This is a genomic window from Solidesulfovibrio sp. DCME (genome assembly GCF_049995385.1).
GTDB lineage: Bacteria > Desulfobacterota > Desulfovibrionia > Desulfovibrionales > Desulfovibrionaceae > Solidesulfovibrio.
Genome location: NZ_CP188261.1, coordinates 572,595 through 630,265, shown reverse-complemented (window position 1 = coordinate 630,265; position 57,671 = coordinate 572,595). Strand labels below are relative to the sequence as shown.

Here is a 57,671-nt window from a genome sequence, read left to right as displayed (position 1 = left end):
AAGATCAAGGCGTACCTCGGCGCCATCGAAGCCGCCCAGCAAGGCCAGGCGGCGCCGGGAGACCTGCCGGTCATCGCGGCCGAGCCCTCGGACGCCCAGGGGGCGGTTTCCCACAACCGCTTCTACCTCATGCCGGTGCTCAACATGGACACCCAGTTCACCGGCACCCAGCTCATCGAAGTGGCCTCCATCGACCCCGGCGCGGCCAAAGCCGCCGGGGGCGGGGCGCTGCGGCCCAAGAACGCCGCCCCCCAGGAGCTCAAGACGGCCATCGCCTTCGTCATCGACACCACCATCTCCATGCACCCCTACATCGAGCAGTCCCTGGCCGTTATCCGCACCATCTACAACGAGCTGGAGAAAAGCCCCCACAAGGACAAGGTCAGCTTTGCCGTGGTGGTCTTTCGCAACAGCACGTCCGCCACCCCAGGCCTGGAATACACGAGCCGGGTCGTCAGCGATTTCCGCACCGTCTCGGACCGCAAGGGCCTGGAGGACGCGCTGGCCGTGGTGCGCGAGGCCACGGCCTCGAGCCATTCCTTCGACGAGGACTCCATGGCCGGCGTGAAGGCGGCCGTGGACAGCCTGTCCTGGAAGGACTACGGCTCCCGCGTCATGCTGCTGGTCACCGACGCCGGCCCCATCGCCGGTTCGGACCGCTATTCCTCGACCCGGATGGACCCGCGGGAGATCGCCGACTACCTGCGCGCCAACGGCATCTGGCTGACGGCCCTGCACGTGAAGTCGCCGAGCGGCAAAAAGGACCATGGCTACGCCGAGAAGTCCTACAAGGAACTGGCCCGCATGGCCGACGGCACGGTCAGCTACGTCGGCATCGAGGCGCCCACGCCCAAGGATGGCGCCGCCCAGTTCGACCGCGTGGGCCGCGCCCTGGCCCAGGGCTATCTGGGGCTGGTGACGGCCACGGCCGAGGGCAAGATGCTGCCCAAGCCCAAGGATCAGCCGGCGGCGGCCAGCCCCGAGGAGCGGGCCAAGCAGCTGGCCGAAATCAGCGGCTACGCCATGCAGCTGGATTTCCTGGGCACCAGGCGGCAAAACCAGGCCCCGGGCGTGGTGAGCGCCTGGATATCCGACACCGACCTGACCGCCCTGGCCAAGGGCCGGCCCAACCCGCCCCTGGCCGCCATTCCGGCGGTGCTTTTGACCAAGAACCAGCTCAGCGACCTGTCCAAACGCCTGAAAATCGTCCTCGACGAGGCCACGGTATCCCAGCGCGAGGGCTCGGCCGGGTTTTTCCAGAATATCGTCTCGGCCGCGGCCCAGCTCAGCCGCGACCCGTCGAAATTCAGCAGCGCGCCGGGGCTCAACCTGGCCCAGACGGGCGTGCTCGGCGAATACCTGGAGGGGCTGCCCTACAAAAGCGAGATCCTGACGCTGACCGAAGCGGACTGGTACAACAAGAGCGTGGGCGAGCAGACCCAGTTCATCGACCGCCTGCGCTCGCGCGTCGCGCGCTACGACGAATACGACAAGGACCGGGCCAACTGGGAGAGCTTCGGTTCCCCCAACCCCGGCGACTGGGTCTACCGCGTGCCGCTCAAGGCCCTGCCATAGGTGCGTTCATGGAGGATGCCATCCTTTGGGCCGACGACGCGGGCGGCACACGGCCGTTGCTTTCCATTCGCGACCTGCGCCTCACGCGCAACGCCGGGTCGCGCTACAGCCTGTCGATTCCCCGGCTCGACATCCAGGCCGGCGAGAAAATCGCCGTGACCGGGGAAAGCGGCTGCGGCAAGAGCACCGCCCTCGACCTGCTCGGCATGGTGCTGCGCCCCGACACGGCCGGCCGGTTCCAATTCGCCCCGCCCGGCGCGCCGGGGCAGGATGTGGCCGCCTGCTGGCGCGACGGCCGACGGGACCGCCTGGCCGGGTTGCGCCTGCGCCACATGGGCTATGTGCTCCAGACCGGCGGCCTGCTGCCCTTTTTGACCGTGCGGGAAAACATGGAGCTCTCGGCCAAGGTCCTCGACCTGCCCGGGCGCGACGGCCATGTCCGCGACATCGCCCGAACGCTCGGCATCGAGCACAAACTGCGCGCCATGCCGTCGGCGCTGTCCATCGGCGAACGGCAGCGCGTGGCCATCGGCCGCGCCCTGGCCGGCCGGCCGGCCGTGCTCCTGGCCGACGAGCCCACCGCCTCCCTGGACCCCGGCCATGCCGGCGTGGTGCTCGACATGCTCATGGACGCCGTGGAAACCTATGCCGTCACCCTGGTGCTCGTCACCCATTCCCCGGACATCGTCCGTTCGGCCTGCCTGCGGGAATACCGCATGCGCGCCGCGCGGCAAGGCGAAGACGGCGTCACGGCCGTGCTGACGGATTGAGGCGGCCATGCGCGACCTCGTCATCGCGGCCGGACTGGCCGTGCGGGATTTCCTCCACGACCGCCTCATGAGCCTGTGCGCCGTGCTGTCCCTGGCCAGCATCCTGGCGCCGCTGCTGCTTTTGGCCGGCGTGCGTGCCGGCGTGATCGGGGCGCTTCAGGAACGCCTGCGGCGCGACCCGGCCATCCTGACCGTCCTGCCCGAGGGCAGCCGGGGCGGCTACGCCCTGGAGTGGATCGAGGCCCTGGGCAACCGGCCCGACGTGGCCTTCGTCATCCCCCGTACCCGTGACATCGCGGCCGTCCTGCCGCTGGAATACCAGACTGCGGACGGCGTGCGCCGCGTGCCGGCGGACATGGAGCCCACGGCTCCGGGCGATCCGCTGCTGGTGCGCTACGGCGCGGCGCCCCCTTCCGAAGAGCAGGCCGTACTGTCGGCCTCGGCGGCGCGCAAGCTCGGCGTGGGCGCAGGGGACCGGATCGAGGGCCGCCTGGGACGTCGGCGGCCCGCCGGCGGGCTGGAATCCGTGACCATGCCCCTGACCGTCACGGCGGTGCTGCCCCTGGAGGCCGAAGGCCGCGACGTGGTCTTCGTGCCGCTGCCTCTGCTCGAGGATGCCGAAAGCTACCGCGACGGCCTGGCCGTGCCGCGTCGGGGCTTCGCGGGCGAGCCGCCGTCGGAGGCGCCGCGTCGCTACGCCGGCTTCCGGCTCTACGCCCGTGACCTGGCGAGCGTTTCCGGGTTGCGCGATTTTTTCGTCGGCCAAGGCGTGGAGGTCATCACCAAAGCCCGGGAAATCGAGGTCGTACGGACCCTGGACAAATCCCTCACCCTCCTTTTCGCCTGCATCGCCGTCAGCGCCGGGGCGGGGTTCGTCGCTTCCTCGACCAGCAACGTCCTGGCCGCCGTGCGGCGCAAGGACAAGCACCTGGCCATGCTCCGCCTGCTGGGCTTTTCCGGCTTGGCCATCCGCATCTTCCCCATCGTCCAGTCGCTGCTGACCGCGGGCCTGGGTTCGCTTCTGGCCTGGGGCATGTACGCGGCCATCGCCGCGCTCATCGACCGGCTGTTTGCCGACAGTCTGGCCGGCCAAGCCGTCTGCCGCCTGCCCGCCGGCCATCTCGCCGTGGCCTGCGGCATCGTCCTGGCCCTGTCCCTGCTTTCCTCCATCCAGGCCTCGCTGCGGGCGGCGCGCATCGACCCCTCGGCGGTGCTGCGGGAATTGTAACCCCTTGCTGCGGAGGATGCCATGCTGACGCACCTGCTGCTCGTATCCCTGTCCCTTGTCCTCGCCCTGCCGACCGGCGGTTTGGCCGCCGCCCTCCAGACCAAGGCCAAGGTCACGCCGGAAAGCGCCTGGAACCCCCATCCCGCGCCCGACGACATCCTTTTGCCCATGCCGTGCGGTTTGCAGATGGCCCTGCGCCCGGTGGCCATCCCGGCCCAGGGGCTCCTGTGGGACCGCAAGATCGCCCTGGGCTGCGACGACTGCGAACGCACAGGCATGGATTATTACGAACGGCGCTTCGCCGCGGCCATTTCCGGCCCCTTCACCAAGGAGGACGTGCCCCAGGCCTGGGGGCCCAGCCTGGACAAGGCTTCGGAAGTGCGCAGCAACTACTACTTCATCGGCAAATACGAAGTGACGGTCCGGCAGTGGCGCGCCGTCATGGACGGGGCCTGCCCCAGCGAGGACGTCGGCGAGGCCGAGGCCCGGCCCAAGACCGATATGACCTGGTTCGACGCCGTGGATTTCTCACGGCGCTACACGGAATGGCTGCTGCAAAACGCCCCCGACGCCTTGCCCCATTTCCGCAACGACGCCAAAAATGTCGGCTACCTGCGGCTTCCCACCGAGGCGGAATGGGAATACGCCGCCCGGGGCGGGTCGCGCGTGCCGGCGGAAAACCTGCTGCAGGAGGATTTCTTCCCTCTGGAATCCGGGACCAGCCTGGCCGATTACGCCGCCTTCCGGTCCGAAGGCAGCCGCATGCTGGACACCCCCCAGCCCATCGGGCTGCTGCGCCCCAATCCCCTGCTCCTGTACGACACGTCGGGCAACGCGGCCGAAATGGTGTTCGAGACCTTCCGTTTTTCCGTGGGCGGGCAACTGCACGGCTCGGCCGGCGGCTTCCTGCGCAAAGGCGGGAGTTTTGCCACCGGCGCTGCCGAGATCAAGCCTGGCCGACGGGAAGAGGAGCCCTTTTTCACCACCAGCGGCGGCATGCACGCCCGCGACCTCGGCCTGCGCCTGGTCCTCTCCGGCATCGACACTCCTGACGGCACCCGCCGGCAGGAACTGCTCCGGGAATGGCAGCGCCTGGGCCAGGGCGACAGCCCCGTCATCACGGGCGAAAATCCCCTCAAGGAAATCGAGAGACTGCTCGAACGCACCAGCGACCCGACGCTCAAGGCCAACCTCGGCAAACTGCGCGACGTCATCAAGGACAACCAGATCCGGCTGGAAAAAAAGGACAGCGAAACGGTGGAGAGCCTCATCCGGACGGCCGCCTATACCATCGAGGCCCTGCGCAGCTACGCCGTCAGGCATGCCTTCGCCCTGCGCAGCAAAAACGAGGCAGCCAAGAACCTTGAAAAAATGCAGGCCGAGGGCAAACAAAAAAGTGAAATGTATACATTCGAGAAGGACAGCGTCTCGCAATACGAATCCCTGGCCAAATCCTTCCTCGAGGCCATGTCCTCCATCATCAGCTACTACAAGCTCAAAACCGACGAGATCGTCAAATACAACCAGGCCTTGTACAAAAACAAACTGGCCGTGGTCGAAGGGGAATACAAAAGCGCCGACTCCGCGTTCGCCAAAAACATGTCCAAGAATATCGGCATACTGAGCGCCCACCTGGACGCCGTACGCACCAGCGGCCAAGGCGTGTTGTCGAAAAACAAAATCCTCGTCGACACCCTCAACCCGTCCCTGCGGGAAGGGCTCAAGCTGCCCTGAGGCGCCCCGGGACGCTTCGCGACACTCCACCACAAGCCAAGGAACGGCCCGTATCGCCATGAAACATGCCCATCCCCCCCTCGCGGCCTTTGTTTGCGCCATCGGCGCCACGGGCCACCGGCACCTGCCCCCCGAACGCATTGCGGGCATCTCCCAGGCCGTAGCCGAGGTCCTGGCGACCGTCCGGCGCCAGGTCGGCGAGGCGCTGGCCGCCGCGCCCCGAGGGCTGTTCCCCAGCGACAGGCCCGTCGTGCGGTGCGTTTCGCCGTTGGCCGAGGGCGCCGATCGGATCATCGCCCAACAGGCCCTGGCCCAGGGGTACGACCTCCAGGCGCCGCTGCCCTTTTTCCAGGAAGACTACGCAAGGGATTTCGCCGATGCAGCGTCGCGGGAGGCCTTTGAAGGCCTGCTCAAACAGGCCTCGGCCGTCCTGGAACTCGACGGCAGCCGCGCGCCCGAGGAGGAACCGTACCTGGCCGTGGGCCGGGTCGTGCTCGAACAAAGCGACCTGCTCCTCGCCGTCTGGGACGGGACCATGGCCAAGGGGCGCGGCGGCACGGGGCAGATCGTCAGCGTGGCCGCGGAACGCGGCCTCCCGGTCCTCGTCGTCGACCCCACGGACCCGACCGCCATCCGTTTCCACGGGGCCTGCGAGTGCGGCGACTGGCGGGAGGCCCTGGGGCACTGCCTGCGACGGCTGGTCCTGCCGCCTCCGCCGACCCCGGACAAGGGGCCCCAAAACTGGAAGGACCGCCTGAAGGATTGGTTCACCGGCGGCGTGTCCGCAAGCACCTCCCCGGCCCAGTATTTCGCCGAGGCCCGGCCGCGGCCGTCCGTGTTGGAGCATTTCCCGGTCTGGTTCGAACGGGCGCTGGCCCGCACCTGCAACCGGCGCCGGGAACCGGACGCGGCGGTGCGGGCCGGCTGGCGGGGCCGGCTGGCCGCCTTGCGGGCGGGCCTTCCGGGCCTGTGCGGCAGCAGAACTGCCCGCCCCGACGGGCCGTCGGCTGCCGCAGCCCACGGCTGGTGCGACGCCCTGGGCCTGGGCCGCCCCGAAGCCCGGGCTGCCGAAGCGCTCGTGGCCGAACATTACCGGTGGGCCGATGTCCTGGCCGTTCAATACGGCGCGCGCTACCGGGCCATGGGCTTCCTGCGCCACCTGCTGATGGCCGTGGTCATGGTCGGGGTGTTTTTCGGTTTCTATGTCGAGCGGCTCGAAGCCCTCGGCTTTGGCGTCGAAGTCCTCGCCTTCGCGGCCATCCTGATGCTGGTGCGGCTCAACACCCGGAGCAACTGGCACCAGCGCTTTCTGGATTACCGCTCTCTGGCCGAGCAGTTTCGCCACCTGCGCTTCCTGTTCGTCCTGGGCTGCGTGCCGGCCTTTGCCCAGGAGGGCCTCGACGCCGCCTGCATCCGCAAGAGCTGGACCGGCTGGCACCTGCGCAACGTCGCGCGCCAGGCCGGCCTGGCCTGGGCCAGGATGGAGCCGCCGTTGCTCGAAGCGTACCGCAGCAAGCTCGATGCCGACGTGCTCCGGGAACAGATGGCTTTCTACAAAGACCGCAGGAAGCGCTATGCCGTCATCGCCCGTCGCCTCAACGCCTTCGGGATATGGTGCTTCATCGTCGGCCTGGGCTTTATTGCCTTGCGTTGCCTGGTCTTTTGGTGGGTCAAGGGCGACACGGCCCTCGTACTCGGCTACAAGGGCAGCAACGTGCGCACGGCCCTCAACGTGATCGCCCTGGTCATTCCTTCCCTGGCCTCCATGGCCTTCGCCATCCGTGCCCAGGGCGAATACGTCGCCCTCGGCGCCCAGTACGCCAAGGCCCGCGACACCCTCGCGGACCGTCGCCATGCCCTCGAGGCCCTGACCGGCCTGACGCGCAACAAACTGGCCAAGCTGTCCGAAAAGCTGGCCGCCACCATGACCAGCGAGGTTTCGGGCTGGCATGGGCTGGTCAAGGGCAAGGCCCTGCGGCCGTGGTGAAGTGGGCGCCCGGCACGGGCCCGTGCGGCCGTACCGGATTTTTTACGGAGCCGGATTCCGGAGCGGCAGGGCAAACGCGGGGCAGCGGCGTACAGGGGGAGCCGTCTCCGGAGCGGCTGCCGCAGCCCCGGGACGGCGCCAAACAAAAGCGGGCGTCAATTGTCCCGGGCCTTGGTGTACCGGTCGTAGGCGGCCCGCAGGCCGGCGGCCTGGGCATCGGTGACCACCACATACTGTAACTCCATGCCGACGACACCGACGTCGGCGTCGAAGGCATGGACCTGCCCCGTGGGGCTGACAGTCAAGATGCGTTTCCTGTAGGTACGGCAGCTGTCGATGGCTCCTTGGAGACGGTTGAGTTCCTTGTCGCTTTCCCAGCGCCAGAAACAATATTCAAAAAGAAAATCATCTTTTTGTATTCCATTGAGCGCAGCTTGTCCCAGATCGATGACATTGCCGACGCGGACCATTCTCACACCAGCCTTTTGGCCATCAGCCAGGCCATTTGTCTTGTGGCTGATCTTGTTGTCGCGCATGTCGTACTCGTCGATCCAGCCGGCTATACCCGCCTGGCTCAGGCAGGGGTTGCCGGCAGTATCGAAATAGGCTTCCTTGATCTTGTTGCCGCGCGCGTCGTAGGTCCATTCCTGCGATGAGAATCCCGTATTTGCATAACAAGGCTGGCCATCTGGCCCGAAATAAGAAATATTTGTCATATTCCCACGCGCGTCAAACTTTTTCTTTATGATGGCATAGCCAGCAGGGAGTGCGCGAAGACGGCGATCACGGTCAAAACAAGAGATTTTAACCATGTTCCCGCGCGTATCATATGCAATATCGAGGTACATTACACCATTATTCAATTGGCTCGGCTGCAGTTGTGCATCATACATGGTGATTGATTTGACATTTCCAAATTTATCATAGGCACGCTGCAAAACGGCTATTCCATCACCTCGTTCACGAAGGCGACCGTCAAGACCCAAATACGACTCCTCGATCCGATTTCCATTCTTATCATACCGCATCTGTATCGTCGCAAAACGACCTTCCCGGAGGCATGGGTCGCCATTTGCATCGTAATATTTCTGCTCAACCTCATTCCCATTCATATCATAACGCGTCTCGCAAGTTGCAACGCCTTCCTCGGAAGGGCATGGCTTACCATCCACGCCCAAGCTTGTTTCCTTAATCACTTTCCCTTGACCATCATAGTCCTGCAGAAGGACGCTGTATTTCTTTTTGATCACACACGGCTGCCCGGCTTGATCAAAATACGCCACCCGTATCCTGTCTCCTTTTTGATCATAGGCATGCTCCTCGATAGAATAGCCGTCACCAACCATACATGGCGTACCGTTCACACCGAAATATGATTTCGTGATCAGATTTCCAGAGGCATCATAGGAGAATTTCATAAGAAAAAAGCCTTCCGCACTCACACACGGCTTTCCATCTACACCATGACAAGCCTCATAAACCGTATTCCCATGCGCATCATAGTCCTTTTCCGTCATGGCGCATCCGGCTATATTATAGCACGGCTGGTCATTCTTGTCAAAATACGCAGCCCTGGACAGCCTGCCATTTCCGTCATAACTCAATTTCACAGAAGACACTTTATGCATTGAGTAACAACGCTTTCCTTCCGCGTCGAGATAAGTCAATTTTGTCGCATTCCCTTTCTCATCGTTCTCTCTTATCAACTGCGCATAGCCATCTTTATGAAGACATCGATTACCATCTTTGTCAAAAAAGGTAGTCTGCACTCTATTTCCCCAGACATCCACCTCAAAAGCAATCACTGCCACACGTTCTGGACTCAGAACAAGCTCGCCTCTTGCATCCAAATACTCAATTCTCGATTGATATCCCTCGGCTGTATAGCGAAAGCGCTTTTCCACGACACCTCGAACTGCAAGTGCTTCCTTGTTGCCATCGAGGTTGACCGTGCTCTCGATTCTTCCCGCAGCGTTGTAGCGATAGCGCTGGCCAAAAACACCATTGGCATCAGGCCGGACACTTCCGCTCAAATTACGGTACTCCACTCGCGTAAGACACCCCGATGAATCATACTGACAATGAAGCGCCGATATCTCACTCTGTTTTTTGGAGTACGACAAAGCTCCTTCGCCTTCCAGAACAACTTTCGTACGGACAAGGGTTTTGGTTTCCAATCCCGACCCAAGATAAAATCTTACATATTCAAGATTCTGGGTATACTCCCGCCGTTTCACAAACTGGCTCGTAGAGGAATAGTCATCCACATAGGCGATACGGCCGTTCTCCCCGTAATAGAATCGCTGGTCATCCGGCCGATCCTGTTCGTCGTTATACGCGACTGGCCGCGCATTGCCGGAGGCATCGACGCGGGTTAACCGCCTCGGCTTGCCCCGCAGGGTTTCCAAACGCCAACTCATGGCGCGATGCGACACTTGTTCCTGCGTCAACCGGGCAATGCCTTCAGGTACGCCCCAACGGTCGACGTAGTCGTCATAATAGCGGATATGCGTAACGAAATAATAGTCAACCGCACCGTAGCCCACCACCAACAACAAACAGGCGGCAACGGCGACACCAATGCGCCACAGGCGCTCGCGCCGCTTGTGCCGTTGCCAAAGATGATCGTAGCGCAACCCGAGGATGGCGGCGACGACCTTGACGAGGGCCTCGTTGGGAGACAGTTCCTCGAGGGAGGCCCCGAGCATGGTATCCTTGCCCTGCAGCAAGGACGGCGGATAACATTGCTTCGCCCCATCCTTGGGGTCCGGCGTTCCGCGGACGATGAAGGGAATGATCCGGTCGGCCCGACCCATCTCCTGGAAATTGCGGATTTCCATGTCCACGAAATCCGACTGGGCCCCGTCGGGGGAACACACGACAATGAGGTAGCGGGAATCGGCCAATTCCTGACGCAGGTTTTGCCGGACGGTCTGCCCGACGCCGATATCCGTTCTGTCGCGAAAGACAGGTCGTATATGCTTGGGGATACGGCCATCCGACTCTTTTCGGATGGCACTCGGCAAACGATAGTTCTCGAGTTTTCGCTGCAACCACTTGGCCCAGCGTTCATCCTTGTGGCTATAGCTGATAAACGCATAATACGCGTAACGTCTGTCGTCCATAAAAAGTCTCCACATGAGACATCAATACGAGCGTACGCAGCAATGGTTGTGGCGGATAACAAAGGAGATCCTGCCGGCAGCCGCCTCAATTCCTTGGCGCAGTCGCGTCGGTTGTCATTTTATGAACCAACCGTGCGCCTCGTCAATGCATCTGGCCACAGCGCCATGGTTTTCACGAATTTCCTTTTCCCAATCCTTGCCATGGCACTTCCGGGTTCTTCGTGTGTTACCGCGCGGAGGCTTGCCCGGAAGCCTGATCTGGCCACCGCAGATGCTGTGCATGGCTGCCTTGTCGTTGCCGTCTCCAGGCACCCGGGGGATTGGAACGGTTCCTGTCCGGACAGCGTCAAGCAACGGTCGCGGGAATCGGCTGCCTGTGGTCGGCCTACGGTGGTCGGCCTACGGTGGTCGGCCTACGGCGGTCTTCCCGGAACTGTTGGGATCGCTGCGCCGACTTGAGCTTGAAGGCTCATGCAAGATATTATGACACCTCTGCGCGCACATGCTTCCGCCTGCATATCATTTTTACTCTATTGCAAAGGTCGTAATTCCTCTTCGCGACACACCGACCGCCGGCCGCCTTGTTGCCCTTGCGCCGCAACCGGTTATTCCGTAGAGCAAAGACGGATGCAAACAGCATCGCTACCGCGCAACGGGCTTGAGGGCGTGCGTCCATGCCTTGCGCAGGCAGAAGGAGTGATCATGCGCCGTGTGCTTCTGTTCATGCTGTTCGGTTTGTGGATCGCTTGCTGGCCTGCCCGCCTTTGGGCCGAGCCCGTGGGGCAGGCGGATGCCCGGGAGGTCGTCGTCGGCTGGCTCGCCCTGGAGGCGCAGCCCTTGGGCGTTCGCCTGGGCGACGGCGTCGCCGCCGTGGCAAGCTTTGCCGGGGACGACGGCAGTCCCGCCTACTACGTGGTTTCCCTCGCCCCGGCGGGATTCGTGGTGGTGCCGGCGGATGACGCGGTCGAGCCGATCCTGGCCTTCTCTGCCACGGGGGCCTACGACGCTTCGCCCGAAACACCCCTCGGGGCCTTGGTCGGCGGCGATGTCCCCCACCGCGTGGCCTGGGCGCGGGCCCATCCTGCCCGGCGCGGGGCGTCCGGTGATTCCACCCAGCAGGCGGCCCAGGCCAAATGGGTCCGCCTCAAAACCGGCAGCGGTACGCGCAGCGTCGGCCTGGACTCCCTTTCCGACGTGCGGGTGGCCCCCCTGGTCGCGTCCACCTGGAACCAGAGCTTCGGGCCGGATGGGAAGGACACCTACAACCTCTTTACACCGAACCGTTACTACTGCGGCTGCACGGCAACGGCCATGGCCCAGGTGATGCGCTACCATCGCCACCCCACGGCCGGAGTCGGTACCGGCGCCTGGAGCATTCGCGTGTGCGGGGAATGGGACACGCGCAATCTGCGCGGCGGCGACGGGCAGGGTGGCCCATACCAATGGGACGACATGGTGCTGCGTCCCGATGCGGCCACGACCCAGGCCCAACGCGAGGCGATCAGCGCCCTGACCGCCGACATCGGCCTCTCCGTGCACATGAACTACTGCGCGACGGGCTCAAGCGCCTATCCCGATCCGGAGGCGTTCACCGGGGTCTTCGGCTACGCCACGGCCCGGGAAGCCACCAGTGCCGCCAGGATGATCGAGATCGTCAGCGCCAACCTGGACGCCGGCTATCCGGCCATCCTCGGGATCACGAGCACCGCCTCGTCCCATGCCGTCGTGGCCGACGGGTACGGCTACGATGCCGCCACCCTGTACCACCATATCAATATGGGCTGGGGCGGAGCGGAAGACTTGTGGTACAATCTGCCCGTCATCGGCACTTCCGGCGAGTATCAGGCCATTTCCAACGTGACCTACGACATTTTTCCCGACAAGGCCGGGGAGATCATCAGCGGACGTGTGCTCGACAAAGCGGGCGCACCGATCGGGGGGGCGGTGGTCGCGGCGACCACGGACGGGTTGGTGACCGCCACGGCCGTGTCCAACGCCAAGGGTATCTACGCCCTGGTCGGCGTCCCCCTTGGGGCCCTCTCGTCCGTGGCGGCCTCCAAATCCGGCTATTCCTTCGCCCAGCGGGAACTGTATTGCGGGGTTTCGTCGCGTGCCAACCCGAGCACGTTGTGGGGCATCGACTTCCAGGACGGCGTGAAGCACCCCAAGCCGGCGGTGACGCCCCAGGTCTCCGCCGGGCGTCGGTTCAGCCTGGCCCTGGACGGCGACGGCCGGGTCTATGCCTGGGGCGATAACGACGGCGCGTTCGGCGACGGCACGTTGGCAAGCAGCGCCGTCCCCGTCCCCGTCCATTACCCCGGGGAGCTCTATCCCCGGACGGCCCTGGCCGGCGACGGATGCGGTGGCGGCATCGTCGACGGCGGGGCGGGCTATGTTTCCGGAAAATCCCTGGCCTGGAATGCGATGATGTATGTTTCACCCACGCCGCTGGCGGCCATGGCGTCGATCAAGGGATTGACCAGCCATTACCGGTTTGCCCTGTTCGTCGGAACGGATGGGCTGGTTTACGGGGCCGGAGACAATGGCAGCGGGCAGTTGGGGGACGGCACGACCACCGCACGCTGGTCGACTTTCCGCGCCATTGCGGGCCTTAACGACGTCACCCAGGTGGCCAGCGGAGACGACCATGCCCTGGCGCTGCGGGCGGACGGCACGGTTTGGGCTTGGGGCAGCAACATCCTCGGGCAGCTTGGCGACGGGTCGACGACCACACGGCTTTCGCCCGTGGCCGTATCCACGCTCCCGGCCATCGCGGCCATAGCGGCCAGCGGCAACCGCTCCCTGGCCCTGGCCAAGGACGGAACGGTTTGGGTTTGGGGGAGCAGCCTGGGCGCGACGCCGGTGCGGATGGCCGGACTGGCCGGAATGAAGGCGGCGGGCACGGGCGATTACATGGGGGCGGCGCTCAAAAGCGACGGCACGGTCTGGTACTGGTCCTGGTCGGGGGTGCCGCAACGCGTGGCGGGCCTTTCCGGGATCGTCTCGTTGTCCGTGGGCGGCATGCATGTCCTGGCCCTGGGTGCGGACGGGCGCATCTGGGGTTTTGGCGATAATGGCTGGGGGCAGCTCAGCGACGCCTGTCCGAGTTCGCAATGCGACACGCCGGTGCTTTTGTCGCTACGTCTGGCCGCAACGCCCTCGGGGGGTGCTCTCCTGCCGGCGCTGCCGCTGCTGCTGTCTCCCAACGAAACGAGGCCGTGACCGCTGTTGTGACCGCTGTGCCGCAGAAGTCGCAGGCTCGCTCGGTGCGCCAGCCACTGCTGCCAAAGCCGGGCAGCCCGTGGCCGGTGCCCAGGCCATCCCGCACCACGTGTCGCCCGCGGCCATGGAGCGGCAGCCGCGCTGCCTGGGCCTGACGCATACCCGGGAGGCCTTGGGGTACGCCGTGGTGAAGAAGGCCCGGACGTCGCCGTCCGGGCCTTTTTTGCGGGGTGCCGCCGGTGGGGCGCGTCAGGGGGCGCAGCCGGGGGCCGCCGGCGTCCGCTGCGCCGGGTCGCCGGCATCGGGCGCTTCGGGGAACCGTGCCGGAACCGGGCGGCCGGCCAGTTGCGCCAGCGTGCGCATGAAGGTGTCGGTGTTGGCCAGGCCGATGGGGATCGGGCAGCGCAAAAGCGGCACGCCGAACCGGTCTTCGAGGAATTTTCCGGGGGATATCGGGTCGGGGACCGTCAGGCCGATTTCCAGCGTCGCCCGCGCCCCGGCCATGGCCGCGATGTCGGCCTGGGTCGTGCCGCCCTTGGGGATGCGCTGGAAGTCCCGGGAGAAGGGGGCGTCGAAGGTGTTGGAGATGTCCGGGAAGATGACGGCGTCAAGGCCGAAGGCGCGCAGCATGGCTTTGATGTGGCGCACGTCCCCGGGGCTGACGTGGGCCATGCACATCTTGCACGGATTGATGTTGACGTTGACGAAGTTGCGTTTCTTCATGCGGTGTCTTCCTTAGGGGGCTAGGCCGAAAGCTCCGTCGCGGCCCACTTCCAGACCGGGCTGTTCGAGGTCAGGTCCAGTTCGCGGATGAAGTTGATCATGCCCTCGTAGGTGGTCAGGGGGTATTTGCGGTCGTGGTTGAAATCCACGAAGGGGATGCCCATTTTCAGCGCCAGGGTGCGTTCCTTGACGTTGCCCACGAACAGGTCGGGCTGGCGCTCCCGGACGTATTTCTCGATTTCCGAGGGCGAGGTGTCGTTGATGATGACGGCGCCGTCCACGGAGAAGTCGTTGATGGTCTTGTAGTCGTCCGCGCTGCCGTGCTGGGTGCCGATGAGCACGGGGCGCACGCCGAACTCCTTGAGCAGGCGGATCATGGCGATGGCCTTGTAGGCCCCGCCCACGCACACGGCGGCGGTCTTGCCCGCAAGCTTCCGGCGGTATGCGGCGATGATCGGCTCCACCCGGGCCTCCTCGGCCGCAACCAGGGCCAGGGCCCGCTCCACGTATTCCCGGCCGCCGATGGAGTCGGCGATCTGGACCAGCGACGCCTTGATGTCGTTAAAGCCGATGAAGCGGACCTTGAGGGCCGGGATGCCGAAGCGCTTTTCCATCTGTTGGCTGAGGTACGCCATGGAGCCCGAGCACTCCACGATATTGAGCGTGGGCTGGGGGCCTGCATGAGTTGGTCGTAGGAGGCGTCGCCGGTGACCCTGGCGATGACCTCGACGCCGATGCGGCGCAGGTAGCCCTCGATGATCCAGATTTCGCCGCCGTGGTTGTAGTCCCCGAGGATGTTCACGCCGGGCCGCTTTGCGCGGGGCGCGTCGCCCATGAGTTCCAGCAGCGCCTCGCAGGCCAGCTTGTAGCCCTTGGGCTTGGCCCCGACGAAGCCGCTGGATTTGACCGGGATGACCCGCAGGCCGTGCTGGGCTTCCTTTTTGCGGCACACCGCCTCGATGTCGTCGCCGATGACGCCGACCACGCAGGTGGCGTAGACGAAGATGAGCCGGGGCGTCGGCTTATACCGGGCGATGATTTCGTCGATGGCCGCCGCCAGCTTCGTTTCGCCGCCGAAGATGACATCCTTTTCGCGCAGGTCCGTGGAAAAGCTGTTGCGAAAAAGGCTCGAGCCGCTGGTCAGGCTGCCGCGCAGGTCCCAGGTGTAGCTGGCGCAGCCGATGGGGCCGTGGAACAGGTGCACCGCGTCGGTGATGGGGTTGAGCACGACGCGCGCGCCGCAATAGACGCAGGCCCGCTGGCTGATCGAGCCGGCGATGGTTTCCTTCTCGCACCGGATGCCGCCCCCCCGCAGCAGCCGGACGACTTGATCATGATATGCGATTTGCGTTCTTCCAGAATGTCCTTGACGTCGAAAAGGGACTCGGCCGGTCCTTCCATGGGCATCCTCCAAGGGCGACGGGGCTGCGATCCGTTCGTGACGATCAGTTGCCTTCGAACAGGAAGTCCCGCTTGAGCACCCTCTGGAGCCACAGCGGCTGCTTGCCTTTCATGAGCGCCTGCAACTTCTCGAGCGAGGTTTCGATGGACTCCGGGGCGTTCATCTCGATGGGGTAGACCTTGGCCGCGAGGACCTTGTCCGCGATGGGGCCGCCGATGCCGGAGATAAAAAGGAGGTCGGCCCCCCGGATGGCTTCGATCCGCTCGTCGATGCAAAACGGCCGCTTGCCGCTGACCTTCGAGACGGCGCCGTCGTCCTTGGGCGTGAACGCGACCTCCCGCACCAGCGCGCAGCCTTGGGCGGTGATGTCGTAGAACAGGAAATACCGGGCCAGGGCGAAGTGCCCGTTGAGCATCCGCTTGTCTTCCGTCGCGACGACGACTTGCATGAAAATCTCCTTTGGCAGCGTGAAAGGTCGGGCGTGTGTTGGCACACCGGCCCGGAGCGCACCGCGCGGCCGCGCTGCCCTGGCCGCGCCGGCGGGGCCGGCAGGCGCGCGCGGCGGCCCGCCTGCCGGGAAGCGGGACGCCGCCGTGCCTACATGATCAGTTCGATGTCCTCGTCCAGGGCGTCGCGTTCCTGGCGTTCCAGCAGGGCGTTGCCCATCAGCTCCAGCAGGCGCATGAGCCCCCGGTAGCCCACGATGGGCTGGTAGGAATGCACGCCCCGGTCCATGATGGGGAAGCCGACCCGGACAAAGGGGATGTCCTCGGCCCGGGCGATGTATTTGCCGTAGGTGTTGCCGAGCAGCAGGTCCACGGGCTCGTTTTTGATCCACTGGTGCAGGGCGAAGAGGTCGCCGGCCGCCTTGGCCTTGCCGGCGACGCCGGCCTTTTGGAGAAGGGCATTGACCTTTTTTTCAAAATCGTTGGACGGGGTCCCGGTCAGGACGAAGGCCGGGATCATGCCCAGTTCGAGCAGGAAGCGCGTCAGGCCGATAAGGATGTCCGGATCGCCGAACAGGGCCACCCGCTTGCCGAAGTAGTGCTGGTGCAGGTCGGCCATGATGTCGATGATCTGGCCGCGCTCCTCCTTGAGTTCGGCCGGGATCTCCCTGCCCGTCACCGGGGTGGTCAGCCCCATGGCGACGTCGTGGGCAAAGACGACCGCACCCTTGAACCCGGCAAAGGGACCGCTGTAATCATAGGAGTGGATCTGCTTGGACAGCGTCCCCATCTTGTGGATGACGTATTTCTCCTTGATGCCGGAGCCGAACAGGTCGGGCTTGAGGATCTTCATGAACGCCTCCATCCCGTAGTGGTTGATGTCGTCCACCACGATGCTGCCGTCGGTCATGATCTTGATCATGCCCTTGAAGGAGTTGAGCTCCATCTCGTGGCAGAGCGCCTCGAACTTTTCCTTGGACAGCATGATCCGGTACATCTTTTCGTCCGGCTGGCCGGTGATGTTCTCGATATTCTTGTTGTCGGCGTTTTCCTTGATGAAGGGGATGACCTCCCGGCCTTCGTAGTCGTCCCGGTGGGCGAACTCGAAGCCGGCCAGGACGGTTTCCATGCCGATTTCGTCAAAAAGGCCCTGGAAGTGGTTGGCCCGGGAGCCGCCGACGAAAAGCGCCACGGTCTTGCCCTGGCACACGGCCTTGTACTTCTCGATCTCGGGCTCGATTTCCTCCAGTTCCTTGTAGATGAACTCCTCGGTCCTGGTGATGAGTTCCGGGTCGCCGAAATACAGGGCCATGTCGCGCAAGGCCTTGATGGTGGCGTTGACGCCGAGAAAGTTCACCTTGATCCAGTCGGTGCCGTAGGTCTCGCGCAACAGTTCGGCGTTGTCGTTCGTGGAGCGGTGACACTGGACCAGGTTGAGGTCGGCGAAGTGGGCGTTGCGCAACCGTTCGACGGAACCGTCGCCGGACATGATCGACAGGATGTTGTAGCCCAGGCTCTTGAGCATGCGTTCGATTTCCCAGCCGTCGCCGCCAATGTTGTATTCGCCGCGGATGTTGATGGGGTACTGTTTCTTGACGGAGGGTTCCTTGCCCGTGCCGATAACGTTTTTAAACAGGCCATTGTTTGCGATGTGGTGTCCGGACGACTGGCTGACACCCTTGTAGCCCTCGCAGCTGTAGGCGATGGTCTGGATGCCGAACTGTTCGGTGGACCAGCGGGCCACGGCCTGGATGTCGTCGCCGATAAGGCCGACCGAGCAGGTCGAACAGATCATGATGCTCGGGGGGTCGAAGATGTCCACGATCTCGGTGATGGCCTGGCGCAGCTTCTTCTCGCCGCCGAAGACGACATCGGTCTCCTGCATGTCCGTCGAAAAGTAGTAGGTGAGGAAGTTGTAGTTGTCCCCCTCGTTTTTGCGGGCCTTGTTGCGGCGCGTCAGCCAGCTGTAATAGCCGCAGCCGATGGGGCCGTGGGTCAGGGCCACCGTGTCCTTGAGCGGCCCGACGACCACGCCCTTGCAGCCGGCGTAGCAGCAGCCGCGTTCCGTGATGATGCCGGGGACCGTCCGGCAGTCCGCGACGATCTCCTGGGGCGCTTCGCTGGAATCTACGACCAGGACGTGACCTTTTCTGCTTTTGTAGGTCTTGCCCTTGTAGTGGTTCAATATCTTGGCGACCTCTTCCTTCATGACAGCGATGTCGAGCATGCTTTCCCCCTCCAATGCGCTGGTTGCTGCATCTTAAACTGAGGCCGAAGACCGGTTTTCACTTGTCTTGTCCCCAATGGAACCCACGGAGGCTGGGCTTGTCCTGTCGGGGGCGGGCACTGCGTCTCCCGCGGTGCAGGTTTTGAATCGTCTCCTCCCCTGTACGAAAAATTGTTTTTGGATTCGCCGGAACAAGAGCCAAATGCGTGCCATTACCTCGTCGGCCAACCGGCGGGAGCGGCTTGCAACACGCACTGGGACGCGGCGTTGCGTAAAAAATCATGTAAAAATAGCAATTTTCCTAATCGGCTTTCTGGCGCGGGGTGTGCGCATGGCGCCACCCAAAGGCAGGCGTCGGGCGGGGGCAGGTGTTCACGGAGGAACGGCAGGGAGGGCTCGCAGGCAGGGGGCGAGGGAGGCTCCGGCCTCCCCATGGCCGGGGGGCGGCAGACGTTTTCTGATAATAATTCGTTATATCGACCTGTTATGATGAAATGCCCAGGGCGGACCAGGGATGTGTTCCTTTGCGACGCCGGAGTGTTCTCCCGCGAACACTTCCCGTATCACGCCGATTTCGTGGCGAAGCCATGGGCATCGCGAACCGGCCGGTGGCGTGGTGGGGCATCGGTCAGGACGGTTGGCGGCCGGTCCCCGGCCCCGGGCGCCGGCCAAGGGTGCTGCCCGCCCCTGCGCCGATTGCCGGCATCGCTGGCGACTGTTTGATAGCGGTCGTAGCCGAGGAAGCCGGTCATCTCGTCTCCCAAGGCCGCCTCGCCCACGTCCTTGATCATCGAGCGGAGAATGGAGTTGCGGTCATACAACATCGCGTAGGTGCGATTCAGTATACGCTATACCTGTTACAAAATGAGATATTGCCTATTAAGTGAACTCCATCACCTACAAGCCAACTTGTTATGCACAATCTATCCCTCGATCGCCAAGAAGTCGCGTAAAATTCAACAATATGTTGCATTATTGACTTCATGCAAAAGAAACACTGAACAAATCACAAAATAAATCCGAACTTGTTGTTTGAACTGACCATGCCGCGCGATTTCAAGAATTATCGATCGCAACGCGTTATTTCAGTGCATTGCATGACGCTGCAACAAATTGCCGCCCCGCCCCCAGACATGGTCAACGGAAGGAGCCCCAGGACAAGCTCACGAAGGCTCGAAAATCTCCGATGGCGGGGGACACATGGAGAGCGGCAGCGCTTCTTGACGGTTCGGAAGTTTCGCACCCCAAGAAGACGTTCCGCGAGAATGCGGACAACGCGTTCGGGACTGCCGTCGCCCCGAGGTTCGCGCACGGAGGACGCCGAGTCCTTGATGCCGAGAAAGGCAAGCGCATGTTTTGAAAAGCATCGGCAAGGAACCGGCTGCCATGATCGTGCCGCAAGGTCAGTCCCCGGGCCAAAGGCCTGCCTTGCTCCCGCCAAGCGATCTTCTTGCGAAGCAGCGCGTTTCCCATGGCTTGTTCACCGTACTTCTCCAGGAGCTTGCAAACCCGACGGACTCCGTGACCGCACGCGGTTTCGAGCCTGATCACAGGTTGCTACACCGCAACAATCAGTTCCGCCCCACCCTACATACCGACGCCGCTATCCGAGAATGAACAAAATTTGCATTTTGCAATGATCTATCAAATTGCAATATTTACAGAATTACGTTATGCGAATGATTTGCTTTTTTTGTTGATTTTGATACTGCAATAGATTAAACATAGTCTTAAATCGGAAACTATGCGAGGCAATGCCAAAAGGCAAAGAGCAATTGCGCCAGACAAAATATAAATGTATCTTTCTGTAATAGGACAGATCATTTTAATAAAAATTCATACGGGAATACCGCAGCCAACTTTCAGAAATTTTTCAACAATTCAACATTATTTACACAGGAATTCCATTCATATACGGCTGGAATGCTGCTTTTCAAAGAAGACGACAAATATAGTAATGAATAAATTCCGGCTATGCCGACAACATAACGAGAATTACAAAGTTTTACAATAACAAAATTCTTGATTTTTTTATTGAACTACACAAAAACCCGCTCAGCAAACCGGATGCAACAGAATACAACGGCAAGTAATACGAAGAAAATTTTCCACCCTGTCGACATTATAAGGAATTATAACGATGAGCACCGTCTGCTTTCCGCCGATGACATTTCGGGGTTGAATATTCACGCAGCAGGGTTTTATGCAAAAAATCCTTCAGCGTGGCGCAATCCACTTTCACCACACTCTGGCGAACGCAATTACAAACAGGCCCTACAAAAAATACCTTCGATGATATAACGATGGCGCGGCATAGGCATAACTGACAAAACTCACATGCCGCAGAACGCTTATTGATTGCCTAGCAATATATTTGACAGCAGCTAGCTTATCTTGACAAACAAGACACTATTGATACTATACAAAGACATATTAAGGGCAAGCTACACAGGAAGCGTTTTCAGCATGAGTACTGCTACGCCGACAACTCGTAACTCTCTCTTCACAAGTTCGCCAGAGTATTTCAATTGCTATAGATTCTGACAAGGCATTTCGCATCACCGAGTGTTTCGTTACAGAATGCATAGAAACAGATTCACAGGCAAAAAAGTAATTTTCCCGACTGTCTCCAGCCGAACAGATCGATAGAAAAACGGACGCAACCGTAGCCGTTCACCGGAAAGGCTCAACGGTGCGTGCCCTTTTCCACAGGACAGAAGAGAGGCGATTATGAAGGTGTCCCGCACGCTGCAAGCGATGTTATTCCTCCTTGCAAACTTGGCTGCGTGGTCTACCGCATATGCCGCAACCCCCAAAGTCGAAGCAGGCGTGGGTCATACGGTCTTATTGAAGAATGACGGCACGGTCTGGACATCGGGGGAGAATAGCGAGGGTCAACTCGGCGACGGCACCACCACCACCCGCCTTGCCCCCGTCCAGACAATCTGGCTGGCCGGTGTCACCGATATTTCTGCGGGCGACACCCACACCTTGGCCCTGCGTGGCGACGGCACGGTGTGGGCGTGGGGAGGGAATGCCGGCGGGCAACTCGGCATCAATGATGTGACGCGAGCCATGAGAAAAAATCCGATCCTCGTTCCGGGGCTAACCGGCGTGGTGTCCGTGGCCGCGGGACAACGCCACTCCCTCGCCCTGAAAAACGATGGAACGGTTTGGTCATGGGGCGAAAACAGCAATGGCCAGCTCGGCGACGGGACACGGACTGATCGATTAACCCCAATCCAGGTCTCCGGACTGACCGGGGTGGTTGCCCTTGCCGCTGGATGTCAACACTCTCTCGCCGTAAAAAACGACGGCACGGTATGGGCGTGGGGGGACAACACGCATGGCCAACTTGGCGACGGAACCGTGACCGAGCGGCCCACACCTATCCAGATCCCCGGACTGACCGGCATAACGACTCTTGCTGCGGGTAAATTTTATTCAATCGCACTGCGGAGCGATGGTACAGTCTGGGCATGGGGATACAATACTACCGGACAACTCGGCACTGGAAACCAAACAGCAAGTTATACTCCTGTCCTTGTAAATGGACTTGCCAACATCATTGCCATAACCGCCGGCCATGATCATACCGTTGCCCTCAATGGCAACGGCACCGTCTGGACGTGGGGCTTAAACGACAGAGGACAACTCGGCGATGGGACCACGAATTTTCGATCCGTCCCCACACTGGTGCCAGGATTGACCGGCGCAACAAATATTTCTGCCGGCCTGCAACACTCTGTCGTCTTGAAGTCCGGCGGCGCCTGCTTGGCTTGGGGGAGCAATGACACGGGACAGCTCGGCGATGGGTCGACAGTGGAGCGGCATACGCCTGTGGAAGTACTGGGACGTGGCGGCATTGGCAAATTTTTTGCCAGCAGCAACGCTCTGTCAAGCGGATTTCATCATTCACTCTCCTTGCGAAGTGACGGAACAGTCCTAGCCTGGGGCGACAATTCAAATTTCGCGCTTGGTTATTCTCCTGTATATGACAATTACAGTAATGCAGCAAATCCCGTGAATAATCTTGGCAGCTCCTCTGCCGTGGCGGCAGGCGGATGGGGATTTTCCCTGGCGATAAGCAACGTTGGCACGGTGTGGGCGTGGGGCGACAACAGCAATGGGCAACTCGGTGATGGCACCACAACAAACCGAGCGCAGCCTGTCAAAACCGTCAATCTGACTAATATTGTCGAAGTATGCGCAGCGCCTTTTGCCGGCAGTCACGCATTGGCTTTGAAAAACGACGGCACGGTATGGGCGTGGGGGTCAAACGGTTCCGGACAGCTTGGCAACGGGACGACAACACGTCAACTCACCCCTGTCCAGGTGACGGGACTGGACAACATAGTCGCCATAGCCGCAGGGAGCGCCCACTCTCTGGCCTTAAAAAACGACGGTACGGTGTGGGCGTGGGGCGCAAACAGCAACGGACAACTCGGAGACGGAACGACTACGAAACAAATCACCCCAGTCAAGGTCAATGGAATAGAGAATATACGTAAAATAGCCGCCGGGGAAAATCATTCCCTGGCCTTGAAAAACGACGGCACGGTGTGGGCGTGGGGCGAAAACAGCAACGGCAAGCTTGGCGACGGGACCACAACCAATCGCCCCGCCCCTGTCCAGGTGAGCGGACTGACGAATGTCGTGTCGGTGTCTGGAGGGGTATCCCACTCACTGGCCGTGAAAGGAGACGGCACGCTGTGGTCCTGGGGTTCAAATCAATGGGGGCAACTCGGCGATGGAACCTTTGTGTATCGCCAGATTCCGGTATTGGTTAGTTCTTTGACGGATGTCCAGGCTGCTGCTGCGGGAACCAATTCCGTGGCCTTGAAAAGCGATGGCTCCGTCTGGGCCTGCGGAACCAATTCTTCTGGACAACTCGGGTCCAACTGCTGCGCTGGCTCCATGAACACCCCGGTCCAGAGCATTGTTCCAGGCGGCCCCGGGTCATATCTCAGCCTGCGCCTCCCTGTCCCCGACGCCCTTCCACCGACCGCCATCTCCACATCCGGGTACACTGCCAACTGGAGTACTATTCCCGGAGCCACCTCCTATTCGTTCAAAAGCAATTCCGACCCTACCTTCAATGCCACCTCCCTTTCCGGCTCACCGCGGACCCTGTCCGGCATGGCTCCCGGCACAACCCACGACTATCGGATTCGGGCCTACGTCAATTATCAATACGGCGAATACTCAAACCAGATTCGTCTTGCCACGTTGTCCCCGGGTGTGACCATCACCGGTCTGCCCACCTCCCCTACAAGCCAAAGCAGCGTCTCCCTGACCATCGGGGGGGCGGAGGTGGCCACCTACAAGTACCGAGTCGACGGGGAAAGTTGGAGTGCGGCACATCCCGTCAGCGACGCCTTGTTGATCTATGGCCTTGCCGATGGCCAGCATACCGTTACCGTGGCCTACGCCAACGAGGCCGGACAGTGGCAGCAATTGGAAACTACGGGCACGTGGACTGTGCAAGACGGGACACGCACCTATCCGAAGGTGGATTTCGTCTCCCCAGGCCTAACGTCCCCAGGCTGGCCTGAACCTTTCATGCAGATTACCTCCATTCAGGGAACTGTCGTAAAAGCCTTGAACGATTACTGGAGCTATCAATTTGTCGAAGGGGATAGACGAGGGAAGTTTCCTTCCCCCGCCCCCCACAGATCCGGACGTGCCCCTTTAAGGCATCCGGCTCCTCTGTTCATGGTCTTGCTACACGATGGCAGATAGAATGCATTGCTACGGGAATTGGTAATGGATAAGTCTTCTTCATGAGGTTGAAGTTTTGCCAGCTCATGTTGTTTCTTTGCGATCGCCGGTTCAACCACTTCCACCACAGCTTCTGCACTCCATCACGGAAGGCGTTAAGCCTGCGGGAGTTACCGGTTATCCCATAGTATTGGCAATGACCTTTGATTTTGAGTATGAGAGTCCGGTACTGATCGGCGATATCACTATGCCGATTGAATCGACACCACTCCCCTACCGATTTCAAGGCCCTGGCAAGACGATCTTTTGCCGTCCTGCGCTTGACAACCCAATTTCCCTTGAGCGACTTGCCCCAGTAGTGGGTAAAACCCAACAGGTCGAAGCTGAACCCTTGGTGTCCAGTACCTCCTGATCCGCCACAAGGCGGCAGGAATCGCACCAAGCGAGTCTTCTCTGGGTGAACGGCGAGACCGAACCGACCAAGTCGCTTCGGCAGCACCTCCTCGACCTTCCGGGCATCCATCTCGTTGCTGAAGACCATGACAAAGTCATCAGCGTAGCGGATGAGGAACGCCTCACCTCGCATACGCGGTCTGACGACGTGCTCAAACCATTTGTCCAGGACTTCATGAAGGTAGATGTTCGCCAGAAGGGGCGAGATCACTCCTCCTTGTGGCGTGCCGGCGTCTGGATACACAAGCTGGCCTGCTTCGAGAACTCCAGCCTTAAGCCACTTATCAATGACCCGTCGTATCACACCATCGCGCACCCGCAGGTCAAGAAAGCTCCGAAGATGTCCATGATCCAACGTGTCGAAGAACTTGCGGATGTCCACTTCGTAGACGTACCCGCCACCTATGCCCATGATGCCACGCCACAGCGTCTCCAACGCCTGGTGACAGGACCGGCCGGGACGGAAACCGTATGAGCAAGAGAGGAAATCTTGCTCGTAGACCGCTCCCAGAACCATGGTTACCGCGCGTTGCAGTACCTTGTCCTCGATGGTCGGGATGCCGATCGGACGGGCCGCCCCGTTTGTCTTGGGGATATACGCCCGCTTGACCGGAGGGGCCTTGTACGTTCCGCTCTTGAAACGATCCAAAAGCGACGTCAGGTTCCTATCCAGCTGTTCCTCGTACTCCGCTGCTGTCTGTTGATCCACGCCTGACGCCGCGTCCTTCCTGGTGAGGTGGAATGCTTCCTTCAGAAAGACGAGGTCGATATGGTGGGCCAACGTCGTGAACACCATTTCCGGCGCTTGCTTGGCCAGATCCGCTACCTTCTGCAGTTTCGTTGAGACGCTTTCCGGGCTCGATTTCCCATGCATCTTTCCCTCCAGAAGTTCCATGAACAGACGCCTCCTTCCCTCCTCTGGGTCCCCGGGTGGGTTCCCCTGATTCATCGGTACTATGAGGCGTTCCGACTCCCTGCCGTCCATCTCCTCAGACTTCGTTTCCTTCGCCTTCGGATACCGCTTGTCGTCTGGATTTTCGCTCCTGTTCCCGAGCAGACGAACCCGGGATAGGCCTGGAAGAAATTACCGGCTCTTCCCTTCCGTATTCTCAAGCGGAGACGACAGGGTCTCCCAGGTTCCTGGGAAACCCCCTGTCCGCATGCCTTGTTCTTCGACCCCGGCGGGACCTGAGAGCGATGCTGTCTTGCCCCCAGATGGTGCCTTCCGATATTCTGAAGTCGTCAGCTCCCGCGGGAACGCAATTTCGGGGCTCAATAGCAAGGCCTACAAACTCCCTGTGTACGCTTCACGTCCTGGATTGCTCCAGTCCGCGCAACACTCGGTTCCGGCTGTCAGCACACTTGGCCGGACGGGCTTGGGTACCCGTAGGGTTTCAAAGAAGGTTTCAGCATTCCTTACATCCTCCTTCTCCAGGCTTGGCCTGGCGCACCGGAATACTGCAAAGCTGCTTATGTCCCGGCGCGAGTTCGCCGCGTGGTGGGGTTGCTATCCCAGCTACATCAACCGGCAAGCGGACAACGGCTTCCTGCCCATGGTGGGCAACAAGATCGACGCCCGGGAGGCTTGGAAGCTGTTGAACCGGCGGGCGCGGTCCTATGGGCATCAGGCGCGGCCCTGGCCCGAGGAACTGGACGCACGGCAGGATGGATGAGCACGACCAGCGAAAACCCCATGGACGACATTGGCAAAACCGAGCGCCGCCGACTGCGGAAGCTGTGGCGAGATCACTTTGCCGAGCACGAGAAGGTGGCGGCTGAATGGCGTGCCCGGGATTACCAGTACCCGCCGCCCGTGTTCCCGCCTTTCCCGGATGAACTGCGGGGCCTGACCTGCGGAGCCAAGACCAGGGCCGGGACACCGTGCAAGCGAAAAGACCTCTACACAAGCGCGCGCTGCCCCGCTCCATGGTGGTTTGTCCACCGGGCCGACGACGCCCGAGGGCAAGGTCAGGGCCGCCGAAAATGGCCGCAACCCGAAGCGGAAAAAGCGCACCCCATGAGAGGTAGGGAAAACTCTAGTTTAGGTGTGGGCCATATTGGGCTGAATTCATGGAGTGGAAGTGAACGCGAGTATTGGGGGTGTAATCTTTGAACTAGGCTATTAGTGGCCACTGTGTTGTCAATCCGACGCGAAGCTACCCAATTCGCTTAGTCCCATCCAATAGCAAAGGAGTGGGGCCGGAATTTTCATGATAATCTTTTTCTCGCTATTGGGATAATTCATGGCACCAAAGTCATCAAGGGACTTTGTCACGACATACCCGCGAGACAGTTTTTTTGAATCAATTAAATTAACAAGACCCTTCAAGTCTTTCAAATCCGTATGTTGCGCCCTATATTTCACCTCAAATGGAATCATATCGCCTGCGACTTCAGCAACTAAGTCAACCTCATTATTTTTTTTGTCTCTCCAGTAAGAAAATTTTACATTTTGCGTGTAATACCTGGCAAATAAATGTTTGAAAACCGCAGTTTCAGTCAGAGAACCAAGTGCAGTTGCATCTTCTAAAACAGTTTTCCCTTTTAACATTACCGCTGGAACAATTGCTGCATCAGCAAGATATATCTTAAACTTTCCTCTAAGGACATCCTTCCCATAACCATACGGGGGCAGTTTGTATATCAAATGCGCTGCCTCAAGGTGTTCAATATAGTTTTGAGCAGTTTGCCTTGTCACTGACAGATTTGCACAAAGATTTGTCATGTCGAGCAAGCCACCATCATGCATGCACAAATATAAAAAAGTATGCTCAAGCTCTACGACACGTCTCACGCCAAACATTGCAGTCATGTCACGCTTTAACACTTTATCAATAATGTCTTCGCGTAAAAGTCGTTGGGCCTGGGTAAGGCTTTCCACAAGCGAGGTTTGCGGGAATCCACCGCGAAGAAGGTATTCATGAAAATGTCCAATATAAGCCGAAGCTAGTTCTCTACACGAATAAAACAACTTTGAATCCCATCCAAACAATGCGGTCAATGAGTTAACGGGAGGGATTGGAGGCAATTCAAGCTTCTTTATTTGTAAATATTCATAGAATGATAACGTGGTAAGCTTGATTGCATGCCAACGGCCAACGCCAGATTCTTGGCTATCTTTTGACAGCGGCATTGCAGACCCGGTAAAAATTATTCGACGTTGTTTGTTAAAATCTACCTGTATCTTTACCCATGTCCCCCAATCTTTAATAAATTGCACCTCGTCAAGAAAAATATACTCCATGCCGCCTATCTTTGGCTCACGTTCACGCCAAGCGTTTATCACAGCATCAACACCAGCGAGTTTTAGAAACGGGTGGTCAAAGGTTGCATATAGAATATTTGCAGGTGAAACACCTTCTGTAAGCAATTTCTCTATTGCTTGTTGCAGAAGAGTCGTTTTCCCCACTTGGCGAGCACCAGAAAGCATCAACGCTCTAGGGGCTGGCGGGATAGTAATCCATTCATAAAGATCACGAAAGGCAGCCCTCCTCCATCGAGGCAAGTCCGCGATCGCCTCACCCCTCCACCAGGGATTGAACTGGGACAAAACACCAATAAGTTCTTCTTTTGGGATTTCCATGGCAAGAAACTACCTAATGACTCCATTTAATGCAAGTATACTTTGACAATTACCCTATTTTTGGCCAATAACGGTTGGGAACGTCCAATTTTCTAGAACTGTTAGCGGAGCCTGGGGGCCTTTGCCTAGTCTAGCACGAGGTGCGCCCGCGCAAATCAAATCGCTCAAGTTCATGCCCCTGGAAGATAGGAAGGGCGGGGCTTTCGGTGACGTGTGTTCGGTTGTGCGCGGTTTTGTGCGCGGTGTTTCCTTCACGCGCGCGAGGGGGCGGACATCCCGGCTAAGTTGCCAGGGTGGTTGCCACGGATTCCTTCACGCGAGCGGGCGGTAACTCCGAAGTCGCCGGGTAGCGTCCACGGAGGTGGTGTAAATTCTGAAGTCGTCCAGGCCGGGGGAGAGCCTCCGGCCCGGACGGAATGGGCGAGGTGGCCATCGGGTCAATTGGCTGTAAGGTGAAGTTACGACGCCGCACCTGCAACCAAAGGAGACCACGATGGCCGAGGACAGCATGGCATTAATCGAGCTGATGCAAAAGGCCGACGGCGGCGATTTTCTCCGCTCCCTGGCGGAAGCCGTCCTGCAGCTTCTCATGGAAGCCGATGTGGACGGCCTCATCGGGGCCAGCCGCCACGAGCGAAGCCCCGAGCGAGTCAGCTACCGCAACGGCTACCGTGACCGCAGCCTTGATACCCGCATCGGCTCCTTGCAACTGCGCATCCCCAAGCTGCGCCAGGGCAGCTACTTTCCGCCCTTCCTGGAGCCACGCAAGACCAGCGAACGCGCCTTGGTGGCCGTCATCCAGGAAGCCTGGATCGGCGGCATCTCCACGCGGCGCGTGGATGATCTGGTCCAGGCCATGGGCCTTTCCGGCATCTCCAAGTCCCAGGTGTCCAAGCTGTGCAAGGACATTGATGAACGGGTCCATGCCTTTCTTTCTCGGCCGCTGACCGGCGAATGGCCCTATTTGTGGCTGGACGCAACCTACCTCAAGCAGCGCGAAGGCGGCCGGGTGGTCAGCGTCGCCGCCATAATCGCCGTGGCGGCGAACACCGAAGGCCGCAGAGAAATCGTGGGACTGCACATCGGCCCCAGCGAGGCCGAGCCGTTCTGGTCTTTTTTCCTCAAAAGCCTTCTTCGTCGGGGACTTGGCGGCGTGAGGCTTGTCGTCTCCGACGCCCATGAAGGCCTCAAGGCCGCCATGGCCAAGACGTTCGGGGCCACGTGGCAACGCTGCCGGGTCCACTGGATGCGAAACGCCTTGGCCCGGGTTCCCAAGTCCCAGCACGCCATGGTCTCGGCCGCCCTGCGCCAGGCCTTTTTACAGCCGGATGCGGCCAACGCCAGCCAGACCTGGCGGCATGTCGCCGATCAGCTTCGTGGAAAATGGCCACGGCTCGCCAGCTTCATGGACGAAACCGAGCACGACGTGCTGGCCTACATGACCTTCCCGGCGCAGCATCGGGTCAAGCTGCACAGCACCAATCCGCTGGAAAGGCTCAATAAAGAAGTGAAGCGGCGGGCGGACGTAGTCGGCATCTTCCCCAACGAACAGTCCATCATCCGGCTCATCGGGGCCATCTTACTGGAGCAAAACGACGAGTGGCAGCTGCAAAGCCGCTACATGCAGGTCGAGGCCATGGCCGAACTCAACACCCAACCAAACGAGGCGCAGCCAGCCCAAATTCCACCAAGAGCAGCCTGACCGAGGGCCACCTCAAGCACACCAGAATTTACACCACGTTGACGGACGTGACCTTCTATTTTGCACATAATTCAGAAACGAATATCCTGATTTATGAGTATCAAAATCATATTGTTGCTATACTGTCAACAAACGAATCAATTGATCTGCTGTCAACGCAAGGATGCCAAACATAAGATGAGCAAAGACCTTAGGTCCACCGCGAACCATAAGACTTCTTCCGCCAAAATCATCTTTAAGACGGCTGTTAACACGTTCAGAATTAGTTCTTTCTCTGTATCGAATGCTAGTTGCTGGCTCCATTTCTTTTTTTATTCCATTGCGTCTTTTGTTAAAATCAATAATCGGAACGTGCCCCAATGAACGACTAAAGTCGCGAATTGTTTTGGAATCGTACGCTGAATCCATCAAGTCATAGAGACTTGTTACTCGTTCAGCGGACATTTTTGCCAACGGTATGGCTGCCTGACTATCGTGTAGTGAAGCAGAAGTAAGTATACAACTGATAGGAATTTGACCATCCGCCGAATCAATATGTAATTTATATCCAATCCATCGACGAAAATGCCCCTTACTGCTAGATTTAGCACCGATATCACATGCCATAGGAAGAGTCATTCTGGCTTCGTCGCTAGTCATTTCTATCTGTCGCTCAAGTAGCTTCTTTGTCTTTGGCTTTGTCTTGCTATTAATCGGCCGCCCCCTGCGGCGGCGTTTTTTGGGTTTGGGCGGATTCATTTTTTTAGTTGGTTTTTCTCTGGCGTTAATTTCTGTCGAATCACGACTAATATGCCCAATCAATCGTTCGCTACAATGTAGCCTGACAAGTCTTTCATGGGCATTTTGAGGCAAACCTTTTAAAGAGAATTCTGAAAATGCACGACTAAATACAGATTCATGCGGAATAGTTTTGTGTTCTTCAAAACCGCAAATCCGTCTAAGACTTGGCATCAATTGCAACGCTTCAACGAGAGCCCTTGTGTTAGGAAAATTTAAAACAGCTTTCGCAATAAACGCTCTGGCAATAGCTGCGCGACTATATGATGGCCTACCTCTTCCGAATCGAGGCAAATCCGAAATATGATCTTCTATGCGAACCAACTCAATAATCTCAACGAGTCTTTTCTGCTTATCTGTCAAAGAACCAAACTTTTCTTCTAAACATGGAATCAAAGAACCTTGTATGGCACCGAGGATGCGTGATAGGAGTCTCATGGAAGCTGGCTCGTGTGGTTTTAGTTTAGGTTTGTGGTGAACTCAAACTACCACATAACCAGCTTCCGTTCTACTCCTATCCATACGGTTTTGCAGGATTATTTAGCAAAACCGTTTTTTGCAAAACCCTCACCTGAAAAGGGGCCGGGACCGTGGGCGTGGTGGCCGGATGCCGGTTGGCGGAATATCGTCAACTCGTGGCGCGGGCCTGGACGACGGCTTGCTCGCCGTGTGTGAAAATCGGATGCGGTGGTGGTGGTGACGGAAGAGGGGCGAACCCAACATTTTACCCATCTGTGTTGGGAATAGTGTTGGGTAAGAAAAAGGGCCTACAGCCGTTTTAGCTGTAAGCCCTTGATTTTCTTTGGCGTCCCCAAGGGGATTTGAACCCCTGTTACCGGCGTGAAAGGCCCCGAGGTATTCGCTTAACATGCCGGAAATATGGGCAAAGAACTGCGTCAAACGCAACCTACGCCACCAGAACCGTTTCCAAACCGTTTCCGCCCCTTCAGCCATTTTCATCCTGCCCGCCTCGACTGTGCCTGTCACCATGCCCACCCCTGCTAAACCTGCTATTCTTGCTAATGGCCAATGATATCAGCGCAATGCCTGGGCTAACGTCCTGCTAGGCGGTTGCTAAACGCGCCAGCCGCTTGTTGAAGACGTCCAGGACACGACCGCGATGCTTTCGACCCTCACCGTTCATCTGTGTAACGGCCGAAGATCAAGCGCTCACCCTGGATGACGTGGAACTCGCCCATAAGGAAACAGATTTAAACGACTAAGCGGCGACAAAACCTCTGGGTTTTGTCTTGACAGAATATAGATGATCCTTTACTTGTGGGCTATCCCGAGGGAAAAAGGAGGCCCACATGGAGCGCGTTTTTGGCTATGTCCGCGTCAGCAGCCCCGGCCAAGTCCAGGGGGACGGGCTGGCCCGGCAGGCAAAGGCGATTGCCGACTACGCCCGTGCCCATCGCCTGGAAGTGGTCCGCATCTACCGTGAGGAAGGCGTCAGTGGCACAAGCGACACCCGCCCCGCCCTTGCCGAACTCATGGTAGACTTGGAAGAGAACGGCCACGGCGTCAAGACGGTCATCGTCGAGAAGTTGGACCGACTGGCCCGTGACCTCATGGTCCAGGAAGCCGTGATCCGTGACTTCCAGAAGCATGGCTTCAACCTCATCTCCGCGACCGAAGGCCCCAATCTGTTAAGCGAAGACCCCACCCGCAAGTTCGTCCGGCAGGTGTTCGGCGCTCTCGCTGAATACGACAAGAGCATGTTGGTCTCGAAGCTGCGGGCCGCGCGTGAACGGGTGAAGGCGAAGACAGGCAAGTGCGACGGTCGCAAGGGCTACTATGAAACCGACCACGGCAAGGCGGTCTTGGCCCGCATCAAGCAACTGAGGCGTAAGCGCCGGGACATGAAGCCCTTGTCGTTCCCCGACATCGCGGGAGTCTTGAACAAGGAGGGCATATTGACCTTGGCGGGTAAACACTGGACAGGAGGAAACGTGGCGGCAGCCATGCGCCGCAACCAGAAGCGATAGACAAGAGCCGAGGCCCGGCACCGAAACCGGCGTCCCAATTGTCAGGGGATCAAAGCCAAACTGAGGCGGCCTGACAGTGCCTCGGCCAGCCCCCCCCCTGCTTTTATCTTCACATAGGGGGGTACCCATCCTCGCGAAGCCAACCGACTACATTTTTTTTCTGAACAAAACGGCCGCATTCCAAATGGATCGTTTCAGGCCTCACCCGCGCTTACGCCACCCCTTGCCATGGTTGCCCCGCCAAAAACGCTTGTATGGATCGTTCTGACGGGCCAAAGAGGGTTTGGCGCACCAAGCAAGCAGGAATACCGTGAACACAGGCGAACGCCACTTAACCAAATGCAATTAAAGTCTTGTGTAATCCGAACAGCTATCGTCGGCAACTGAATAGCAGTCCTACAGGGAGGCATAAACCGCGTCCTTGCCCAATTCGCGGTGGGCTCGACCTTTTCGTAGCACCTCGTGGAGAAGAAGATACACGGTCGCCCCCACTTAGTTATTGGACCAATTGCCATATAAGGCCCGCCACACCGCTTAAGCCGACCAGGGCGTGCATGGACAGCTTCCATCGCACCAGGGCCACCAAGGCACCAAGGGCGATGACCACGGCAAAGACATCGAACCCGGAAGGTGGAAAAAACGTGTGCCAAGCGAAAAAAACACCGAGTTTGAGCACCACACCGACGACGGCCGCCGAAATGCCCGTCAAGGCAGCGGCGAATTTCTTGTTTGACGTGATGGCCTCGATGTAAGGAGCCCCCGCAAAGATGAACATGAAGCTCGGCAGGAAGGTGGCGAACGTGGTGAGCAGGCCCCCCAACACACCCGCCTGCAACGGCGCAAGCGAACCGGGGTTGTTCCAGGCGGCGAAGAAGCCGACGAATTGCGTCACCATGATCAGCGGGCCGGGCGTGGTCTCGGCCAGCCCGAGCCCCAGGAGCATGTCCTTCTCCGCGAGCCAGCCCAGGCCGACGGCGTTGTCGGCGATGTAGGCCAGCACGGCGTAGGCACCGCCGAAGGTGACGAAAGCCGCCTTGGTGAAAAAGAGGGACACTTCGGACAAGGCGTCGCCCAGCCCCCGCCAGGCGAGTACAGGCAGCACCACCACGCCCCAAAGGGCCGCGAAAAGGCCGACGACCTTGACGACATGTTTCAAGGAGGGCAGCTCCCGCGCGGGCGAAGGCTCCTCCATGACGCATTCCTTGCTCCCGGCGGTCCGATGGCAGAATATCTCAGGTCGAGTTTTAGCCAGCAGTGTTCCGGCAACGCCGGACAGCAGCACGATGACCGGGAACGGAACATGGAAAAACTGACCCAGGATGAACGCGGCTCCCGCGAAGATATACAGCGCGCCGTGCTTCAGAGACTTCTTCGACAGGCGGAAGAGCGCCTCGACCACGATGGCAACGACGGCAGCGGAGATGCCGTGGAAAATCCCGGAAACGGCGGGAACCTGCCCCTTAGCGGCGGCCAGCCAGGCCAGGACGAGCATCAGAACGATCGAGGGCAGCAGGAAGCACATCCCGGCGATGAAGCCGCCGGGATAGCCATTGAGCCGCCAGCCGACGTACACCGCCAGCTGGTGCGCCTCCGGGCCGGGCAGCAACATGCAGAAGTTGAGGGCGCGCAGGAACATGCTCTCGTTCATCCACTTGCGGCTTTCCACGATGTCCTTGTGCATCATGGCAATCTGCCCGGCAGGGCCGCCGAAGTTGATGAACCCAAGTTTGAACCAGTAGGCGGAGGCCTGCTTTAAGGGGACACTTGGTGACGTGCCATTTTCTTGCATTGGAAATCCTTGTATTTATCCGAGATTCTTCCAGGCATCGAATCCCCCCTCGAGGTAGGGAACGCAGAGGCCCTTCTGCTCGAAATGCTGTTGTATGGATTGGCTGATGGACCCTCCCCTGGCGCAATAAATGACCGTATTCGTCTTGCCCGAGACCATGTCCTCCCACTCGGCGACTTTGGAAGGATCAAGCTTCACGGCCCCAGGGATGAGCACCGGATCAGCATCGAAATCAACCTGCTTTCGGAGATCGAGCAGAGCGATGCCTTCCCCGGATTCGATTCTGGAACGAAGCTGCGCAGGCGAAATGGTCTTGTCCATGACTTCTCCCGTTTTCGTTATTGCCGGTACATGAGAGAGGAACTCAAGTTCCGAACGGTTATCCAGCACGCATGAGGCCCTGAATTTCCCGGTGATAGCTGCAATAGCGCCGCATCGTAAGTTCGCTTTTGCCGAACTCAGCGTTTGCTTTGAGAATTTGCTCGAAGTGTTCTTCAGCGTAACGGCGGTCCTGACGATGCGCGCCAACTTTGGTTATGATGTCCACCAGCTTGTCGGCATAGGCGATGATACGCTCTTCAAGCTTGCCAAGAGTATAATCCTTCTGCGGCAGACCGAACTCGCGGGCTTCCTCCAGGCTCAGCCCCCCCCAGATATGTTTTTCCATGATCGAGCACAGCTCGGCGGGTAGGCCAAGTGTCGGTCCGATCTCCGCGCCGGCACGTCCGTGCTCCATGCCGCTGGCTTTCACCTTGCCCAGGTCATGCAACAACGCCCCACGTGCCACCAGCGTCAGGTCAAGGGGCACAGACAAACGCGCCGCGATGTCGAGAGCCAGTTCGGCTACGGCCACACTATGCGAGACATCCTTTTCAACCATCCCCTGCGAACGGAGCAGGGCAACGTCAGCCTCGTCAATCAAAGGATGCATCTCAGCCCTCCTGCGGGACATTCTTCAAGAAAAGTGGGATCGCCGCGATCAACACCATCGCCATCAGTGGGAAGCTCGCTTGGTATCCCAGCCAGCCGACCAACAGTCCTGCCAGGATGGGGCCGGACGCATGTCCGACGTCGAAGATGGTGCCGAACGCCCCCATGGCCGAGCCGAAATGGCGCTGCCGGCACATGTCCGCGACCAGGGCGGCGGAAGATGACGTGACGAGGGCCTCGCCCAGGCCAAAGACTAGGCTTGCGGCCAGAAGCGACCAGAACCCGCCCATGAACGGCACCGCCGCGAACGAGACCGCGCACAGCGCCAGCCCGGCCACGATGAGCGGCCTGCGCCCCTGCGCGTCCGAGACGCGGCCCATGAGCGGTTTGGAGAGCATGGTCACGACGATCTGCGCGCCCCACAAAAGGCCGGCCTGGAATTCGCTGAGGCCGGCCACTTTGACCGCATAGACGGGCAGGAAGGCTTCCAGGGCTCCCATGGTCATGTTCTGCACGCCTTCCATGGAGGAGGTCGTGACGATGCGCTTGTCCGAGAGCACCTCGCGGATGCCTTCACGGAATTTCGCCAAGCGCTCTCCAAAGCCCAGACCGTGTTCCACCTTTTCCTCAATGCCGAGGGTCTTGAAGCCCAGGACCATGGCCGCCACGCCGGCCAGGGCGCTCAGGGCGAAAACGAGCCTGAACTGCCACAGCACCGGACCGCCGTTTGTCCCGGCGTCCAGAATGAAGCCGCCGATGGGCGCGCCAAGCAACGTGCCGATGATGCCCACGGACGAAAACCAGGAGAGCATTTCGCCTTTGCGCGAGCCGGCCACTTCGGCGACCACGGCCATGGCCACGGGGCCATAGATGGCTGTGGCCAGACCATGCAGGAAGCGCACAACGACCAGGGCCGAGTAGGATTCAATAAACAAGTAGAAAAACGGCATCACGCCGAAGACCACCAAGCCGGCCAGCATGGTCCGGCGTCGTCCGACCACATCGGACAATGCGCCCGCCGGCAGCTTGAAAAAAATGCCCGTCACCGTGGAAATGCCGACCGCAAGGCCGATGGCCTCCGGCCCTGCGCCCAGAAACAACGCAAAGAGCGGCAGAACTGGATTGCGAGCCAGAGCGTAGGAAAAGCGGGCCAGAAAGCCCACCGTGCACAGATTGTTGAATGCGGACATGCCTATCCTCAGCTGGGCCGGGGGAAGCCCGACGAGCCTCCCCCGGTCCTGGGTTTAGTGTTTGGGGGCGGCCCGGTCGAAGAAGATGGATTTGCCGTAAAAGCCCACGGGGATGCCCATGGCCACCTCGGCTTTGATGTAGCCTAAGGCACGGGCGGCCGCGCCCACCCGCTGTTGGACGCGATTATCCAGATTGAGCAGGCTGGCGGTCTTGGCGGCGGAGACCAGGGCCGCGCCGATGTCCATCATGCGCATGACGCAATGGGGGCCGCTGTAGCCCATATCTTTTTCCGTCGTCTGCCGGTGCTTGAGGAACGCAGCACAGGTGGCAAAGCCGCAAGCGCCGCAGTCATAGCCGGCACCCAGGGACTTTCCCAGTCCGACAAGGACCAGGGCCTGACAGTTCTCGATGTTGGACGCGTCCCGCAACCAGAACGCTTCGTTGGTGCTTTGGGGGGCGTAGTCCCGCATGGCGGCGGCAATTTTTTTGAGGTCGTCGTCCAGGGTGATGACGGCGATTTCCAGGAAGTCCTTCCCGCCGGCCTTGGGGGCGGTCCGGGCGGAAGCGGCCATGAGCTGCGCGACTTGGATAGCGGTATCTTTCACGGCGATGTCTCCTCGTTATGGTTTGTAGGTTGCCGACAGGGCATCGAAAAGAGGCAGCGCGGTCGCGACGAGCTGCTCGTCGTCCCGCAGTGTCATATGCAATCCGTCAAGGATGCGTTTGAGGCCGGCGGCCTCGGTGGGAGCCGTTTCCATTTCCTCAAGGTCGATGGCTCGAAGCGTGGCGACAAGGCTGGCAGGAACTTCTTGAGCAAGCTCGAACGACGCGATCACGACTTCAAAAGTGATGAGCCCGCCACGATGGGTGAACTCGGCCTCGGGCATGTCGAACCAGACCGCGTCCTGGTTTTTGTCCGCTTTGGCGTCGTGGGCCACGAAGACGAGGCGGGCATCCGGGTCGATAAAGCGTTTGACCGCCCAGATCGTCGCCAGCCGGTCTACGTAGGGCCGCTCCCTGGTGATCCAGGTTTTGCCGACAAAGTCTTCCCGACGAAGGGTGGTGATTGCGGGCGTGGCGTCAGTGCTGCGGCCATCCAGGAGAGCGGAGAGTTCTTGGAGCAGGGCGGCTGTCCTGTCCTCTTTGCCGCTGGGGAAAAAGTCGCGGGATCGGATGGCTTCCAACCGTCTGCCGCATTTGCGGCGCGTCGAAAGCAGCTCCCGGTCAATCGAAGCGAGGTCTTTGCCCCGGGCCAGGGCCAAGGCAGCGTGCAGTTCCTCGTCCAGGCCGGCATACTCGGCGTCGCGCTCCCGGGCGAAGGCGTCCATAATGGCCTGATCGTTCAGATTGCGGATGGCTTCGGTTTCAAAAAAAAGCGCTTCGCCTTCCGCCTCCTCGACTTCTTTGGCTAACCACGTGAAGTGTTCCGCATGGGCCACGTTGGCAGGCAGGACATAGAGCGAGCTTTTGGCCTGGATAGCGCCGATGGCCTGAAGTCGTCGCCAGACCTTGACGCGGATGGCCTGGCTTTTTGCCGGTAGGGAGAAGGAAAGGACAAGCCATTTATTGTTCTTCATGAAAACATATTTGATACATATGAATCATAAGTCAAGCGATATTTCGAATGTTCGGCGCAGAAAAAATAGTTCTTTAAAATGATTGACTTAAATCCTAAGGCTAACTGCAAAGGGGGCAATCGCATACGAATGAAACGGACTGGAGGCCAAAAACGATCCATAGTCGGCCGTAAGCGCGGGCATGACCCCTTTTGCCAAAGGACCGTTTGCGCCCTCTGGACAAGGCAGCAGGTGACACGGTGGCGCGGACAAGACGGGCCGACCTGGGCGCACGCTGCCCCGTGACGCGGGCCGGCGGGAAGCGTTCCTCAGCGGCCACCTCAACTTTGAACAAAACGCCCGCAGCCCAAAACGAGCCCAGGTTTGCACCGGACGCGGACATGACCTGTGGGTCAGGCAAAGGGCAAAACGGCCGCCAGGGGATCGCTTACGAGCCCTCTTTTTTGCCAGCCCCTGCCTTGTCCACGCTGGCACGGACCAGGACAGCGGACAAGACCCGGCTGCCACGCGCACAGCCGCGCCAGCCGGTTTCTCGGGGACCGACAGGGCCGCCGGGGGAAACGGCGGGATCACAAAAAGCAAGAGCCAAGCGGTGAAAGGCTCCTTGCTAAAAGCACATGCGCTACCAGTGCCTCAATTGACAAACCGATGCTGAATGGCCTTGAAGAGGGGGGCAGCAGACTCAAGGGCCGGAAAACGGGAAACCAACCAGGGGCTGGCTGCCGCCCACGCCTGACACCAAGCAGCAGACACGGCCGAGGCCCGTCCGCTTTGAACATGGTCAGGAGTGAATGAAGGGAGGTCATGAGTTGCCGGCAGGCACCCCCGGCTTTGCCGTAGGCAGGACAATAAGCGCGGACTCGGCTGGTTGCCTCGCGTGCGCGCGTAAGCGGGTGAGTTTGTGCACTCCCCACGCCACACCCTAACAAAACAGCGTGCATTTTTATGAAAAGAGACATCCTTAAATTCTACACGTTCTGGGTGTGGCAGTATTATTTTAGGAATATAAATTTAAGAGAGTGTTCTTTTGATTTCCCAAAAAAGAATTCTCTTGAGTATAGATCAATGGAGTCAGTCCACCCACAATGGTCAAAACGAATGATTGACAGGTTTATTAACAAAAAACATGTCTTTGATTCTACAAGAATTTTAAAGGAGGCATTCTCGGGCTCAGTAAGCTATTGCACGCCAAGCCAATGGAGAGTGGCGTACGAAAGCATCATGATCAATGGAATTGACCAATACGAGATTGACGACATGGCGTATTACAAGAAAGGAGCAATTTCTATTGACTTTAGCAAGGATATTGAACTTATTTCAAGGGAACTTAAACTGTTCTACTACGTAAATATCGCTGGCAATTTAGCATTCAACGCAAGGCTCGCGAACGAAGAACAAAATAATAAAAGACGGAAGACTTTGAACCGCAAAATAGCTGACGCATATGATGATCTTGCAGAGTGGAAAGCAAGAGAGTTGTCAGCGATCAAACGATTTAAAGAATTGCAGTTTAATACTAACAGAGCAATTGGACTTTTTCTGTGGGACTGTGTTTATCGTAGCGAATTTAAACAAGGATCATTCAAGAAATCCATCGATTTGATTTCTAAGGCGATGCCTGTACAAGACAGCAAAGAGGATCAGAAGCCGTCAAAGAAACCATCCTATTGCGACGATGTAACGCTCCGAGCTCTCTTTGAACAAACCCACCTTCAAATCATCACCCGCGAGTTTAAACTGATGAAGGCTGAAAAAACCAAGACCTAACAAATGATTTAGGTCTTTTGATTCAGTCGTTCTCTCCTCCTAGGGTTTCGTCCCATGCGCGGCAACCGCCACGCAGAATGAAGCCAAGATGGAGGCCCCCATGACTCAGAACCCCCACCAGCCGCCACCCAGGCGGCGCTTCCCGCCAAATGAGCAAGCCCGCCGTTTTCTCGCCCAACTCTGGGGCGAAATCCCGCCGGCCGGCTGCCTCACCCTCTTCTCAAAGGACCGAGACGGCAAAACGGCTACGCAGTGGTGCCCAACTTCTGACTTGGGAGCCATGGCGGCCGAAGCTGTCGCCATTTCCCAAAGCCACGACGTCTGGGGCAGCGTCGGTCTGTTCGCCCAGCAGGCCGAAGTAGGTCGTGGCAAGGCTGACGATGTCGTCGCGATCCCGGGCTTTTGGATGGATGTGGACATTCTCCATCCGGCCCACGCGCAGACAGCCCTGCCTACTACGGTCGAAGAAGCAATGTCCATCTTCAAGGACTTCCCGATAAAGCCAACGATTGTTGTTCATTCCGGCCATGGTTTGCAGGCGTGGTTCCTGTTCGACACACCCTGGATCTTCGATTCCAAGGGACAGCACGAAAAAGCCCAAGCGTTGAGCAAGGCTTTCCAGGAAGCGATCCTGAGCGTCGCCAGGGCAAGGGGGTGGAAGCTGGACAACACCGCCGATCTTGCCCGTGTCTTGCGCCTCCCCGGGACGATGAACAACAAGGGCAAGCCTGTCCCTGTCCGCATCCTTGAGCAATACACCGATTACGCCCGCCGCTACACCATTGCGCAGATTGAAGTGGGCTTACCCAAACCCCAGGGGGTAGCCGCACCCACCCAGGCCATGCCCGTTGGCCAGTCAACACATGTTCCCGGCGACGGTGCGGACCTCGGCTTGATCGTCGAAGGTTGCGGCTTCATGCGCCACTGCCGGGATGACGCCGCGACCTTGCCCGAGCCCGAATGGCACGCGGCGATGTCGATACTCGGCCGTTGCCAGGACGGAGCTCGCTACGCCCATGAATGGAGCCGCCCTTACCCCGGGTATTCCCAGGAGGAGACTGAACAGAAGCTGCGGCAGGCACAGGAGAAGGGCGGTCCGCGAACCTGCGAAGACATCATTGAGAAGTTCCACCCGGAAGCCTGCGAGAACTGCCCCAGCCGGGGCAAGGTCAAAAGCCCTGTCGTCCTGGGGCGGGTCCACCAGCCATTGCCGCTTAAAAGAGCTGTAGCGAGTCCCCGTCCGTTTCCGGTGGACTGCCTGGGGCCTGTCCTTGGTCCGGCGGCAAAAGCCACCAGCGAGGCAACCGGAGCCCCCCTAGCTTTGGCCGGGCAAAGCTTCCTTGCCGCTGCAACGCTGGCGGTCCAGGGACATGCCGACGCCATAATAGACGGGCGACGATTCCCCATCTCTAACAACTTCTTCACCGTTGCAGCTTCTGGGGAGCGAAAGTCGGCCACGGACACCGAAGCGCTATTCCCTCACTACGACTACGAGAACACGAGCCATGAGCTTTACGAAGCCGGCATGGCCGAGTACCGCCGCCGGAAGAGTGCCTTCGACAAAATTCATACCCAGGCCCTGAAGAGAGTCCCAAGGGAGGCAAATCAAGCTGACGTTGAAGCGGCACTCAAGTCTATTGGGGAAGGGCCTGTTGAGCCACTTCTTCCATTCATGATCATTAAGGAGCCTACGACTGCCGGTCTGTTCAGAATTTTGCAAAAGGGGCGTCCAAGCATAGGACTCTTTACTGACGAAGGTGGGCAGTTTACTGGGAGCTATTCAATGCAACGAGAGCACCAGTTGCAGATGGCAGGCGCATTGAGCTCCCTGTGGGATGGAAAACCGTTGACGCGAACACGAGGAGGCGAAGACGCGGAGCGACTTATTGGCCGGCGGCTGACAATTCATATCATGATCCAACCTATGGCCTCAACCGCCATGCTGGCAAATCCCGTCTTTCTTGATCAAGGGCTACTGTCGAGAATGCTCATAGCGTTCCCCGAGTCGAACATGGGGAAACGCCCGTATAATGAGACCAACCTCCCGGACTCCCCTGCGATAATAGAATATCGACGACGCATGACAGCCATCCTTAGCGCCCACCTCCCGATGAGCACAGGAAAACGGAACGAATTGATGCCGAGGCCTATCCAGTTCGCCAGTGATGCCAAAGTGGTATGGATTGCTTTTCACGAGGAAATCGAGCGCCAACTAGCCCCAGGTGCGCCGCTCGCTGAAATCGCCGGCTTTGCCAACAAGGTCCCCGAACATGCGGCCCGGCTTGCCGCTGTACTCACCCTTGTGGAAGATTTGAACGCCCACTACGTCTCAGTCGAAAAGATCGAGGCTGGGATAGAACTCGCCCGCTACTACTTGTCAGAGGCGCTGCGAATCCAAGGGGTGATTGAAATTAACCCACAAGATGAGCTTGCCATGAAGCTTATGTCCTGGAGTGCGTCTCGCGGCGACACGATTTCACTTCGGGAAATCATGCAGAGTGGTCCGAGGTGCGTCAGGTCAAAGAGAGCAGCAACCCCAATCATTCGCATACTTGAAGAACACGGCATATTCATTCGTATTCCTGGCGGAACGAACGTGGCTGGCAGCAGGTGCCGGGATGCGTGGAGGATTGTCCGGGACGACGGTTAGCGCGGGCGTAGCACGGCTTTAGCCCCTGCAACGACGAGTCCGGCCAAGACATTAGCAGCTTTAGCTGGTTTAGCGGCGTAACCGTCAGGCGAAAAAGGCCCCGTGATGAAATTGGAAGACCTCGGCAAGCCCATGACTGCGAAGGAAGTCGCCAAGGTGTTGGGGGTTGCCCCCAACACGGTCATGAGGCATGCTGATCTCCTCGGGGCCTTCCGCCTTGGCGGTAGGACGCTGTTCTTTGAAAATCGCATAGTTGAGGCAATCAATAATGGCATCGAAAGTCATGAAGAACGGCCGCGCCCGATGGAAAGCCCGCGTCCAGCGAGACGGGGCAATTCGACAAAAACTGTTCGACACCAAGGCCGAGGCCCTGGACTGGGAATCGGCCATGAGAAAGTCACCCACCTGGGAAGTCCAGGAGTCGGTGAAGGCGACAGCAACCGTCACGGCCTTGATTTGGGTGAATAACTACTTGGACGCCGTGAAGGACCGGGCAATGTCGGACAAGACCTACGGCGAGAAGAAGGACGCTTTCAAGCGGCTCTTCGCCGTCTACCCCAAGACCGGGGAGATTACGGCCCTCACCGTTGCCCATGCCTATGCCGTGCTGCGGAAACGGGCGAAGACCGTTTCCGGCCACGCGGCCAACAAGGACCGCAAGAACCTGTCAGCAGCCTGGGCATGGGGTGCGAAGTACATGGGCCTGCCCGAAAAGAACCCCTTCAAGGACGTGGAGCGGTTCGGGGAGGACAAGAAGCCCAAGTATGTTCCCAGTGAGGAGGACTTCTGGAAGGTCTACCACGTGGCCGAGAACGAGCAGGACAGGATCATGCTTTTGACCTACCTGCACACGGCCGCAAGGAAATCCGAAGTCCTGAACATGCGCTGGGACGACATTGACTTCGAGAATTCCCGGCTGCGGCTTTGGACCAAGAAGCGCCAGGGGGGATCGAAGGAATACGACTGGATTCCCATGACCAAGGAGTTGGGTGCTGCCTTGCGGCATCATCGCCAGGATGCGAACAGCGTGTTCGTGTTCACAAGAAAGAGAGGGCAGAAGTACACGGTTCGGCAACACTGGCTCAGGTACCTGTGCGGCATGGCCGAGGTCCGGTACTTCACCTTGCATGCCGTGCGCCACTTGACCGCTTCGATCCTGGACAAGGCGGGCATGGACCTGTCCACCATCCAGGCCATACTGCGGCACAAGTCGGCCACCACGACAGCCCGTTATATGCACAGCCTACGAGGCGTACGCGCCGCCCTGGACGACGTTTTTGGCCAGGGGGTGGGCATGCCTACCATGGACAAGAAAAAAGCCGTCGGAGGGTAATTCCGACGGCTTCTTCCAAAACCGTTTCCTCGAACCGTTTCCGCCTGGGAGGCGGTTTGAGGAATCACCCGAAGGTGTTGTAATCTTTGGCGTCCCCAAGGGGATTTGAACCCCTGTTACCGGCGTGAAAGGCCGATGTCCTGGACCAGGCTAGACGATGGGGACGGATAGAAATACTTCTTGGCTGGGGGACTAGGATTCGAACCTAGGTTGATGGAGTCAGAGTCCATAGTCCTGCCGCTAGACGATCCCCCAGCAGGCTCATGCTCAAGAGCCCTTTTCTCTACTCGTTTATCTCCGGCCCGTCAAGTACTTTCTTGCGGGTCCGCAAAATCAGGAGGCCTTGGCCAGACGACGCGTCCGCTTCTTCAGCTTGTTCACCTGACGACGCAGCTGGTCCTTCTGCTTGCGGCTGTCATCGCCGGAAACCTCGGCCCGCTTGGCCCGAAGCTCACGCATCTTGCCCTTCATCGACAAGATCTTCATCTTGTACGGCGAAACCGCCGGGCCTTCCTCACCGCCAATCCCAAGAACTTCCTTGATCTGGACCAGAAGCTCATCCTTGCCCAGACCGGAGGCCCCGGTAATCTGCGGAATCTGTTTGAGAACCAGATCCCGAAGTTCCTTGGCCGTCATCTTGTCCAGCGGCTTCTTCAGGTCAAGCTGCAATCCTTCGCTCATATTCGCCTCCACGAGAAATGTATCTTTGCGCCGTCTTCGGACGCCTAGCCCGCCTTTTTGCGGCCGCCCCGGCGAACCCTGCCGGACGGCTGCGGCCCGGCCTCGAAAAACGCGACGTACTTCGCATAGCAACGACCGACCGCCGTCGTCGGATCAAACCGCCCCAAAAGACTTCCCAGATGGTCCGGCCGCGTGACCGGCGGTGTGCGAAATCGCGGGGGGACGGTCCGTAGCGCATCCAAGGAAACTTGGTTTCCTAGCAAGTCGAACCGCACTCTGTCAAAGGCTTCCTGCCCCAAAGCGGCATTGACCAGCGACAAAATTTCCGGCGCCGCAAAAAGCATCTCCTGCATCACCACCGGATCGTCGGCACCAAGGATCAGATCCCGGCGGCGGTGCCCCAGCGGGCGCAACAATTCCGCCGTCTCCGGGCCAACGATCTCCGCCCAGCGGCGGCACACATCCACGAACAGACGACGCGTCGACGCCTCCCCCTCGGAGACGAACCGCTCGATGGATTCCGACAACCGCCGCAGCATGGAGTTTTTCGCCGGCGGCGGCGTCCGACAGCTCGTCGGACGCCGCCGTGGCGGCAAGGGTGGATTAGAGCTTCAGCGCCGTCTTGATGTCGGCCGCGGCGTCGGTGCGTTCCCAGGTGAATTCCGGGCGCTCCCGGCCGAAGTGCCCGTAGCACGAGGTCGGCTTGTAGATGGGCCGCTTGAGGTCCAGGCGCTTGGAGATGTAGTACGGGCGCAGGTCGAAGACCTCGCGCACGGCCTTGGTCAGTTCCTCGTCCGGAATCTCGCTCGACCCCATGGAGGTGACCAGTACCGACAGGGGCTCGGCCACGCCGATGCAGTAGGCGATCTGGACCTCGCACCGGCTGGCCGCGCCGCTGGCCACGAGGTTCTTGGCCACGTACCGGGCCATGTAGGCGCCGGAACGGTCCACCTTGGACGGATCCTTGCCCGAAAACGCGCCGCCGCCATGGTTGCCCATGCCGCCGTAGGTGTCCTGGATGATCTTGCGCCCGGTCAGGCCGCAGTCGCCCATGGGGCCGCCGATGACGAAACGGCCGGTGGTGTTGATGTAGATCTTGGTCTTGTTGTCCACCAACGACTCGGGCAGGGTCCGGAAGATGACCTCCTGGCGCACGGCGTCCACGAGGTCGTTGTAGGCGATGTTCTCGTCGTGCTGGCAGGCCACCACCACGTTGTCGATGCGCGCGGGCTTGCCGTCCACGTATTCGACGGCCACCTGGGTCTTGCCGTCGGGGCGCAGGAAGTCGAGGATCTTGTTCTTGCGCACGTAGGACAGCCGGCGCGACAATTTGTGCGCCCAGTAGATGGGTGCGGGCATGAGGGTTTCGGTCTCGGTGCAGGCAAACCCGAACATCATGCCCTGGTCGCCGGCGCCCTGCTCCTCGGGCTTTTCGCGGCTCACGCCCTGGGCGATGTCCGCCGATTGCTTGTCCACGGAGGAGATCACGGCGCAGGTTTCCCAGTCAAAGCCCATGGCCGAGCTGTTGTAGCCGATCTCCTTGACCGTCTCGCGCACGATGGAGGCGAAGTCGGCGTAGGCCTTGGTGGTGATTTCGCCGGCGATAAACGCCAGGCCGGTGGTGACCAGGGTCTCGCAGGCAACGTGGGCGTCGGGGTCCTGGGTCAGGATGGCGTCCAGGATACCATCGGAAATTTGATCGGCGACTTTGTCCGGATGCCCCTCGGTCACGGATTCGGAGCTGAAAAGGTACCGGCCCTTGGCATTGATCATATGTGTTGTCCTCCCTGTGCCAGCGGTCCGTTCAACGCGGACGTGGCGGATCGAAAATCTGAGCTCGCCTGCAAATGGAAATTTGCATCCATATCCAGGCGGCCACAAGAAAGCAAGCCGCAATACGGCGACGTCAGCGTGGCGGCGCGACGACATCCACCAGGCGGTTGTCGATGAGCCGGGCCCGGGAAAACTTCACCGCTGCCGCGAAAAGCGCCGGCCCCTCGATGCGTTCCAAGGAATACAGCCTGGCCGGATGCACGCAGGCCAGATAATCCACGATACCGGCGGGTATGTACGAGGCGAAATAGCCGCGCACCCGGGCCAGCACCACGGCCGGGTCCCGCTCCCCGGCCGCGACCATGGCCTCGGCCAGTTCCAGGCCCTTGTTGATATGGGCCGCCTGGCCGCGTTCCTCGGGCGTCAGGTAGACATTGCGCGAGGACAGGGCCAGCCCGTCGGCTTCGCGCACGATGGGGCCGCCCACGATCTCCACCGGAAAGCCCAGATCGGCGGTCATGCGGCGCAGGATGGCCAACTGCTGCCAGTCCTTCTCGCCAAAGACGGCCACCGCCGGCTGCACCAGCAGGAAAAGCTTGGTCACCACCGTGCACACGCCCCGGAAATGCGTCGGCCGCGACGCGCCGCACAGATACTCGGCCAATGCCGGCACCTCGACCCAGGTGGCCGCTTCGGGCGCGTACATGGACTGGGGCGTTGGCGCAAACAGCACGTCCACCCCGGCCGTGGCCGCCAGGGCCGCGTCGCGCTCCAGGTCGCGCGGATAAGCGTCCAGGTCCTCGCCCGGGCCGAACTGCGTCGGATTGACGAAAACACTCGCCACCACCCGGTCCGCCCGCTCCCGGGCCAGCCGCAACAGGCTGCCGTGCCCGGCGTGCAGATAGCCCATGGTCGGCACCAGGCCCGTCACCACGCCACAACACAGCCACTCCCGGCAGCGCTTCCGAAGTTCCCCGGGATCACTTATGATATCCAACATCCACCTCCGCCGCGCTCGCGGCCTCGCAGCCTACAGGATCGGGGGCTAAACTCGGTCATGACATCGCCACCCCGTCCGTGTATGCTGCACAACTGCCGGACGCGTGTCGCAAATCCCGGCAGGAGAAAATCATGACCTTGCGAAAATGGTGTCTGTCTTGTTTGATCGTCGTCGGCGTGCTGCTTGCAGGCAACAACAGCTTCGCGGTTGCGGCCAAACAGGAACAAACGGAAACGCCGCCCACCTTCTCCGCCAAGCAGATCCTGCCGGAGAAAATCCTCGCCGGCCCCAAGTATACCGTCGACGACAAAGTCGTCAACGACGGCTACATGAACACCTACACCATCCATACACCCAAGGGTGACCTGCGCGCCGAATCCACGTCGCTGCTGTACACCCGCCTCCAGGAACTCAAAGCCGCCGATGCCATGGACCAGGTCAACAAAGGCGCGGAGATCGGCAAATCCGTGGGCCAGGCCGGGGTGAACGCCGTCAAGGGCGTCTTCAACCTCCTGACCAACCCGGCCGATACCCTCTCCGGCGTGGGCAAGTCCTTCTCCCGGGCCTCGGCCGCCTCCAAGGAACAACGCCCCAGCGACGACAAGGGCACCGTGGGCGAACTGCTCGGCTACAACAAGGCCAAACGCCAATACGCCAAGTCCTACGGCGTGGACCCCTACTCCAAAAACCCCGTCCTCCAGGACAGCCTCAACCGCCTGGCCGGCGCCGGCTTCTTCGGCTCCTTCACGGCCACCGCCGCCATCCCCGGCGGCGCCGCCCTGGCCGTCATGGGCAGCGTCTCCGGCGCCCCGGAAAGCCCGGTGGACGTGTCCATCCCGCCCGAAGACCTCTTTACCGCCAACCGCGAACGCCTCAAAGCCATGGGCGCCACCGCCGACACCGCCGACCTGTTCGTGGAAAATACCCACTACGACCCCATCGAACAAACCCGGCTCGTCCTGGCCCTGGATCGGCTGCACGGGGTCGCCGACCGCGCCCTGTTCATCAACCTGTCCATCCTGTCCGACAACGACGATATCGCCTGGTTCCGTACCCGTATGGCCGAACTCTACGCCAGTTGCAACGCCACCAACTATCCGCTGACCCGCTTCGTCAAGCTCGGCAAATTCCTCGGGGCCATGACCACCGCCGGCGGCCTGTTGGTCGCCTTTCCCCTGGATTACCTGGCCTGGACCCCGACCATGGCCGAGATCGCCAAAAACCTCGGCACGGCGGCCAGTAGCCTCAAAACCAAATCCAAAACCCTCGTCGTTTCCGGCGACGTCAGCCCACTGGCCGCCAAAATGCTCAAGGCCGCCGGCTGGAATGTCGTCACCCTGCGCGAAGGGCTGCGCTAAGCCGCGCGCAGGCCGGGGGGAACGCGGCCAGGCCTGGAGGCTGCACCGCTGGGCCGCGGCAAGGGTGGGCAAGGCAAGGCTAAGCTCACCTTGCCCAGGCTGGGGCGTTGCCCCAGACCCCACCGGGAGGGGCGTCGCCCCTCCCGGACCCTCCCCACTGGGGGGCGTGACGCCCCCCAGACCCCACCGGCGGCGTAGTCGGGCGGACATGGCTTCGGTCACCGCAAGGCCTGTCGCGCGCGGCGCGAAGATGCGAGGCCGGGATTGCGCCTTTCGATGCCGTCGCTACGCTCCCGGCTCGAAAGGCGCAATCCCGGCCTCGCCCAGCCGTCGGCCCTTCGGGCCGAAGTCTTGGAATTTTTACTCTGAAAGCCTCCTTCAAAAGGCCGTTGTCTTGAAATGCGGCGCTTCGCCGCTGGCGCCCGTGGTGGCGGAAACAGGGGCAACGTGCTGGCCGGCTTTGCGGCCTGCGGGTTGCCCCTGTTTCCGCCACCACCACGACCGACGCCCCGCCACCCGACGTTCCCACCTGCTCCCCCGCCCGCCCCGTCGCGGGGGTCCGGGGGGGATCATCCCCCCCGGCGGGGCCTGGGGCAGCGCCCCAGTCTTCGCGACCCCGCTTCCTCGCCCGCTCACATCCCCCCGCCATCACACCCTCCTCCCCGCATCCTCCTTCCCGCACGTCCGCTACCCGCGCCAGTCGACCAGCCAGTTCGTCCGCTCCAGGTCGGCGGCCGTGCGACGTACGGCCACCCGCGACAGATGGGCCGTTTCCGGGGTCAGATACACGGCCGTGCCGGCGGCCTTGATCCCGGCCACCGTACTCTTCCAGGCCGGGATGAGGCCTGACGGCGCCTCGGCGAGGGTCTGTCGGCTGGTGTCGGCGTTGTTGTAGAAGGCCCGCCAAAACGCGGCGGAGGAGACCCAGAGCATGTCCGCCTTGCGCGTTTTGGCAAAGCCCATGGCGGCCAGCCCCGGCCAGTTGGCGGCCACGGGGCCGGCCAGGCTGTCGGCCAGAGTGGAGGAAAAGGCGTCGCTGTTGGCCAGGAGGTATTTGCGCAGGTCGTTGTAGGCCTCGACCACGCTGCCCAGGCGCTCGGACACAGCGTCCATGGATCGGGTGACGGCAAGGGGCAGGTCGCCGCCGGTATCGTTTTGTGCTTCCAGGAGCAGCCGGCCCGATTGCAGGGAGTAGGCGTTATTTTCCGAGGCGAAGGCCTGCCCGTTGACCGTGATCTGCCCGTCCTGGCCCGGCAGCGAGGTATCGAGGCCGAGGCTATGCAGCAGACCCGAGGACCCGTCGGTAAGCGTCAGCGATTCGCCCAGGCGGCGGTTTACAAGCACCATGGTGGCCGTATCCGACAGCATGGGCAGCCGGGTTTGGGGGACGGCGTAGGAGGCAATCTCCTTTTGTACGGTCCCGGCCTCGACCCGGCCGGTGGCCATGGCCACGCCCCGGCTGACGTTGCCGAGCACGTCCCTCCAGGTATCGGCGGCGGACACGCCCACGGACACCACCTGGCCCGTGTAGCGCGTGTCAAGCCCCAGGGCGGCCAGCAGCCCACCGGCACCGTCCGTCAGGCGCAGGTCCTGGTCCTCGAAACCGCTGGTCGTGGCGACGGTGAGCACCCGGCCGGCCGTCGCGGCGCCGGAACCGCTCGCGGCGGGCACGGCAACCGTTTGCGACGCGGCCTTGACCCCGGGCAGCGAGAACCCGGAAGTGCCAACAAGCTCTGTGGCCGTGCCGCCGGAGGCCCACACCGATGCCTGGGAACCGTTTATTTTCGCGGTGACGGCATTGAGGACGTCGCCCCAGGTCCAGCCGGATTTGACGGTGACGGAAAGCTGCCGCGACGCCTGCCCGATGCCGGCCGTGAAGGTATAGGTGCCCGGGGACAGGGTCGTCGCCGCCTCGGGGTCGAAGGCGTCGGAGACGTAGGAAGCGGCTTGGGTCCCGGTTCCCGTGGCCACGGAAAAATGGTGCAGTCCGGCCGCCAGGGTCGTGACCGCGCCGGGGTCGTAGGCCGTGGAATGAAAATAGGTCGGCTGGGCCAGACGGTCCACGGACACTTCGTAGACCGAAGGCGTCGCCGCGCTGGCAACATTGGCCGCCGCCGCCACCCCGAGCCGGGACAGCAGGTCGCCTTTCTCGTCGGCCACGGCCACGTCCTGCTCCCGGCGCAACGGATTGACGGACAGGGCCAGGACGGTGCCCGTGCCCGGAAGCGACGGGTCCAGGCCAAAGGGGGCCTGCTGGCGGGCGACGCTGGCCCGCACCGACAGCGCGGTCGAGCCGTTTACGGCCTTGGCCACCTTGCCGAGCACCGTGCCCCAGGTGTCGTTGCGGCCGACCGTGACGGAAAAATCCTCGCTCGCCTCGCCCTGGCTCACGGCAAACCGGTAGGTGCCGGCGGGAATGCCCGAGGCGGCGATGGCGCTTTTGCCGTCGGAAAAAAACTTGTTGGGATTGACGGCCTGGCCGGTTTCGACGGTTGCGGCGTCGAGCCGGCCGGTGAGGCCCGCGTCGCGCACCACCAGCCGGCCATTGAAACCCGAAGCGGCATCCGTTGGCCAGGCAAAGCGGGACAGGGCCTTTTCGAACCGGGCCAGCCGCGTGTCGAGCCCGGCCGTCAGGCTGTCGACAAGGGTAGCTCCGGTCGACCCCGCATCCGAACCGGCCGTGCCCCCGCCGGGCAGACGCAGGCGCGGCGCGGGCGATGCCGCCGCGACGGACTCACCCTTGGCCAGCCTCAGGCTGGTGAAGTAGATGTCGCTTATGCCCCCGGCCATCGCTTGCGTACTCCACGCCCACCAGGCAAAGCCCGCTTGCCGGCGCGGTCGGCGGCGCAAGCCTTCTTTGCCCCATCGTCAGTACGGATCGGATGTCCTCGGGGGAAACTTTACCGCGCCCGACCGCCACCAGGGCGCCCATGAGGTTGCGCACCATCTGCTTGAGAAAGCCCTCGGCCCGGAATTCCCAGGTCATCTCCAGCGGCGAAGGGGACGCCAGCCGGGTGACGCCATGGACCAGGCGGCTGGTCGAGGCGGGCTCGGAACCGGCGTTGCAGAAGGCGGCGAAATCGTGGAACCCGGCGAAGAGGCCGGCGCAGGCGTCCATGGCCGCGACGTCGAGAGGGGCGAAGCGGCCGACATTCCAGACATAAGCTCGCCGCCAGGGCAGGATGTAGGCCCGCTCGACCCACAGCGTATAGCGGTAGACCTTGCCCGTGGCCGAAAAGCGGGCGTGGAAATCGTCCGCGACCAGGTCCGCCGCGACAATGGACACGTCGGGCGGCAGCCTGGCGTTGAGCGCCCGCTGCCAGGGCAGGCCGGCCTTGGCCTCTGGCACGTCCAGATGGGCCACCTGGGCCATGGCGTGGACGCCGGAATCGGTGCGGCCGGCGCCGTGGAGGCGCACCGGCTGGCCGCACAACGTGCCCAGGGCCTCTTCCAGACAGCCCTGGACCGAGCGGCCACCGCCCGGGGCCTGCAACTGCCAGCCGGCGAACTGCGTACCGTCGTAGGCGATGGTCAGGCGAAGGCGCGGCATGGCGGACAGTTAACCGGCCGGCGGCCGGGACGCAACCGCCCCGGCCGCCGGCCGAAATCCTTGATGCACGCTGGCGTGCCTCCCGCCCTCGAAGGGCACCTCTGCGGCATCTGAGACAACACCTTTGAATAATTATTTTTCTTGAAACATACTTTCGTATTTTTCAAGGGCGCGACACTACATGCCTTCCGCGGGGTTGTTTTCCGACGGGGGCAGCTGCATCTTGTTGAGCATCTCCGTCAGCCCGGCCGCCTTCTTGGCTTCCATGTTGTTGAGGATCTCGCCCGCCTGCCGACCGCGCATGCCCGCCAAAATTCTGACCGCGATGTTGTTGTCCAACGTCTCCAGGACCTTGGCTGCCTGCTTGGCGTTCATGTTGGAGTAGACGTCGATCAAGTGCTTGAGCTTCTGATCCTTGACGCCCTTGGCCTCTTCGAGCATGGCCTTGATGCTCGTTTCCATCTCCTTGAGCTTGGCCACGCGGGCGTTGAGGTCGGTTTCCAGGGTTTTGAGCGCCGCCTCGCGCTGGTCCAGTTCGTCCTGGCGCTTGAGCAGGGCCTGGGCATCGGGGCTGGCGGTCGCCGGCTTTTCCGGGGCCTTGGCCGGGGTTGCGGCCGGCTTTTGCGGGTCGGCCGGGGCCTGCTGGGCCAGGGCCGGGGCCGGACCGGGCATGGGCAGCGGCAGGTTTGGCGCCGGTGCCGGGGCGGCGAGCTGGGCCGTGGTGCGCGCCGGCGGATCGGGCAGCAGGATGTCCAGGCCCATGAAGACCAGGATGCCGAGCTTGACCGCCGCGATCATGACAAAGACGCCGAGCACCTTGGTGGCCCGGGGCGCGATCCGCCCGGCCAGGCGCTCCAGGGCGGGCAGCAGGCGGGACGGCCGCCTAGACGACGGGCGGCTGGTAGCGAACCGAAGCCATTTCGTCGTTTTCGTTTTGTTCGGCGATATTTTGCTCGATGGCATGGCGCGCCGCCTTCTTGGTTTTGAGTTTGTCCAGCAGCTTGCGGTCCTTGGAGCGGGCCACGGCCGCCTCGCGGCAACGTTCGCGGGCCTGCTCCAATTGTTTGAGCCGAAATTCCGCCTGGACGATGTCCTGGAGCAACCGTTCGCGGTAGGCCCGCCACAGCCAGAAATCGCCGGCCGTGGGATTTTTCTTCTGGGCCATGGAGGCTTCGCGGGCGGCCAGTTCGTTGCGCAGGCGCAGGACTTCGCGCTCCTGCAACTGGCAGGCGGCAATGGCCTTGCCGAGCTCCATCCTGGCCCGCTCCTCGAGCTGGGTACGGATGTCCAGGATGCGTTCGAGATTGAAACGAAACGGCTTGGCCATGCACTCCCCCGCGCCGATTTTCCGTCGGTCGCGCAAAAGGGTAGCAAATCCCGGGCCAGCCCCGACTAGACGAGTCCGCCGAGGAGTGCGGCCAGTTCGCAGCCGACAATGGCCGCGCCCAGGAAATCGCCGTTGACGCCGCCGTTGCGCCGGGCCAGCCGCGAAAGCTTCCAGACCACCAGCCCGGCCAGCGCACCGGACCAGAGCGTCGCAAAGCCGCCGCAAAGGGCAAGGCCCGCAAGCAGCGTCACGGCCAAGGCCAGGCCCGTATTGAACCGGCTCGCCCCGGGCAGGCACAGCGACCCCAGCCCCGGCCGGCCGATGTCGCGGCAAACGTGCATGAGCGCCACCGCCCCGGCCCGCCCCAGCACCGGAGCAAAGGCCAGCACCCAGACCCGGTCCCCGGCCAGCAATTCCCCGGCCAACAGCATCGCCCCGGCCAGGGCCACGACAATGGCCATGCCGCCAAAGGCGCCGATGCGGCTGTCCTTCATGATGGCGAAAAACCGCTCGCCCGTGGCCAGGCTGCCCCAGGCGTCGGCCACGTCGGCAAACCCGTCGATATGCAAGCCCCGCGTCAACCAGACATTGGCCACGGCATAGGCGAATCCCCCGGCCAGGGGATGGCCGGCGAAAAGCCCCAAGGCCAGCGGCACGGCCATGGCCAGGCCGAGCGTGGCACCGACAACCGGAAATAGCGGCACGCAGGCGGCCATGTCCGGATCGGGCACGGCCGGCCCCAAACGTGTCAGAAAACCCATGGCGGCCAGATAATTACGGAATAACTTCATCCGTCTCCCCGTCTTCCCAGCCAAGCGTCACGGCATCACCCGTGCCCAGGCCCAAAACCGACGCGGCCGAGCCGCCGTTGACCGCCAGTTCCAGATAGCCCTGGCTCCCGGCCAGAATGCCCACCTGGCCATCCTCGAGGTCGGCATACGTCCGCACCGCCGCAAGCGGCCTGGCTACGGGTTCCAGTACCGCGACCCCTGAGTGCAGTTGGCCGAACCGCGCGAGATCGAGGCCAATCACGACGTTGCCGAAGCGGTCCACGGACAGTACCCGACAGGAAACACCGCCTTCACGGCGCACCGGCTCCAGGCCGGCTAGCCGCACCGGCACCTCGCCAGGCCAGACCACGGCCAGGTCGCGGGCCTCCTCACCCATGGCCAGCCGGGCGGCCAAGGGCGCGAAGACGTCGCGGCCGTGAAAGGTCGCGCTGTGCGGCACCCAGCCCGGTGTCGCGTCAAGGATGCGACAGCCCTGGGGCCTGGAAAACACCAGGCTCAACAAACCGTTGTCCGGCGCGAAAATCCATCGCGAAGCCGCTTCCACCAAAACGACCCGCCGCCCGGAGCCCACTCCCGGGTCCACCACGGCGCAGACCACCGTTCCCGGCGGCAGCCAGGGCAAGGTCGCGGCCAGGAAAAAGCCGGCCTGCCAGACATTGCCGGGCGCCACCTCGTGGCTGATATCGAGCAAGGGGACCCCCGGCGCGGCAGCCATGAGCACGGCCCGCATCTGCGCCACATACGGGTCCACCCGGCCAAAGTCGGTAAGCAGTGCGATCAATGGTGCTTTGTGCATGGTGAAGTGAAGATGCCTCCGGCGGCCGGGGGGGATAATCCCCCCCGGACCCCCTTGATGGGGCGGGGTGGCGCGATGGGGCCGGCTGCAAAGCCAGCCGGCCCCATCGCGCCACCCCAACAAAGGGTTCCAGGAAGCTATGCGGAACCTTACCGCCACTTCCTCATTCGAATTCTCTTGAAATGCGGCGCTTCGCCGCTGGCGCCCTTGGTGGCGGCAATGGGGGCAACGTGCTGGCCGACTTCGCGGCCAGCACGTTGCCCCCATTGCCGCCACCAACCGGCCGAAGCTCCGCCGTCCGACATTGTCACAGTGTCTCCACCCGCCCCGTCGAGGGGGTCCGGGGGGCATCATGCCCCCCGGCCGCCGGAGGCATCTTCCCTCTCATCCCCTTGCCGTGATTCATAAATATCGCCGCAGCCACAACTCCAGCATGACCAGCGCGAATATCCGCTTGCCGTGGTCGGCCCGGCCGGCCTCGTGGGCATCGAGCAACGCCCCGACCGCTTCCGGCCTGGCGATCTCCCGGCAGACCCGGCCGCCCGCAAGCAGATCCCGGGCGAACTCCCGAAGCGGCCCCCGAAACCAGCCGGCCACGGGCAGGCCGAAGCCGCGCTTGGGCTGGTCGGCGATGCCAGGGGGCAACATGTCGGCAAAGGCCCGGCGCAGCAGGTATTTGCCGGTGCGGCCGCGCCGTTTGCAGCGCTCGGGCAGCCTGGCGGCGAAGGCGGCCAATTCCACGTCGAGGAATGGCGAACGGCCTTCCAGGGCATGGGCCATGGCCATACGGTCGGCTTTTACCAGCAGGTCGCCGGGCAGATAGATGCTCACGTCGGCGAAAAGCCCGCGATCGAGGTCGCCCGCCGCCGTGGCCGCGGCGAAGGCGGCTTCATAGAGGCCGACGGTATCGGCGGGCCGGGCGGCCCAGGAGAACTCCGGCCGCAGCAGCGCTTCCCGGTCCCAGGGGGAAAAATAGGAACCCCAGCGCACGAGGCTGGCCGCCCGAGGCACCCGCACGACCTGGGCCAGGCGCTTGAGGCCCTCGCGCCAGTCGGCCTCGACGGGCACGTTCCCCGAAGGAGCGAGCCGCCTGGCCAGCCAGGGCACGAACCGGTGCGTCAGCACATCGGGCAGGCGGGAGTAGGCATCGGCCAGGGGATCGAGCCAGTAGCGCTGGTAGCCGGCGAACATCTCGTCGCCACCGTCGCCATTGAGGGCCACGGTCACGTGCTGCCGGGTCAACCGGCACAGGTGCCAGGCAGCCAGGGCCGAGGGGTCGGCGAAGGGCATGTCCGTAGCGGCAACCACGTCGGCCATGACGCCGCGCGCCTCGTCGAAGCCGACGGTGAATTCCGTGTGGCGCGTGCCGTAGCGCGCGGCAACGGCCCGGGCCTTGGCGGCCTCGTTAAAGGCCTCCTCGGCGAAGGCGATGGAAAAGGTGCGCACGGGCTGGTCGGTCAGACCGGCCATGACGGCGGTGACGATGGCCGAGTCCACGCCGCCGGAGAGGTGCGCCCCGAGCGGCACGTCGGACACCAGGCGCAGGCGCACGGCCTCGGTGACGCGCGCCCGCAGCTCCTCGGCCAGTTCGGCCGGTGAAGCGGCGAGCTTGGGCAGGTAATCGAGCTGGAAATACCGACTGGGTTCGCTGCCTCCCTGGCGCCAGGTCATGGTGTGCCCGGCGGGCAGGGAGGCGATGCCGGCAAAACCCGTGGCCGGCTCGGGCACGTGCTGGAGCGTCAGGTAATGGGCCACGGCCGGGGCGTCCAGACGGGCCGTGATTTCGGGATGGGCCAGCACGGCCTTGGGCTCGGAGCCAAAGACGATGCCGCCAGGAATCCAGGCGTAATACAGGGGCTTTTTGCCGAGGGGGTCGCGGGCGAGAAAGAGTTCGCGGCGCCGGGCGTCCCAGATGGCCAGGGCGAACATGCCGCGAAGTCGGGTGACGCAGGCCGACCCCATCTCCTCGTAGAGGTGGACGATGGTTTCGGTGTCGCCCGAGGAGACGAAGGTGTGCCCCTTGTCCACGAGTTCGCGGCGTAGTTCGGCGAAATTGTAGACCTCGCCGTTGAAAACGATGGCCAGATCGCGTGATTCGTTGAACAGGGGCTGATCGCCCGTGACCAGGTCGATGATGGCCAGGCGCAGATGCCCCAGGGCCGCGCCGCCGCCCTGGGGGAAACAGTCGCGGTACCGCCCCTGGCCGTCCGGGCCGCGATGGGCGATGGCGGCGGTCATGTCGGCGAGGGTCTCGCCGATCTCCCCTTCCCCGCCGCGCGGGGTCACGAAGCCGCAGATGCCGCACATGGTCAGGCCCGCCCTTTTGGTCCACAAGACAACAACGAACGACGACAAGCCAACATGTCAACGAACCGCCGGCCGGCACAGCGCCGCATAGGCCTCGGCCACGGCGCGCCAGGAATAGCCTTGCACGACCTTTTCCCGGCCGGCCCGACCCAGCCGCCAGCACAGGTTGCGGTCCCCGGCCAGGCGCG

The 57,671-nt window shown here is 61.2% G+C and carries 42 protein-coding genes, 2 tRNA genes and 1 pseudogene (2 of these 45 cut by a window edge); 14 read left to right on the top strand and 31 right to left on the bottom strand.

Annotated features, from left to right (window positions below):
- The 5 genes in view from ACP59X_RS02670 to ACP59X_RS02650 are tightly spaced (at most 58 nt apart) and all read left to right on the top strand, a layout consistent with a single transcriptional unit that may run on beyond the window.
- On the top strand, nt 1–1,575 hold the 3' portion of the coding sequence (locus ACP59X_RS02670; RefSeq protein WP_428564678.1) for a vWA domain-containing protein. Its footprint begins 414 nt before the window's first position; the window shows 1,575 of its 1,989 coding nt (coding positions 415–1,989); its start codon lies beyond the left edge, outside the window; its stop codon occupies nt 1,573–1,575.
- A gap of 8 nt (nt 1,576–1,583) precedes the next feature.
- Entirely contained in the window at nt 1,584–2,345 is a 762-nt protein-coding gene (locus tag ACP59X_RS02665) for an ABC transporter ATP-binding protein (RefSeq protein WP_428564675.1), read from the top strand.
- Between the two features lie 7 nt (nt 2,346–2,352).
- Nucleotides 2,353–3,573 carry an ABC transporter permease gene (locus ACP59X_RS02660; RefSeq protein ID WP_428564672.1) on the top strand — a complete coding sequence of 407 codons (1,221 nt, stop codon included), beginning with the start codon at nt 2,353–2,355 and terminating at the stop codon, nt 3,571–3,573.
- A 21-nt stretch (nt 3,574–3,594) separates the two neighbouring features.
- Complete coding sequence (locus tag ACP59X_RS02655) at nt 3,595–5,307, top strand: formylglycine-generating enzyme family protein (protein ID WP_428564669.1); 1,713 nt, start codon at nt 3,595–3,597, stop codon at nt 5,305–5,307.
- A gap of 58 nt (nt 5,308–5,365) precedes the next feature.
- Nucleotides 5,366–7,294, top strand: a complete 1,929-nt coding sequence (locus ACP59X_RS02650; RefSeq protein ID WP_428564666.1) for a hypothetical protein — start codon at nt 5,366–5,368, stop codon at nt 7,292–7,294.
- Between the two features lie 155 nt (nt 7,295–7,449).
- Here ACP59X_RS02650 and ACP59X_RS02645 read toward each other — a convergent pair whose 3' ends face one another.
- Entirely contained in the window at nt 7,450–10,419 is a 2,970-nt protein-coding gene (locus ACP59X_RS02645) for a toll/interleukin-1 receptor domain-containing protein (RefSeq protein WP_428564663.1), read from the bottom strand.
- A 702-nt stretch (nt 10,420–11,121) separates the two neighbouring features.
- Here ACP59X_RS02645 and ACP59X_RS02640 point away from each other — a divergent pair.
- Nucleotides 11,122–13,641, top strand: a complete 2,520-nt coding sequence (locus ACP59X_RS02640; RefSeq protein ID WP_428564660.1) for a C10 family peptidase — start codon at nt 11,122–11,124, stop codon at nt 13,639–13,641.
- 249 nt (nt 13,642–13,890) lie between these two features.
- Here the strand turns inward: ACP59X_RS02640 and ACP59X_RS02635 are convergent, their stop codons facing one another.
- The 6 genes and pseudogenes from ACP59X_RS02635 to ACP59X_RS02610 form a co-directional block, all read right to left on the bottom strand.
- Entirely contained in the window at nt 13,891–14,364 is a 474-nt protein-coding gene (locus tag ACP59X_RS02635) for a nitrogenase component 1 (RefSeq protein ID WP_428564657.1), read from the bottom strand.
- A gap of 20 nt (nt 14,365–14,384) precedes the next feature.
- Nucleotides 14,385–15,017 carry a nitrogenase component 1 gene (locus tag ACP59X_RS02630; protein ID WP_428564654.1) on the bottom strand — a complete coding sequence of 211 codons (633 nt, stop codon included), beginning with the start codon at nt 15,015–15,017 and terminating at the stop codon, nt 14,385–14,387.
- A 77-nt stretch (nt 15,018–15,094) separates the two neighbouring features.
- Nucleotides 15,095–15,568 (bottom strand): annotated as a pseudogene (locus ACP59X_RS02625) (nitrogenase component 1); the annotation flags it as partial.
- 241 nt (nt 15,569–15,809) lie between these two features.
- Nucleotides 15,810–16,214, bottom strand: a complete 405-nt coding sequence (locus tag ACP59X_RS02620) for a NifB/NifX family molybdenum-iron cluster-binding protein (protein ID WP_428564651.1) — start codon at nt 16,212–16,214, stop codon at nt 15,810–15,812.
- Between the two features lie 149 nt (nt 16,215–16,363).
- Nucleotides 16,364–18,439, bottom strand: coding sequence for a nitrogenase component I subunit alpha (locus tag ACP59X_RS02615; RefSeq protein WP_428564648.1), 2,076 nt, complete (start codon nt 18,437–18,439; stop codon nt 16,364–16,366).
- 563 nt (nt 18,440–19,002) lie between these two features.
- Nucleotides 19,003–19,263 (bottom strand): hypothetical protein, encoded by a 261-nt coding sequence (locus ACP59X_RS02610; RefSeq protein ID WP_428564645.1) that lies wholly within the window; start codon nt 19,261–19,263, stop codon nt 19,003–19,005.
- Nucleotides 19,264–21,169: 1,906 nt separating this feature from the next.
- Here ACP59X_RS02610 and ACP59X_RS02605 point away from each other — a divergent pair.
- On the top strand, nt 21,170–24,181 hold the full coding sequence (locus ACP59X_RS02605; RefSeq protein ID WP_428564642.1) for an RCC1 domain-containing protein: 3,012 nt from the start codon (nt 21,170–21,172) through the stop codon (nt 24,179–24,181).
- On the opposite strand, the gene ltrA is transcribed toward ACP59X_RS02605, so the two are convergent.
- On the bottom strand, nt 24,153–25,508 hold the full coding sequence (ltrA, locus tag ACP59X_RS02600; protein WP_428558878.1) for a group II intron reverse transcriptase/maturase: 1,356 nt from the start codon (nt 25,506–25,508) through the stop codon (nt 24,153–24,155). The two genes, ACP59X_RS02605 and ltrA, sit on opposite strands and share 29 nt — an antisense overlap.
- 577 nt (nt 25,509–26,085) lie before the next feature.
- On the opposite strand from ltrA, the gene ACP59X_RS02595 reads away from it, so the two are divergent.
- Nucleotides 26,086–26,286, top strand: coding sequence for a hypothetical protein (locus ACP59X_RS02595; protein ID WP_428564639.1), 201 nt, complete (start codon nt 26,086–26,088; stop codon nt 26,284–26,286).
- A 467-nt stretch (nt 26,287–26,753) separates the two neighbouring features.
- On the opposite strand, the gene ACP59X_RS02590 is transcribed toward ACP59X_RS02595, so the two are convergent.
- Entirely contained in the window at nt 26,754–28,196 is a 1,443-nt protein-coding gene (locus ACP59X_RS02590) for an ATP-binding protein (RefSeq protein WP_428564636.1), read from the bottom strand.
- Nucleotides 28,197–28,689: 493 nt separating this feature from the next.
- Between ACP59X_RS02590 and ACP59X_RS02585 the strand changes: the two genes are divergently transcribed.
- Nucleotides 28,690–29,898, top strand: coding sequence for an IS256 family transposase (locus ACP59X_RS02585; RefSeq protein WP_428558936.1), 1,209 nt, complete (start codon nt 28,690–28,692; stop codon nt 29,896–29,898).
- A gap of 117 nt (nt 29,899–30,015) precedes the next feature.
- Here the strand turns inward: ACP59X_RS02585 and ACP59X_RS02580 are convergent, their stop codons facing one another.
- Nucleotides 30,016–31,113 carry a transposase gene (locus ACP59X_RS02580; protein ID WP_428559722.1) on the bottom strand — a complete coding sequence of 366 codons (1,098 nt, stop codon included), beginning with the start codon at nt 31,111–31,113 and terminating at the stop codon, nt 30,016–30,018.
- An 872-nt stretch (nt 31,114–31,985) separates the two neighbouring features.
- On the opposite strand from ACP59X_RS02580, the gene ACP59X_RS02575 reads away from it, so the two are divergent.
- The gene (locus ACP59X_RS02575) at nt 31,986–32,663 is read left to right on the top strand and encodes a recombinase family protein (RefSeq protein WP_428564633.1); all 678 of its coding nucleotides are present in this window, start codon (nt 31,986–31,988) and stop codon (nt 32,661–32,663) included.
- A gap of 496 nt (nt 32,664–33,159) precedes the next feature.
- On the opposite strand, the gene chrA is transcribed toward ACP59X_RS02575, so the two are convergent.
- From chrA to ACP59X_RS02545, 6 genes are read right to left on the bottom strand one after another with little or no spacing between them, the layout of a single operon-like run.
- The gene (gene chrA / locus ACP59X_RS02570; protein WP_428564630.1) at nt 33,160–34,452 is read right to left on the bottom strand and encodes a chromate efflux transporter; all 1,293 of its coding nucleotides are present in this window, start codon (nt 34,450–34,452) and stop codon (nt 33,160–33,162) included.
- 15 nt (nt 34,453–34,467) lie between these two features.
- Nucleotides 34,468–34,773, bottom strand: a complete 306-nt coding sequence (locus ACP59X_RS02565; RefSeq protein ID WP_428564628.1) for a rhodanese-like domain-containing protein — start codon at nt 34,771–34,773, stop codon at nt 34,468–34,470.
- Between the two features lie 58 nt (nt 34,774–34,831).
- The gene (locus ACP59X_RS02560) at nt 34,832–35,383 is read right to left on the bottom strand and encodes an HDIG domain-containing metalloprotein (RefSeq protein WP_428564625.1); all 552 of its coding nucleotides are present in this window, start codon (nt 35,381–35,383) and stop codon (nt 34,832–34,834) included.
- 1 nt (nt 35,384) lies between these two features.
- Nucleotides 35,385–36,572, bottom strand: coding sequence for an MFS transporter (locus tag ACP59X_RS02555; RefSeq protein ID WP_428564623.1), 1,188 nt, complete (start codon nt 36,570–36,572; stop codon nt 35,385–35,387).
- A 54-nt stretch (nt 36,573–36,626) separates the two neighbouring features.
- Nucleotides 36,627–37,178: a ferredoxin domain-containing protein gene (locus ACP59X_RS02550; RefSeq protein ID WP_428564621.1), complete on the bottom strand. Its 552-nt coding sequence runs from the start codon at nt 37,176–37,178 to the stop codon at nt 36,627–36,629.
- Nucleotides 37,179–37,193: 15 nt separating this feature from the next.
- Nucleotides 37,194–38,150, bottom strand: coding sequence for a chromate resistance protein ChrB domain-containing protein (locus ACP59X_RS02545; protein WP_428564618.1), 957 nt, complete (start codon nt 38,148–38,150; stop codon nt 37,194–37,196).
- A 1,221-nt stretch (nt 38,151–39,371) separates the two neighbouring features.
- Here ACP59X_RS02545 and ACP59X_RS02540 point away from each other — a divergent pair.
- Both ACP59X_RS02540 and ACP59X_RS02535 read left to right on the top strand, forming a co-directional pair.
- On the top strand, nt 39,372–39,917 hold the full coding sequence (locus tag ACP59X_RS02540; RefSeq protein WP_428564615.1) for a hypothetical protein: 546 nt from the start codon (nt 39,372–39,374) through the stop codon (nt 39,915–39,917).
- A 280-nt stretch (nt 39,918–40,197) separates the two neighbouring features.
- Nucleotides 40,198–42,567: a YfjI family protein gene (locus tag ACP59X_RS02535; RefSeq protein WP_428564612.1), complete on the top strand. Its 2,370-nt coding sequence runs from the start codon at nt 40,198–40,200 to the stop codon at nt 42,565–42,567.
- Between the two features lie 84 nt (nt 42,568–42,651).
- Here ACP59X_RS02535 and ACP59X_RS02530 read toward each other — a convergent pair whose 3' ends face one another.
- Complete coding sequence (locus ACP59X_RS02530) at nt 42,652–42,852, bottom strand: hypothetical protein (RefSeq protein WP_428564609.1); 201 nt, start codon at nt 42,850–42,852, stop codon at nt 42,652–42,654.
- On the opposite strand from ACP59X_RS02530, the gene ACP59X_RS02525 reads away from it, so the two are divergent.
- Nucleotides 42,851–43,900, top strand: coding sequence for a tyrosine-type recombinase/integrase (locus tag ACP59X_RS02525; RefSeq protein ID WP_428564606.1), 1,050 nt, complete (start codon nt 42,851–42,853; stop codon nt 43,898–43,900). The two genes, ACP59X_RS02530 and ACP59X_RS02525, sit on opposite strands and share 2 nt — an antisense overlap.
- 87 nt (nt 43,901–43,987) lie before the next feature.
- Here ACP59X_RS02525 and ACP59X_RS02520 read toward each other — a convergent pair.
- The 6 genes from ACP59X_RS02520 to panC all read right to left on the bottom strand — a co-directional run bounded on the left by ACP59X_RS02520 (nt 43,988) and on the right by panC (nt 47,351).
- Nucleotides 43,988–44,065: transfer RNA gene (locus tag ACP59X_RS02520), tRNA-Glu, on the bottom strand.
- A gap of 16 nt (nt 44,066–44,081) precedes the next feature.
- Nucleotides 44,082–44,155: transfer RNA gene (locus ACP59X_RS02515), tRNA-Gln, on the bottom strand.
- Nucleotides 44,156–44,233: 78 nt separating this feature from the next.
- A complete protein-coding gene (locus ACP59X_RS02510) occupies nt 44,234–44,581 on the bottom strand; it encodes a hypothetical protein (protein ID WP_428564603.1) in 348 nt (115 codons plus the stop codon).
- 44 nt (nt 44,582–44,625) lie between these two features.
- Nucleotides 44,626–45,120, bottom strand: coding sequence for a DciA family protein (locus ACP59X_RS02505; RefSeq protein WP_428564600.1), 495 nt, complete (start codon nt 45,118–45,120; stop codon nt 44,626–44,628).
- A 64-nt stretch (nt 45,121–45,184) separates the two neighbouring features.
- Entirely contained in the window at nt 45,185–46,354 is a 1,170-nt protein-coding gene (gene metK, locus ACP59X_RS02500) for a methionine adenosyltransferase (RefSeq protein ID WP_428564597.1), read from the bottom strand.
- 133 nt (nt 46,355–46,487) lie between these two features.
- The gene (panC, locus tag ACP59X_RS02495) at nt 46,488–47,351 is read right to left on the bottom strand and encodes a pantoate--beta-alanine ligase (protein WP_428569791.1); all 864 of its coding nucleotides are present in this window, start codon (nt 47,349–47,351) and stop codon (nt 46,488–46,490) included.
- A 134-nt stretch (nt 47,352–47,485) separates the two neighbouring features.
- Here panC and ACP59X_RS02490 point away from each other — a divergent pair, with 134 nt between their 5' ends.
- On the top strand, nt 47,486–48,712 hold the full coding sequence (locus tag ACP59X_RS02490; RefSeq protein WP_428564594.1) for a hypothetical protein: 1,227 nt from the start codon (nt 47,486–47,488) through the stop codon (nt 48,710–48,712).
- Between the two features lie 687 nt (nt 48,713–49,399).
- On the opposite strand, the gene ACP59X_RS02485 is transcribed toward ACP59X_RS02490, so the two are convergent.
- The 8 genes from ACP59X_RS02485 to ACP59X_RS02450 all read right to left on the bottom strand — a co-directional run.
- On the bottom strand, nt 49,400–51,502 hold the full coding sequence (locus ACP59X_RS02485) for a hypothetical protein (protein WP_428564591.1): 2,103 nt from the start codon (nt 51,500–51,502) through the stop codon (nt 49,400–49,402).
- A complete protein-coding gene (truA, locus tag ACP59X_RS02480; RefSeq protein ID WP_428564588.1) occupies nt 51,447–52,262 on the bottom strand; it encodes a tRNA pseudouridine(38-40) synthase TruA in 816 nt (271 codons plus the stop codon). Before truA ends, ACP59X_RS02485 begins: the two co-directional genes overlap by 56 nt.
- Before the next feature lie 177 nt (nt 52,263–52,439).
- The gene (locus ACP59X_RS02475) at nt 52,440–53,225 is read right to left on the bottom strand and encodes a MotE family protein (RefSeq protein WP_428564585.1); all 786 of its coding nucleotides are present in this window, start codon (nt 53,223–53,225) and stop codon (nt 52,440–52,442) included.
- Complete coding sequence (fliJ, locus tag ACP59X_RS02470; protein WP_428564582.1) at nt 53,146–53,589, bottom strand: flagellar export protein FliJ; 444 nt, start codon at nt 53,587–53,589, stop codon at nt 53,146–53,148. Before fliJ ends, ACP59X_RS02475 begins: the two co-directional genes overlap by 80 nt.
- Nucleotides 53,590–53,654: 65 nt before the next feature.
- On the bottom strand, nt 53,655–54,380 hold the full coding sequence (locus tag ACP59X_RS02465) for an adenosylcobinamide-GDP ribazoletransferase (RefSeq protein ID WP_428564579.1): 726 nt from the start codon (nt 54,378–54,380) through the stop codon (nt 53,655–53,657).
- Nucleotides 54,364–55,161: an SAM hydrolase/SAM-dependent halogenase family protein gene (locus ACP59X_RS02460; protein WP_428564576.1), complete on the bottom strand. Its 798-nt coding sequence runs from the start codon at nt 55,159–55,161 to the stop codon at nt 54,364–54,366. Before ACP59X_RS02460 ends, ACP59X_RS02465 begins: the two co-directional genes overlap by 17 nt.
- Before the next feature lie 417 nt (nt 55,162–55,578).
- On the bottom strand, nt 55,579–57,483 hold the full coding sequence (gene asnB / locus ACP59X_RS02455) for an asparagine synthase (glutamine-hydrolyzing) (protein ID WP_428564573.1): 1,905 nt from the start codon (nt 57,481–57,483) through the stop codon (nt 55,579–55,581).
- 57 nt (nt 57,484–57,540) lie between these two features.
- On the bottom strand, nt 57,541–57,671 hold the end of the coding sequence (locus tag ACP59X_RS02450) for a glycosyltransferase family 4 protein (protein ID WP_428564570.1). It continues 1,090 nt past the right edge of the window; 131 of the gene's 1,221 nt are visible here — the last part of the coding sequence; the start codon falls outside the window, past its right edge — the gene reads right to left on this strand; it ends in the stop codon at nt 57,541–57,543.

Coding starts and splice junctions, on each gene's coding strand:
- ACP59X_RS02665 (WP_428564675.1), top strand. CDS start 1,584: ATGGAGGATGCCATCCTTTGGGCCGACGACGCGGGCGGCACACGGCCG.
- ACP59X_RS02655 (WP_428564669.1), top strand. CDS start 3,595: ATGCTGACGCACCTGCTGCTCGTATCCCTGTCCCTTGTCCTCGCCCTG.
- ACP59X_RS02660 (WP_428564672.1), top strand. CDS start 2,353: ATGCGCGACCTCGTCATCGCGGCCGGACTGGCCGTGCGGGATTTCCTC.
- ACP59X_RS02620 (WP_428564651.1), bottom strand. CDS start 16,214: ATGCAAGTCGTCGTCGCGACGGAAGACAAGCGGATGCTCAACGGGCAC.
- ACP59X_RS02645 (WP_428564663.1), bottom strand. CDS start 10,419: ATGGACGACAGACGTTACGCGTATTATGCGTTTATCAGCTATAGCCAC.
- ACP59X_RS02640 (WP_428564660.1), top strand. CDS start 11,122: ATGCGCCGTGTGCTTCTGTTCATGCTGTTCGGTTTGTGGATCGCTTGC.
- ACP59X_RS02525 (WP_428564606.1), top strand. CDS start 42,851: ATGAAGAACGGCCGCGCCCGATGGAAAGCCCGCGTCCAGCGAGACGGG.
- ACP59X_RS02510 (WP_428564603.1), bottom strand. CDS start 44,581: ATGAGCGAAGGATTGCAGCTTGACCTGAAGAAGCCGCTGGACAAGATG.
- ACP59X_RS02560 (WP_428564625.1), bottom strand. CDS start 35,383: ATGCATCCTTTGATTGACGAGGCTGACGTTGCCCTGCTCCGTTCGCAG.
- ACP59X_RS02485 (WP_428564591.1), bottom strand. CDS start 51,502: ATGGCCGGGGGCATAAGCGACATCTACTTCACCAGCCTGAGGCTGGCC.
- ACP59X_RS02610 (WP_428564645.1), bottom strand. CDS start 19,263: ATGTTGTATGACCGCAACTCCATTCTCCGCTCGATGATCAAGGACGTG.
- ACP59X_RS02605 (WP_428564642.1), top strand. CDS start 21,170: ATGAAGGTGTCCCGCACGCTGCAAGCGATGTTATTCCTCCTTGCAAAC.
- ACP59X_RS02585 (WP_428558936.1), top strand. CDS start 28,690: ATGGCCGAGGACAGCATGGCATTAATCGAGCTGATGCAAAAGGCCGAC.
- ACP59X_RS02490 (WP_428564594.1), top strand. CDS start 47,486: ATGACCTTGCGAAAATGGTGTCTGTCTTGTTTGATCGTCGTCGGCGTG.
- asnB (WP_428564573.1), bottom strand. CDS start 57,483: ATGTGCGGCATCTGCGGCTTCGTGACCCCGCGCGGCGGGGAAGGGGAG.
- ltrA (WP_428558878.1), bottom strand. CDS start 25,508: ATGGAACTTCTGGAGGGAAAGATGCATGGGAAATCGAGCCCGGAAAGC.
- chrA (WP_428564630.1), bottom strand. CDS start 34,452: ATGCAAGAAAATGGCACGTCACCAAGTGTCCCCTTAAAGCAGGCCTCC.
- ACP59X_RS02575 (WP_428564633.1), top strand. CDS start 31,986: ATGGAGCGCGTTTTTGGCTATGTCCGCGTCAGCAGCCCCGGCCAAGTC.
- ACP59X_RS02635 (WP_428564657.1), bottom strand. CDS start 14,364: ATGAAGAAACGCAACTTCGTCAACGTCAACATCAATCCGTGCAAGATG.
- ACP59X_RS02595 (WP_428564639.1), top strand. CDS start 26,086: ATGTCCCGGCGCGAGTTCGCCGCGTGGTGGGGTTGCTATCCCAGCTAC.
- ACP59X_RS02650 (WP_428564666.1), top strand. CDS start 5,366: ATGAAACATGCCCATCCCCCCCTCGCGGCCTTTGTTTGCGCCATCGGC.
- ACP59X_RS02530 (WP_428564609.1), bottom strand. CDS start 42,852: ATGACTTTCGATGCCATTATTGATTGCCTCAACTATGCGATTTTCAAA.
- ACP59X_RS02555 (WP_428564623.1), bottom strand. CDS start 36,572: ATGTCCGCATTCAACAATCTGTGCACGGTGGGCTTTCTGGCCCGCTTT.
- ACP59X_RS02580 (WP_428559722.1), bottom strand. CDS start 31,113: ATGAGACTCCTATCACGCATCCTCGGTGCCATACAAGGTTCTTTGATT.
- truA (WP_428564588.1), bottom strand. CDS start 52,262: ATGCCGCGCCTTCGCCTGACCATCGCCTACGACGGTACGCAGTTCGCC.
- ACP59X_RS02535 (WP_428564612.1), top strand. CDS start 40,198: ATGGCGGCCGAAGCTGTCGCCATTTCCCAAAGCCACGACGTCTGGGGC.
- ACP59X_RS02540 (WP_428564615.1), top strand. CDS start 39,372: ATGATCAATGGAATTGACCAATACGAGATTGACGACATGGCGTATTAC.
- metK (WP_428564597.1), bottom strand. CDS start 46,354: ATGATCAATGCCAAGGGCCGGTACCTTTTCAGCTCCGAATCCGTGACC.
- ACP59X_RS02615 (WP_428564648.1), bottom strand. CDS start 18,439: ATGCTCGACATCGCTGTCATGAAGGAAGAGGTCGCCAAGATATTGAAC.
- ACP59X_RS02590 (WP_428564636.1), bottom strand. CDS start 28,196: ATGGAAATCCCAAAAGAAGAACTTATTGGTGTTTTGTCCCAGTTCAAT.
- ACP59X_RS02545 (WP_428564618.1), bottom strand. CDS start 38,150: ATGAAGAACAATAAATGGCTTGTCCTTTCCTTCTCCCTACCGGCAAAA.
- ACP59X_RS02565 (WP_428564628.1), bottom strand. CDS start 34,773: ATGGACAAGACCATTTCGCCTGCGCAGCTTCGTTCCAGAATCGAATCC.
- ACP59X_RS02465 (WP_428564579.1), bottom strand. CDS start 54,380: ATGAAGTTATTCCGTAATTATCTGGCCGCCATGGGTTTTCTGACACGT.
- ACP59X_RS02475 (WP_428564585.1), bottom strand. CDS start 53,225: ATGCCATCGAGCAAAATATCGCCGAACAAAACGAAAACGACGAAATGG.
- fliJ (WP_428564582.1), bottom strand. CDS start 53,589: ATGGCCAAGCCGTTTCGTTTCAATCTCGAACGCATCCTGGACATCCGT.
- ACP59X_RS02505 (WP_428564600.1), bottom strand. CDS start 45,120: ATGCTGCGGCGGTTGTCGGAATCCATCGAGCGGTTCGTCTCCGAGGGG.